Origin of the sequence: Dietzia sp. KRD202, from assembly GCF_017168155.1 — a bacterium.
Classification (GTDB): Bacteria; Actinomycetota; Actinomycetes; order Mycobacteriales; family Mycobacteriaceae; genus Dietzia; species Dietzia kunjamensis.
The window spans coordinates 42,845-89,113 of sequence record NZ_JABFAN010000020.1 but is presented as its reverse complement, the minus strand read 5'-3'; the positions used below and the strand labels follow the sequence as shown (position 1 = coordinate 89,113).

The following is a 46,269-nucleotide window of genomic DNA, read 5'->3' as shown; positions in this document are numbered from 1 at the left end:
AGACCAGGCTCGATGAGCACTACCGCCAGCACGCGGGCCGCTACCGCAAACGACCCCAGATCCCCACCCCGAACACCACCGTCACGATCAACCTGGCAAACGACGGCTCACGACTGACGATCCCACCAATCGCCGCAACCCTCATCGCCGCCTGAATGACTCACAACAGGTTGACAATCACCGCCGATCCGGATTTCGAGTAGCGGATTTGGCGTTGGGGCGCCGGTCAGCCGAAGACTGTGATGGTCTGCCGGCTGATCGCCACCAGCTCACCGTCCGGCCGCCACAGCATCGCGTGGGTGTGCGCGTAGCCGTCGCGGGCGGCATCGGTGGCGGCGGCGTAGCCGAGGATCGACTCGGCCGGGAACGCCTCCGGGCGCACCTCGGCGATCAGCTCCAGCGTCCACGTCAGGCTGCTGCCGGGCGCGAAGCCGTCGAGCATCTGGATGGGAGCTGGCGGCCACGCGTCGGCCAACACCACCAGATGCTCTTCGTCGAACCGCTCCGGGGCCTCGCGCAGTGACGCCCACCCGGACAGGTCGGCCGTCTCGGAACCGGAGAACGGCAACTGGCCGCCGACCTGCCGCAGCTCGACGAACCGGTAGAACTCCGGCGTCAGCTTCTCGATGTAGGGGAACGCCTCGATCGCCGTCGGATCGCCCAGCGCCGGCATCGGATGGGCGGGCGCGACCGAGATCGACGACTGCCGGTGCTTGCCGAAGGCGGCCAGCGCGGTCGCGACGATCGCGCCCTCCTGCCGAACGGTCGCCTGGCACTGGACGACGTTGGAGCCCACGCGCAGGATCTCGGCGTCGACCTCAACGGGGCCGGTCGTCGCGGGGCCGATGAACGACACGGTGATCGACCGCAGCGGGTGGACGACGGGGGCCGAGCCGTCTCCGGTATCCCGACTACGCAGGCACCCCTTCATCGCGGCCAGCAGCAGGGCGCCGGTCAGGCCCCCGAAGATCGCCCTGCCCTGCGTCCAACCCTGCTCGACCTCGACGGTCCCGCCGCGCGCGGCGGCCTCCAACATGCTCGTCAGCGACATGCGGTCATTCTGTCACCGGGGGTCAGCGGCTCTGGTGGGCGCGTCCCTTCCGGACCCCGGCCAGCGCGGTGGCCAGACCGGGCATGCGCGGCCCGAGGGCGAACATCTTCTCGCTGCGGGTCTCCGGGGCGTTGTCGGCGGTGCGGCGGAGAAAACGGTCCGGCAGTGACAACCGCGCGATGGTTCGCCACGACTGCAGGTACTGCTTCCACAGCGGCCCGCTGACGTACGGCAGGTCGTATCGCTCGCACAGTTCGCGTACCTTGAGCGAGATCTCCGAGTACCGGTTGGACGGCAGGTCCGGGAACATGTGGTGCTCGATCTGGAACGACAGGTTGCCGGACATGAGGTTCATCGCCGGGCCGCCGTCGAGATTGGCACTGCCGAGCATCTGCCGCAGGTACCACTCCGCCTGCGTCTCGTTCTCGATGTCGTCCATGGTGAACTTCTCGGCACCGTCGGGGAAGTGCCCGCAGAAGATCACGGCGTTGGTCCAGATGTTGCGGATGATGTTGGCCGTGATCGTGGCGGTGAGGGCCTGGCGGCCGCTCGGTCCGGCGAGCACCGGGAAGAGGATGTAGTCCTTGAGGATCTGCTGGCCGGCCTTGCGCAGGAAGGCGCGGGCGCGGCGGCGGTCGGCCGGGGACGCGTCGCGGTCGAACGCGTCGGCCGTGTCGACTGCCTGGAGGCCGATCCCCCACTCGAAGCCGAGCATGAGGACCGCGTTGACGAGGACGTTCCCGGCGAACCGGGGCTCCCAGGGGATGTCCCGGGTCACGCGCAGGACGCCGAATCCCACGTCGTCGTCCACACCGACGATGTTGGTGTACTTGTGATGCAGGTAGTTGTGGGTGTGCTTCCAGTCGGCGGAGCTGCCGACGAGGTCCCATTCCCAGTTGGTCGAGTGGATCTCCGGATCGTTCATCCAGTCCCACTGGCCGTGCATGATGTTATGGCCGAGTTCCATATTCTCGAGGATCTTGGCCACGGCGAGGGTGCCGGTCCCGAGCGCCCAGACAGTGCGGTTGCGGGCGCCGAAGTACAGCAGCGCGCGGGCACCGAACTCCAGGCCTCGCTGGAGTTTGATGATGCTGTGGATGTAGCGGTAGTCGCGCTCCCCCCGGGAAGCGATGACCTCGGCGCGGACAGCGTCGAGCTCCCGCCCGAGCTCCTCTATCTGATCGGAGCTGAGGTGGGCGTATTCGCCGACATCGGAGATCGCCATGAGTTCAGGATAGGCCGGTTCGGGTGCCCGCGGCTACGGCTGCGGGTCCGGCCGCCCTGCTTTCGTGATCAAGGGCACCCGATCCGACCGGCGTCAGTCACTCCAGGCGCGGCGCAACACTTCCAGGGAGCCGTGGATCCGCTCGACCGTCGATCCCACCGGCGCGATCATCAGTTCGTCGGCCCCCGCCGTGCGCGCGAAGTCGGTGAGGTACTCGCGCACCGCCGGCCCGTCGCCGACCGCCGTGTAGTGGATCATGTGCAGGATCTGGCGACCGCCGGCGGACTCCATGATCATGTCGAGTTCCTCGTCGGAGAACTCGCGTCCGCGGCCGGCCATGAGCTTGACCCGCTGGCGGCGGTACCACTGCAGTTCGCGTTCGGCCCGCTCGGTGTCGTCGTCGGCCACCACGTTGACGGCGGCGATCATGTACGGCTCGGCCAGCTGCTCGCTGGGCTGGAAGCGCTCGCGGTAGACCTGCGAGGCCTGTTCGAGGGCGTCGGGCGCGAAGTGCGAGGCGAACGCGTACGGCAGCCCGTAGGCGGCGGCGAGCTGCGCGCCGAACAGGGACGAACCGAGGATGTACAGCGGCACCTTGGTGCCCCGCCCGGGGATGGCCGCGATCCCGCGCGTGCGGGCGAAGTCGGAGGGCGAGTCGCCGAGGAACGCCTGCAGCTCGCGGACGTCGTCGGGGAAGTTCTCGGCCGCCGACGGTTCGCGGCGCAGCGCACGCAGGGTCTGCGGGTCGGTGCCGGGGGCGCGCCCCAGGCCGAGGTCGATGCGTCCGGGGTGTAGCTCGGCGAGGGTGCCGAACTGCTCGGCGATCACGATCGGCGAGTGGTTGGGCAGCATCACGCCGCCGGAGCCGAGCCGGATCCGCTCCGTTTGCGAGGCGATGTGCGCCATGAGTACCGCCGGCGCCGAGGAGGCGATGGACGGCATGTTGTGGTGCTCGGAGTACCAGACCCGCTCGTAGCCCAGTTCCTCCGCCTTCTGCGCCAGCGCCACCGAATCCTGCAGTCCCTCCCCGATGCTCTGGCCGGGGCGGACGGTCGCGAAGTCGATGACGGACAGAGGCAGGGCGGCACTGGACTGGGGGGAGCTGGTCTCGGGGGAGGTCATGCCCCGTGCAACCCGGGCCCCCGGCAGGCTATTCCTGTTGGCGCCCGGGCGGGGGCGGCAGACTGGGGGGCATGTCCCCCGCTGCTGACCGCCCCGACAGCCCCGACAGCCCCGCCGGCCGTCCCGTCGACCTCGCCCGCCTCGTGACCGTCATGCGCGAGACCGGCCCGCTCGTGCACTGCCTGACCAACTCGGTGGTCCGGCAGATCACCGCGGACGTGCTGCTCGCCGCCGGGGCGGCGCCCGCGATGGTCGACCACCCCGACGAGGCCTCCGACTTCGCCGCCATCGCCGCCGGCGTGCTCATCAACGTCGGCAACCCGACGGCCGAGCAGGTCGAGGGCATGCACGCCGCGATCGCCTCCGCCCGCGCCGCCGGCACCCCGTGGGTGCTGGACCCGGTGGCGGTCGGCGGTCTGGTCCTGCGGACGGGGCTGGCCACCGACTGGCTGGAGGCCGGGCCCGCCGCGATCCGGGCGAACGCGTCGGAGACCATCGCGCTCGCCGGCACGGGGGCGGGCGGCCGGGGCGTGGATTCCACGGAGGATGTCCTCGCCGCCGAGTCCGCTGCCCGGGACCTCTCGGCCCGATCGGGGGCCGTGGTCGCCGTGACGGGGCCGCGGGACCTCGTCGTCACCCAGCGCCCCGGCCACCTCGGCGAGGCCGCGCCTCCCACCCGCACCACGTGGGTCGAGTCGGGTCACCCGCTGCTGCAGAAGGTCATCGGCACCGGCTGCGCCCTCGGGGCGCTCACGGCGGCCTATCTCGGGGCGGCGCGGTCGGCCGGGATCGCGGACCACGACGCGGTGGTCGCCGCTCACGCCCACGCCGGCGCCGCGGGGACGGTCGCCGGACGCACCGCGGCGGGTCCGGGCAGCTTCGCCGTGGCGTGGCTCGACGCCCTGTACACGCTGACCCCGGAGGAGATCGCGGGCCTGGTCACGGTGTCGGAGGCGTGAGCGGCGCCGGCGTCGACTGGCGCCTCTACCTGGTGACCGATCCCCACCTGGGCGGCGGGCGCGACGCGGTGCCGGGGATCGCCCACGAGGCGGTGCTGGGCGGGGTGGGTGTGGTCCAGGTGCGGGACAAGGAGTGCGACGACGACGAGTTCGCCACGCACGCCGCCGCCGTCGCGGAGTCCGTCGCGCGGGCGTGCGCCGAGACGGGCCGTGACGTGCCGGTGTTCGTCAACGATCGTCTCGACGTCGCGCGGGAGCTGGGACTGCACCTGCACATCGGCCAGCGGGACGTGCCGTTCGCGGCGGCCCGCGCGGCGCTGCCGGACGGGCTGATGCTGGGGTTGTCGATCGAGTCGGACGCGCAGTTGGCGGCGGCGACGACGGGGCCGGGACCGGCGCCGGACGTGATCGGGGTGAGCCCGGTGTGGTCGACGGCTACCAAGACAGACACCGCCGACGCGCTCGGTCCCGCCGGTGCGGACCGGTTGGCCCGGGCCGCGCACTCCTACCGCCGACCCGGGGGCGTCCCCGGCGATGCCGACGCGGGCATCCGCGCGGTGGGGATCGGCGGGGTCACGCCCCTGACCGTCGCGCGGTTGGCCGCGACCGAGCTGGACGGGGTCTGCGTGGTCTCGTCGATCATGGCCGCCGCGGACCCGCGGGCCGCGGCCGCCGACCTGCTCGCCCGCTGGGACGCCGCACGCCGCTGATCCGGGGCACGCGTGCAGGGGCCGGGCGCCCGGCGCTGGTTATCTCTTGCGCTCGGAGAAGTCGGCGAACCGCTCCAGGTCGCGGACGTGGCCGGACACGATGATGACGTCGTCCGCGCCGATGATGGTCTCCGGCTGGGCGTACTGGAACGGGGTGCCCGGTGCCTTGATGCCGACGATGTTGACCTTGTGACGCTTGCGTGGGTGGCAGTAGTCGATCGACTTGCCGATGACGTCCCGCGGTGGCCGCATCTTGACGATGGCGAAGTCCTCGTCGAACTCGATGAAGTCCATCATCTGGTTGGCCACCAGGTGGGCCACGCGGACGCCGGCGTCGTGCTCGGGGAACACCACGTGGTCGCATCCGATGCGGGTGAGGATCTTGCCGTGGGCCTGGTTGATCGCCTTGGCCCAGACCTGCTCGATCCCCAGGTCGACGAGATTCACCGCGACCAGCACGGACGACTCGATCGAGGTGCCCACGCCGACGACGGCGGTGGAGAAGTCCTGGGCCCCGAGCTGTTGGAGTGCCTCGAGGTCGGTGGCGTCGGCTTCGACCACGTGGGTCAGGGAGTCGGCGTATCTCTGGACGAGTCCGTGGTCGCGTTCGACCGCGAGGACCTCCCGGCCCTGTCCGACGAGTTGGGTGGCGAGGGAGACGCCGAACCGGCCCAGGCCGATGATGAGGACTGGGGACTGGCGGCGGGTGCGATCAGCCAATGATCGGCCTCTCTGTGGGTAGGCGATACCTGGTCCGCTTTGCTCGCATGGTCAGCGCGGTGGCGAAGGTGATGATGCCGACTCGTCCGGCGAACATCAGCCCGGACAGAAGGTACACCCCCGCCGGCTCGAGCTCAGCGCTGAGACCTGAGCTCAACCCGCAGGTGGCGAAAGCGGAGATGGACTCGAACAGGGGGCGTCCGAGATCCTCTCCGGTGAGGATCATCAGGGCCAGGGCGGAGCCGGCGACCAGCGTGAGACCCATCCCGGCCACGGACACCGCGACCCGGATCGACGAGGTGGGCAGCGCGCGGCCGTGTGCCGTGGCGTCCTCCCGGCCCCGGGCCTCGGCGAGGAAGGCCAGGAAGATGACGGCCAGGGTGGTGACCTTGACGCCGCCGGCGGTCGAGACCGAACCGCCCCCCACGAACATCAGGGCGTCGGTGATGAGCATGGTCGACGCGGTCGTGTCGACGGGGTCCATGATGGCGAAGCCCCCGGAGCGCATCATCACCGAGGCGAATACCGAGTGCTGCAGTTTGTCGACCACGCCCTCGCCACCGAGGGTGGCCCCGTTGCTCCACTCGAGCGCGGCGAAGCCGAGTGCGCCGACGAGCATGAGCAGCACGCTGACCTCGACCGTGAGGCGGGTGTGGAGGTTCCAGCGTCCCAGGTGCCACTGGTGCTTCCACAGCACCAACAGGACGGGGAAGCCCAGACTGCCCAGGAACACGGCGCAGATCAGCGCCCAGAACACGACCGGGTCGTCGGCGACCGAGGCCAGGCCGTCGGGGTGGAGGACGAACCCGGCGTTGTTGAACGCCGACACCGCGTAGAACACCGCGCGCCACAGCCCGTCCCCGAACGTGCCCTGCTGGGCGATGAACCGGGGCGCGAGGATGAGCGCGATGACGAGTTCCACCAGGGCGGACGAGACGACGATGGTCTTGATCAGCGATCGGACCTCGCCCAGCCCACCCGCCGACACGCCCGTCTGGGCGAGCAGCCGGGTACGCACCCCGAACTGCCGGGTCACCGAGAGCGCCAACAGGGAGGAGATCGTGACGATCCCCAGGCCACCGAGCTGGATGCCCGCGAGGATCACCACCTGCCCGGCCGTGGACCAGTGGGTCGCGGTGTCAACGGTGGTCAGGCCGGTCACCGACACGGCGGAGGTGGCGGTGAACACCGCGTCGTGCAGGTGCGCGTGCTCTCCCGAGGAGGTGGCCCAGGGCATCATCAGCAGCACCGTGAAGACCACGATCGCCGCGGCGAACGCCAGGAGCGCCGAGCGGGCCGGGGAACTGTAGGTGAACGCCCGGGCTGCCTGCGCGCCCGAGGACACGACCCCCGGAATCGTCGAGACCATGCCGAGAGGGTAATCCCGGCCGCCGCGTCGGCCACAGTTGGTGCGCGAAGTCGTTACTGAACGGCGTCAACACTCGTAACGTCGGCGGTATGCCACGGATCCCTCTCGAAATCACGCTGGTCGAGTTCCCCAGCACCTCGATGTCCGCCACGAGCGAGTTTCTCGCGACGGTCTGCGGCTGGGAACCCACCGTGTACGGGGGGTCGTACACCTGCTTGGCCGGCGGGGGCATCGACGTGGGCGTGCAGGGGGACGACGACGAGCAGTCCCCCGCCCCGCTCATGGTGATCCGCGTCCCCGACCTCGACGAGGCCCGCGAGCGGGTCGAGGCCGCCGGCGGCGTGGTGACGTTCGGGCCGTTCGACTTCCCCGGTGGCCGTCGTTTCCATTTCCGGGAGCCCGCCGGGAGCGAGATGGCGATGTGGGTGCCGGCGCCGGTCTAGGACCGTCCGGCCGGCGCGAACCCCTCGGGCAGTGCGAGCCGGGTGAGCTTGTCCGGGTTGCTGTGGAAGTAGAGGCGTGAGATCTGGCCGTCGACCACGCCGACCTGCGCCACCCGCAGGACCCCGCGGGCGAGGACCGCCAGCGCGAACTCGCCGTTGACCTCGACGGGCGCGATCATCCCGCCCGAGAGTTCCGTGGCCTTGATGAGGAAGTAGGCGCACTTGCGGGCCCCCACGATGTCGCGCCGGGCGGCGTTGACCTTGCCACCGCCGTCCGAGATCACGCGGGCGTCCGCGGTGAGGGCGGCGATCGTCTGCGGGAGATCGCCGGCCAGGACGGCCTCCACCAGGGTCGAGATCACCGCGTCCGAGGCGGGTTCGGGTGGACGCAGGTCGGACGCCAGGCGGTGCCGGGCCCGGCTCACCCACTGGCGGACGGTGGCCACGGCCGCGCCCAGGGTGTCGGCGATCTCCGCGTAGGGCAGCTCGTACGCCTCACGCAGGACGAAGGCCGCGCGCTCATCCGGGCCCAGCTGTTCGTAGGCCAGCAGCACGGCGATCCGCAGATCGTCGCGGCGCTCGGCCCAGTCCGCCGGCAGCAGGGCGGTGTCGACGGGCTCGGGCAGCCACTCGCCCACGTAGTCCTCCCGCTTGCGCCGGCGCAGCCGGTCCAGACACAGCCGGGTCGCGACGGTGGTCAGCCACGCGTCGACGTTCCGGGGCGCGGACGCCGGATCGAGCGCCACCCACCGCGCGAGCGCCTCGTCGGCGGCGTCCTCGGCGTCGGCCCAGGTCCCGGTGATGCGGTAGCCCACCCCGAGCAGTCGGCCCCGCACCCGCTCCAGCGCGGCGCGGTCCGCCAGCGCGGTGCCGGCCGCGGGGGGCGCGGGCGGGGCCACGGTCATGGCCGGGTCGCCGGTTCCAGGTCGCTCGGGACGAGACCGCGCAGCGTCGCCGGGTCCTTGCGGGTGGCGATCGCTATCCGGTTCCATGCGTTGATCGTGACGATCTCCATGACCAGCTGTCCAGCCCCACCTCCGCCCCGGTGGCGGACCACCTCGTCCCACAGCTCGTCGGGCACGGAGTCCTCGCCGTCGATGTGGGTGACGGTGTCCGCGAACGCGAGGACCGCCCGCTCGGCCGGGGACAGGTCCTCAGCGTGGGCGCGCCAGTTCTCGGAGACCGCGATCCGGGCCTGGCTCCAGCCGTCCTTGCGTGCGTCTCGTCGATGCATGGCCAGGCAGTAGCGACAGCCGTTCACCGCGGAGACTCGGAGCCGGATGAGGTGGCTGTCCTCCCGCGAGACCCGCGCCCGCGAGTAGGCCTCGAGTGCCAGCATGGGCGCCATCGCGCCCGCACTGACCTGTTTGCGCTGTTCGGTGCTGTGTCGTGGTGTGCTCATGTCTCTTCGACGCACGAGCACCACCGGATGTGACACGGTCACCCCGCTTTCTCCCCGCCCCACGACGCGGATCAGGGCGGTCCCCTATGGCGTCGGGGGCCGGGCCGTCCTAGCGTTGAGCCCATGACCGACCCGGACGACCTGCTCCTCTCCGACGCCGAGCGGTTGCACGCCCTCATGGCGCTCGGCGACCACTACGCGTCCGGCCGACTCGACGACGCCGAGTTCCACGCCCGCTCCGGCGATGTGGCCGCGTCCCGCACCCTCGGCCAGCTGCGCGGCTCCTTCGCCGACCTGCCCGGGGGGACGCCGCTGACCTCGGTGGACGGCATGATCGTGCACTCGGCCGCTGCCTCCGGTGGGGAACTGGAGGTCTCCTCGTCGTCGTCGCCGTCGTCGTCGTTGTCGTCGTCCCCCGCCGTCGCGGTGACGCCCGCCGGTCGTGGCACCGACGCCGACCTGGAGGACCTGCGCAAGCGCGGCTCGCTCGTCGAGTCGCTGGACGGCGTCGTGCTGGGGCTGACGTTGGTCACGTTCCTCGTGCTGCAGATCATCGTGGACTGGCAGTACGCGTGGATCGTGTGGCCGTCGCTGGCGCTCACCCTGGGGATCCCGCGCCTGATCCTGCGATACACGGATTCCGAGGAGGAAACGTACGAGAAGCTCAAGAAGGCCGACAAGAAGGCCCGTGAGGACCGACTGCGCGCGGCGAACGAGCGGATCCGCGAGCTGGGTGACGGTCGGGAGAACCGCGCCTGAGCTACCCGACCCCGTCCGCACGGTCGGTGTCCCGCTCACGGGCGCCGCCGTTCTGCTCGTGGGTGACTCCGGGCTCCTCGCGCCTGGCCAGGGCCGCGGCCACCACGGGGAACAGTGCCATGCCCAGCCCCACGGCCACGATGATCGTCCCGATCCCCAGCGAGGCGAGGACGGGGACACGGCGCTGGGCGAGCTCGGCGTCGCACGCCTCCTGGGCCTCCGTGCTCGGCTGGGGACGCTCGCCGCGCAGGAGGTCCTTCCAGCTCAGCGAGGTGAGGGCGTTGTCCTTGTCGCGGGCCTCGGTGTAGTCGGGGCTGAAGTAGGTGCCGCAGTCCACTCGCTGCACGAAGCCGCCCGTGGACACGCCGAGGCTGCCCAGCAGGATCCCGCCGAGCACCACGAGCAGGCCGAGGACGGCGACGAGGGCACCGATCACGCGAGTGGTCACGGCGCTATCGTCACATCCCCGGTGCGACAGCGCATCCGGGCCGGACGGCCGCGGTCAGGTGTCCTCGAGCGCGACCCCCTTGCGCTCGGGGAGGGTGAAGGCGGCGAGGGCGGCGACGACGAAGGCCGCAGCGAAGACACCGAACACCATCGCGGTGTCGCCCAGATCGAGCAGGAGCGGCACGAGCAGTGGCGCGATGATGGAGGCGATCCGCCCGAACGCCGCCGCGGCGCCGGTGCCGGACCCGCGGGTCGAGGTGGGGTAGAGCTCCGGGCCGATCGCGTACAGGGCGCCCCACGCACCGAGGTTGAAGAACGACAGCGCCATGCCGGCGGCGATGATCGTGGCCGGGGAGTCCGCCAGGCCGAACAGCCCGGCCGCCACCGCCGAACCGGTGAGGAACACCGCGAGCGTGACCCGCCGACCCCAGATCTCGATGAGCCACGCCGCCACCGCGTACCCCGGCAGCTGGGCGAGGGTGATGATGAGCGTGTAGCCGAACGACTTCACCAGGTCGAAGCCCTGTGAGACGAGCAGGCTGGGCAGCCAGATGAAGGCGCCGTAGTAGGAGAAGTTGATCCCGAACCACACGATCCACAGGGCGGCGGTGCGCTTACGCAGGCGCGCGGACCAGATGGACTCGGCGGGCTCGGAGGGCTCGGCGGGCTCGGCGGGCGATGCGAGCGCGGCGCCGGTGGCGACGGACGCGGCCCCGTCGGCGCCGGCATGAGCGGGCGCGGCCGTGGACGGCGCGGCCGGCGGCTCGACCCCTGCGGACGCCTCGTAGTCGCGGACGATCCGCTCGGCCTCGTCGACGCGGCCCGTCGATTCCAGGTAGCGCACCGATTCGGGCAGTCCGAATCGCACGACCAGCGCGTACGCGGCCGGGATGATCCCGATGGCCAGGGCCCACCGCCACCCGTCGTCGCCGACCGGCACCACGAAGTAGCCGATGAGGGCGGCCATGATCCAGCCGACGGCCCAGAACCCCTCGAGGATCACCACCACCCTGCCGCGGATCCGGCGGGGCGCGAACTCGCTGACCAGGGTGGACGCCACCGGCAGCTCGGCGCCCAGGCCCAGGCCGACGATGAACCGCAGCACGATGAGCATGGCGATGCCGGTCGACAGGGCCGCCGCGCCGGTGGCGAGGCCGTAGACCAGCAGGGTGGCGGCGAAGACCTGGCGTCGACCTATCTTGTCGGCGAGCAGTCCGCCGAGGGCGGCGCCGATCGCCATCCCCACGAACCCGATGGACCCGACCCAGGACAGCTCGGTGGGCGAGAGCGACCAGTGGACCGCCAATGCCGCCATGACGAACGAGATGAGGCCGACGTCCATGGCATCGAGTGCCCAGCCCACGCCCGAGCCGAGCAGCAGCTTGCGGTGCTTGCGGGTGAACGGCAGGCCGTCCAGGCGCTCCGTGCGGGTCGTCATGGCGGCCACGCTACTCGGCATCCCTGACACAGCCCGGTGCCAACCCGGGCTGGACATGGACGAATGTCCGAGTAGCCTGGGGGCAGCTGTGTTCCACATCACATCAGGAGGAGTTCCTCGTGAGCATCACCGAGAACGCCGCTCGCGCCGATCGCGCTGAGCACGCCGAGAACGCCGAGAACGCCAGCCCGGGCGGGGCGGACTTCGACGTCGTCATCCGCGGGGGCACGGTCTTCGACGGCACCGGCGCCCCCGGCGTCCGCGCGGACGTCGGGATCCGGGCCGGTGTCGTGGCGGCGATCAGCCCCGCGCCGCTGCCCGTCTCGCCCGGCACGCAGGTCGTGGAAGCCGAGGGGCGGTGGGTGACACCCGGATTCGTGGACACCCACACCCACTACGACGTCGAACTGCTCGTCTCCCCGGCCCTGGGCGAATCCGTTCGGCACGGGGTGACCACGGTCCTGGTGGGCAACTGCTCCATCTCGGGCGTGTACTCGGGCGCCGTCGACGTCGCCGACCTGTTCAGCCGCGTCGAGGCCCTGCCCCGCGACTCGGTGCTGGCGGCGCTCGAGCAGAAGAAGACCTGGTCGGGCCCGTCGGACTGGCGGCGCACGGTCGAGGACCTGCCACTGGGACCCAACGTCGCGTCGTTCCTCGGCCACTCCGACGTCCGCGCCTCGGTGATGGGGTTGGGCCGGGCGACCGACCCCACGCAGTCCCCCAGCCGCGACGAGTTGCGCAAGATCGACCGCCGCATCAACGCCGCTCTCGACGAGGGCTTCCTCGGCGTGTCCACCATGACCAATCCGTGGGACAAGATGGACGGTGACCGCTACCGCTCGCGGACCCTGCCCTCCACGCACGCCTCGTGGGGCGAGTTCCGGCGGATCAGCCGGCTGCTGCGTCGCCGCGACCGCGTCCTGCAGGGCGTGCCCAACCTCAACACCAAGGTCGACGTGGCCTTCTACGCCGCCACCAGCACCGGGCTCTTCCGCAAGTCCCTGCGTGTCTCGCTGCTGGCCGCCGCCGACACGCTGGCCGAGCCGTGGGTCAACCGCATCTTTCGGCCCATCGCCTTTGCCGCCAACACCCTGGGCCGCGGCAAGTTCGTGTGGCAGCACCTGCCCACGACATTCAAGGTGTGGGCCGACGGGATCGACCTGGTGGTGTTCGAGGAGTTCGGCTCCGGCCGCGAGGCACTGCACCTGGTCGACGAGATGGCCCGCACCGACCTGCTCGAGCAGGAGAGCTACCGGCGCTGGTTCCGCCGCGACTTCGAGAAGCGCTTCAGCCCGCGCGTGTGGCACCGGGACTTCGACGACGCGCTCATCGTCGCCTGCCCCGACGAGTCGCTGGTCGGCCAGACCGTCGGCGACGTCGCCCGCGCCCGGAAGCTCCACCCGGCAGACGCCTACCTCGACCTGGTGGTCGAGTACGTCACCGACTTCCGCTGGACCACCACCATCGCCAACGCGCGGGAGAAGGTCGCCAACCGGCTCGTGCGGACCCCGGGTGTGACGATCGGTTTCTCCGACGCCGGCGCGCACCTGCGCAACATGGCTTTTTACAACTTCGGCATCCGCCTGCTCGAGCGCGTCCACCAGGCACAACTCAAGGGCGCGCCGTTCCTCACCACCGAGGAGGCCGTGTACAAGCTCACCGGCGAGCTGGCGGACTTCTACCGCCTCGACGCCGGGCGCCTGCAGGTGGGCGCGCGAGCGGACGTGGTGGTGGTGGACCCGTCCGGGCTCGACGGCGAGTCCCTCGACTACCACGAGGAGGCCATGGACGAGTTCGGCGGGATCCGCCGGATGGTCAACCGCAACGACCGGGCGGTCGCGGCGACGATCATCGGCGGCCGCGTGGTGTGGTCCGACGGGGAGTTCGCAGACGGCTACGGACGCGACTTCGCAGCGGGCCGGTTCCTCCCCGCGGGCGAGGCCGTGGCACCGCGCCCGGTGGCGGCGCCACGGCCGGCCGCTCACTCGGTGGGCATCCCGGCGTCCTCCCAGGCGGAGTAGCTGCCCTCGAGCTCGGTGACGTCGTAACCGACGCTGCGCAGTGAGCTGGCGACCACCGAGCTGCGGGTGCCGGACTGGCAGTAGGTGACGATCTTCCCCGAGTCGGGCAGTTCGTCGCGCTCCCACATCACCTGGCCGCCGTGCAGCTGGGTGGCATCGGGGACGTGGCCTTCCTCGTACTCGGAGGTGGCGCGGACGTCGAGCACCATGGCGTGCTCGTGGGACTCCAGGTCCTTCGGGTCCACCGTCTCCGGGCGGAACGTGGGCAGTCCGTCGGTGGAGGTGACGTACCCGCGCGTGGTGTCGACCCCCACCCGGATGACGTGGCGCCGCAGCTCGTCGGCCTCCTCGGCGTCCTCGGCGAGGAAGACCAGGCCGCGGGCGTCGGACTCCGGATCGATCGCCCAGCCGGCGTAGGTGCCCGCCTGGCCGGCGGGCAGGTTGATGGCGCGGTCGACGGTGCCGTCGTGGACGTCGTCGGCGGGGCGGGGGTCGACGACGACGAGGTCACCGGATTCGATGCCGGAGGCCACCTCCTCCGCTGGCAGCTCCCGCAGCTCTGGTAGGGGATTGCCGAGCACGGAGGGGCCGTCCCGGTTCTCGCGCTTCATCCGCCCGAAGTACGCCGGCGCGTCGGGCTGGCCATCGAGGAGTTCGGAGATGAAGCCCTCCTCGTCGTCGTTCTCCACGTACGTCGGCCACCACGCGAACTTCCGCTCGTATCCCACCGAGCTGGACGGCAAGGCCCCCAGGGACTTGCCGCAGGCCGAGCCCGCGCCGTGGGCCGGGAACACCTGGACGTGGTCGGGCAGGGTGAGGAAGCGCTCGCGCAGGCTGGCGAACAGCTGCTTGGCGCTCTCGAAGCGGGTGTCCTCGTCGTTCGACGCGTTGCCGCCGGTGGTCTCGTCGAGCAGGTCCGGTCGGCCGAGGTCACCACAGAACACGAAGTCGCCGGTGAGCGCGTAGCCGGGCTCGTCGGCGAACGCACCGTCAGTGACGAGGAACATCAGGTGCTCGGGCGTGTGGCCGGGGGTGTGCACGGCCTTGAGCTGGACATTGCCGAGCTCGATGGTGTCGCCGTCGCGGAGCCGCTCACCCTCGAACCCATAGCGCCAGTCGTCACCGCCCTCGTCGGAGAGGTAGACGGTGGCGCCGGTCGCGGCGGCCAGTTCGCGGGTGCCGGACAGGTAGTCGGCGTGGATGTGGGTCTCGGTGACCTTGACGATGCTCATGCCGTGCTGGTCGGCCATGTCGAAATAGGCCCGCAGGTCGCGGCTGGGGTCCACGACGATCGCCTCGCTGCTGCTCTGGCAGCCGATGAAGTAGCTGGCGTGGGCCAGGTCGTAGTCATAGATGCGTTCGAGAAGCATTGTGCTGCGTCCTTTTTCCTTGGGGGAACACGTACATCATCCACCGTAAAACCCTGCGGGGTATCTGGCTACCGGTCGGTTCGTGCGCCGTCGCGGTCGGGCAGCGCACACTGGGGGCGAACCGCAACGCCGATGGAAGGATCCCCGCCGTGACCGATTCTCACCTGGACGACGACACCCGCGCCGTCCTGCTCGCACCCAACCCGGCCGTCATGGCGACGCTGCGCAAGGACGGCTCCCCGGTCACCGTGCCGACCTGGTATCGACTCGTGGAGGGTGACCGGATCCACCTCAACCTCGACGCCGGCCGAGTGCGGCTGCAGCACCTCCGACGCGACCCGCGGGTGGCACTGTCCGTCATCGCGTCCGAGGACTGGTACACCCACGCGAGCATCCAGGGGCGGGTCGTGGAGATCGCCGACGACCCGGACCTGTCCGGCATCGACGCCCTGAGCACGCACTACACCGGCGAGCCGTACCCGGTGCGCGACCGCGCCCGCGTGGACGCGTGGGTGGAGATCGACCACGTCCACGTGTGGGGGCAACTCCGCGAGTCCTGAGCGCAGGTGGGGAGCGCGGGGGAGGGCCCGCTGAACGCGTCCGGCGATCCCGCGTGCGTCCTACGCTGTGGCGACCCCTCGCCCGTCTACGCCCCGGAGACCTCCATGTCGGACCGCTATCCCCTCGCCGATCTCAACGACCTGCCCGATGACCTGCGCGAGCGGATCCTCGCCGAGCAAGAGAAGGCCGGGTTCGTGCCCGAGGTGTTCCTGATGTTCGGGCGCCGCCCCGCCGAGTCGCGGGCGTTCTTCGCCTACCACGACGCGCTGATGGAACGCGAGGGCAACCTGTCCAAGGCGGACAAGGAGATGATCGTGGTGACCATCTCCGGGCAGAACAGCTGCCTGTTCTGCGTGGTGGCGCACGGGGCGATCCTGCGGATCGTCAAGAAGGCGCCGATGATCGCCGACCAGCTGGCGGTGAACTACCGCAAGGCCGACCTCACGCCGCGCGAGCGGGCGATCTGCGACTTCGCGACCAAGGTCAACCTGCACTCCGACGAGCTGGGCGACGCCGACTTCGCCGCCCTGCACGAGCACGGACTCGACGACGAGGACGCGTGGGACATCGCCGCGATCACCGGGCTGTTCGGGCTGAGCAACCGGCTGGCGAACGCCACCGACATGCGCCCGAACCCGGAGTTCTACCTCATGGGCCGGGTGCCGCGGCAGAAGTAGTCAGCCCTCCTCGGTCACTACCCCGCAGGCGATGCGGCTCCCGCCGTCGCCGGCGTTGCGCGTCTCCTCGTCGGCCCCCTCGGGCGCGTAGCGCTCGGGGATGTTGGCGAGGTTGTCGGAGTTCTCGTGGACCATCAAGGTCGAGCCGTCCTCGTCCAGGAGCAGGTCGCGGTCCAGGCGGTCGGTGAGCGTGGCGATCCGGGCCGTGCCGTCCTCGGTCACGTAGAGGGTCGGCAGGTCCCCGGCGTGCTCGGGGTGGCCGGCTTCGCCGCCGGGGCCCGCCAGGTGGCCGCCGGCGGAGAGGAACGCGCCCCGCTCGCCCGGCTGGGTGGGGTTCTCACTGTCGGGCTCGCACAGGCCCGTGCCGTGGATGTGCAGACCGTGGAACCCGGGCTCCAGGTCGGTCGCCTCGACGGTGACGAGCGTGCCACCGTCGGCCTCGGCGAACTCGGCCGTCCCCCGCGGCTCACCCTCGGGGTTCACCAGCTCGGCGGTCGCGAACGCCTGGCCGCCGGCGTTCTGGCCGGACGTCTGCGTGGTGGTCGCGGAGGCGCTGGTCTCGGACGTGTTGCCCGCGCCATCTTGGGGAGTGACGTCGCCCCCGGCGGCTGGGGAGTCCTCTCCGGTGCCGCATGCGGCCAGCAGAAGCGCGGTTGCAGACAGGGCCACGAAGGTCGAACTCCTCCGGGCGCGGCGGGCGGTGGACACGGTGCGTGCGGTCATCAATAACCTCCTCGGACGGCGTCGTGAGGGTGGCGGTACCGAGGCGGACCCGGTACGCAACCGCGTATGCGGCAGCGAGTTTCGGCGGCAGATTACGCCCGCTTCGGCCCTACCACAAAGTAAGAAGTCACTTGCACTTCTTACTCAGGTGCCGTTCACCTCGCAGCCGCACTAACGGACCGGCGTCCTGATGCCGAGCTCGAGCGGGCAGACCAGCGCCTCCGAGACCCGTTGCGCTGGTCGATATCTCGCGGGGCGCAGGCCCCGCGAGCACGGCAAATGCGTGCTTCCTATGAAGTTCATCACGCAAACATATCTGAACGCTTGCACAACCTGAGAAGCGGGTGCATACTCTTCTCAGTCCCCGCACAGATTCCTCTGGCCCTCGCGGGGCGTCCCTCCCCCTCGAGCCACCGGCTCAATCCCTCGCAAGAAAGGGTTCACACAATGAACCAGGTCTATGCCCTCATGGTCACCTTCCAGGCGTTCCTCGACGATCGCTTCGAGAACCGCAAGGACCGCGGCGCGACTGCCGTGGAGTACGGCCTGATGGTTGGGCTGATCGCAGTGGCGATCATTCTTGCCGTCGTCTTCTTGGGCGAGACGGTCCGCGACCTCTTTACCGGGACCGGTAACGCCCTGACGGAAGGCACCGCGGATGCCAACCTCAACACCGAAATCGGCGGCGGCGAGGGCTAAGAGTCGGTACGCGTTCGCCTCTGGCGTAGCCTTAATCGCTGCGCCAGAGGCGGAGTACCCTGGGAAAGTTTCAGCCCAGATCCTCTCCACGTCCCTGCCCCCTCCCCTCAGGCGCCGCAATGATCACGCCCTCACGTGACCGCGGAGCAGCCGCAGTTGAATTCGCGCTCGTACTGCCGATACTCCTGCTCCTAGTCCTCGGAATCCTCGAGTTCGGACGCGCTTACCACGTCCAAACCACCCTCTCCAATGCCGCACGCGACGGCGTCCGGGTCATGGCACTGCAGGACAGTGCCACCGCCGCGATCGCGGCGGTGGAGACTTCCGCCAGCCCCCTCGACCTTTCCGATGCCGACGTCACCATCACCCCGACCGCCGGCTGCTCGTCGGCCCTGACGGGTGCCGGGCTCGCGTCGGTCACGATCGAGTACCCGTTTTCCCTGGTCTCAGGATTTCTTCCCATCGACGACCTCACTCTCACCGGGAAGGGGACCATGAGATGCTTCGGATGAACGAGGATCGCGGCGCAATCGCAGTGTTCATCGCGATCCTCATCGTCCCCCTCCTCGGATTCGCCGCCATCTCCCTCGACATAGCTGCTACCCATGCGGAGAGACAACAGCTCCAGACGGGCGCGGACGCAGCTGCGCTCGCCATCGCCCAGGACTGCGCCCGCAAGAACTGCGGCGCGCCGGCCGAGACTGCGCAATCGCTGGCGACGCTCAACAGCAACTCAGCGGCCGCAGTGGCGGACGTCGACCCGATTCCCACCGAGGCATCCGGGCGAGTCACAGTTCGCACCTCCGCGGTCCGACAGCATTGGTTTGCGCCGGTTCTGGGTGTCGACTCGACCGAGCTCGCGACGTTCGCCACTGCTGGCTGGGGTTCCCCAACGGGCGGCACATCGGCCCTTCCGATGATCTTCTCTCTCTGCGATTTCAACAAGTACTCGGTGGACGGGCGCCCATCGGGTCGAGAGCAGGTGATCATCACCACGCCGGCGGGCACGTGCACAGACTCAGTGGACGGTTCCCCCACCTACCTTCCGGGCGGCTTCGGCTGGTTGGAGACCGACGTCAAGAAGAGCTGCAACGCCACCACGCGGATCGGCACCCGGGCCGAGAGCGAACCGGGCAATACGGCAAAGCACTGCGATCTCTCGACTATCCGCGACCGAACGATCCTCGTGCCGATCTTCGACGACGCCGACCCGGATGAGAAAGGCGGCCAGGGAAGAGGCGCCTGGTACATGGTGTATGGCTACGCGGCGTTCACCGTGACCGGATACCACTTCTCCGGCCAGAGCTGGAACCCACCTTGCCGCGGCAATGAACGGTGCATCAGCGGCTACTTCACCACCGTGCTCCAAGAAGACCCCGACTTCGACTACGGACCGGGTGGGCCCGATCTGGGCGCCGCCGCCGTCGTCCTACTACCCGACTAGTGAGAGCCCAATGAACCGACGTCTCGTCTCCGCCATCGCGGCCGGCGTACTCGCGATCCTCGGCGCAGTGCTGCTGGTCAGCTACGTCAACAACGCGGACAGCCGCGCGATGGCGAACATGGACCCGATCGAGGTGCTGGTCGTGTCCGCACCCATCGCCCAGGGGACACCTGCTGAAGAAGTCGCCGCGTCGGTGACGACCCAGCGCCTGCCCAAGGCTGCAGTCGGGCCCGATGCTGTCCGGTCTCTCGCAGAGGTGGCCGGCCGAGTTGCCGCGACCGACCTACAGCCCGGCGAGCAGGTCCTTGGCGCCCGATTCGTTACCCGGCAGTCGTTGGAGCGGTTCGGCGGCATCCCGGTCCCGGAGGGCTACCACCAGGTGACCATCCCGCTCGACGCACCGCGAGTCGTCGGCGGCACCGTGACTCCCGGGGACACAGTGGGCGTGTTCGTCACCCTCGGCGACGGATCGACCCATCTCGTCCTACGGAAGATCCTCGTCACCCGCGTCCAGGGCGGGCTCGGTGCGACCCAGCCGAACGAAGGGATCGAGAACCCCGACGCGGCACCAGTCCCAGAGGGCGGTGCCATGATCACGATGGCGCTCACCACTGACCAGGCCCAAACGGTCGCGTTCTCAGTCGAGCACGGGAGCATCTGGCTGTCCCTCGAGGATTCCACCGTTCCGCAGGACGGCACCGGCCGGGTCGATGCAAGGGATTTCTACTGATGAGCCGCATACTGATCGCCACCGATTCCGCCGACCTTCGCGGGAGGGTCGCCACCGCGACCGGCGAGCCGATCTCGGTGATCGCCGGGAGCCCCCTGCCGACCGGTCCGTCGCAGCTGTTCCAGCAGCTCGGGCCGGGCGTCGCCATCCCCCAGGTCGTGGTGATCGACGTCGCCGCCGGCCGCAACGAGGCTCTGCAGCTCTCGTCCCGCCTCGCCGCCGAGTGCCCCGGTATGGCCGTGGTGCTGGTGAGCGAACATCCCGACGCCTTCGCTCTGGCCGCCCTCCGGGCCGGCGCGTGCGACGTGGTGCACCCCGAAGCCGAGGTCGGCGAGCTCGCCGCGGTGCTCGGTCGGGCCGCCCAGGTCGCCGCCTCGACCGCACCTCAGGGTCCGGGCGACCCCGCCATGAACGGCAGCGCCAGCACGCGCGGCCGCGTCATCAGCGTCGTCTCGCCCAAGGGTGGGGTCGGCAAGACGACCGTCGCCACCAACCTCGCAGTGGGTCTCGCCCGGACAGCCCCGCTCTCAACAGTGATTGTTGACCTCGACGTGCAGTTCGGTGACGTGGCCAGCGCCCTCAACCTGGACCCCGAACACACACTCCTTGATGTGGTCCGCGGCCCGGCCGTCCAAGACTCCATGGTGCTCAAGACCTTCCTCACGCAGCACCAGACCGGCCTCTACGCCGTGTGCGGGCCGACCTCGCCCGCCGACGCCGACGACATCACCGCCGCCGACGTGGCCCAGCTCCTGCAGACCCTCGCTTCGGAGTTCCGGTACGTCGTGGTGGACACCGCGCCTGGACTCGACGACCACGCCCTCGCCGCAATCGACCAGGCCGACGAACTGGTCACGCTGACCAGCCTCGATGTGCCCGGGGTCCGCGGGCTGCGCAAGGAACTGAACATCCTGCGCGACCTGGGGCTGAACCTCGAGAAGCGGCACGTCGTGGTGAACTTCGCCCACCCCCGCAGCGGGCTCACCAAAGCGGACGTCGAGGCCACCATCGGCACCGGCGTCGACCTGGTCCTCCCCCGCAGCAAGGCAGTCCCCGTGTCGGTCAACCAGGGAGTGCCCCTGCTGCAGAGCGATGGCCGCGATGCGATGGCCAAGCAACTGCGCAAGCTGGTCGACCGGTTCACCCCGGCCCCCATGCGCCCCACCGCGACGGCCGTACTGACCGCCGAGGGTGGTCGGCACCGACTCCGCCGGAAGCGGGTGAAGGCATGAGCCTGTCCGAACGCCTCCGCGCGGCCCGCGTCGCCCCGGGCGCCACCGGTACCGACGCGCCCGCGTCCGACGCCGCATCATCGATTCCCACCGCGCCGCCCTCGACACCGGCTGTGGTCGCCCCGACCGGGACGACGAAGCCGGCCACTGCCACCAGCACTTCGTCCACGAAGACCGCAGGGAGCGCACCCGCCGACGATCCCACCGCCGATCCGCTGGTCGCCCTCAAGGAACGCGCGGCCAGCGCTCTGTTCGAGCGCATCGGTGCTCGCCTGAACAACCCGTCGCTCACCGAGGAGCAGCTCCACGCCATGGTGCGGAGCGAGCTCAACAAGGTCGTCGAGGACGAGACCGTCCCACTCACGAGCGACCAGCGGGTGCGTCTGATCACCGACGTGCAGGCCGACGTGCTGGGCCACGGCCCACTCGAGAAGATGCTCGACGACCCGGAGATCACCGAGATCATGGTCAACGGCCCCGACATGATCTTTGTCGAACGCGCAGGCCAGCTCACCCGCCATCCCTCCAGGTTCGCCTCGGAGGAACACCTCCGGCAGGTCATCGAGCGGATCGTCTCCCGCATCGGCCGCCGCGTCGACGAATCCTCCCCGCTGGTCGACGCCCGACTCGCCGACGGCTCGCGCGTCAACGCAGTCATCCCGCCGCTGGCCGTCAACGGCTCCTCGCTGACCATCCGGAAGTTCTCCAAGGACCCGTTCAAGGTCCACGACCTCATCCGGTTCGGCACCCTCACCCCGGAAATGTCCGAACTGCTGCAGGCGTGCGTGGAGGCACGGCTCAACATCATCGTCTCCGGAGGCACCGGCTCCGGCAAGACCACCCTGCTCAACGTCCTGTCCTCCTACATCCCCGAGGGCGAGCGGATCGTCACCATCGAGGACGCCGTGGAACTGCAGCTCCAGCAGGATCACGTGGTCCGTCTTGAGTCCCGCCCGGCCAACATCGAGGGCCGCGGTGAGATCACAATCCGCGAGTTGGTGCGCAACTCCCTGCGAATGCGGCCCGACCGCATCGTCGTCGGCGAGGTCCGCGGCGGAGAGACCCTCGACATGCTCCAGGCCATGAACACCGGCCACGACGGGTCACTCTCCACCGTCCACTCCAATTCGCCACGTGACGCCATCGCCCGACTGGAAACCCTGGTCCTCATGGCCGGCATGGACCTGCCCCTGCGGGCCATCCGCGAGCAGATCGCCTCCGCCGTCGACGTGATCATCCAGCTCACCCGGCTCCGCGACGGCACCCGCCGCGTCACGGCCGTCACGGAGGTCCAGGGCATGGAGGGGCAGACCGTCACCCTGCAGGACGCCTTCCTCTTCGACTACTCCGCCGGCCTCGGCCCCGACGGCAAGTTCCTCGGCAAGCCCCAGGCCACCGGCGTCCGGCCTCGCTTCACCGACCGGTTCAACGAACTCGGCATCACCCTGTCCCCACGCGTATTCGGCGCGACCACCGAGAACCCCGGATCCATCCGATGAGCCAGACGCTGTTGTCCCCCGTGGGATTCGCGATCGCCGCCCTCACGCTCGCGCTGCTCACGGGCGGCTACCTCATCCTCTCGCCCGCTCCGGGTCGGATTCCGCGGGAGCGCCGGCGGCCCGGCATGGCAGAGGGTCCCGGGCCGATCAGCCGCGCGGCCACCGCCGCCACCGAAGCGATCGACTCCCTCCTGCGCCGCCGCGGGACCACCGGAGCCGGCCAAATCGAACGCGCCGGAGTCCGCATGGGGCTCCAGGACTACGTCTTCCTCGTCGTCGTCGCCGCGATCGTCGCGTTCGCCCTCGGCCTCATCCTCGTCGGTCCGCTGATGGGCACGTTCCTGGCCCTTCTCGCGCCCGCAGGTGGCTACGCCCTTCTACAGATTCTCGCTTCTCGCCGTCGCGCCAAGTTCGCCGACCAACTCGACGATTCCCTGCAGCTCATGTCCAGCAGCCTGCGCGCCGGACACTCCATGCTGCAGGCGCTGGCCTCCGTCGCACGCGAAGCCGAACAACCTACGTCCGAGGAGTTCGCGCGGATCATCAACGAGACCCGCGTCGGCCGCGACCTCGGCCCCGCCCTCGAGGAGACCGCCAACCGGATGGGCAGCCAGGACTTCGTGTGGGTCACGCAGGCCATCGCCATCAATCGCGAGGTCGGCGGCAACCTGGCCGAGGTCCTCGACGCCGTGGGCCACACCATCCGCGAGCGCAACCAGATCCGCCGGCAGGTGGCGGCCCTGGCCGCCGAGGGCAAGCTCTCCGCGTACGTCCTCATGGCGCTGCCGTTCGGCATCGGCGGGTTCCTGTTCATCTCCAACCCGACCTATATCGGCGTGCTCACCCAGAGCCCGCTCGGCTGGGGGATGATCGCGGCCGGCGTGGTGATGCTGACCATCGGCGGCATATGGCTGAGCAAGGTCGTCCGCATCAAGTTCTGACATGGTCGGCCCCTCCCTCAGGGTCGTCCCTCCTCCCCTCCCTTCTCGCCCCTCGAAAGGAGCACCGCGTGAGTTCACTGCCCGCCGCGGTGGCCGTGTTCGTCCTGACCGCCTCGATGTTCATGCTGGCCTTCACAGTGTTCGCCGGCCGCGACACCGTCCGCGCGCGCACCGTCGCCAACCTCCGCCGGGGGATCGAGGAGGGATACGCCGCGCCCGTCGACCTGACCGGGGTCGACGACGACGACTCCCGCAGTCGCTTGTACGAGTTCGCCCGCCGAGTCACACCGACGGGCACCATCCGGAGGCTCGAGAAGCTGACCCTGCGCGCGGGTCGGCCCAAGGGGTGGTCGATCCAGCGGCTCGTGGTGGCCAAGATCGTCCTGCCGCTCGTGGTGATCCTGCTGGGCCTGCTGCTGCTGCGGGCCAAGCCGGAACCGCTGCTTCTTCTCCTCACGCTGGGCACGGCGGCAGTCTGCTACTTCCTGCCCGAACTGCTGCTCTCCAGCCGCAGCCAGGAGCGCAATGACGAGATCCAGCTCGAACTGGCAGACACCCTCGACCAGATGACCATCGCGGTGGAGGCAGGCCTCGGCTTCGACGCCGCCATGGCCCGCGCCGGCCGCAACGGCACCGGCCCGCTCGCCCAAGAACTCGTGCGGACACTGCAGGAGATCCAGGTGGGCCAGCTGCGGCGCAACGCCTACGAGAATCTCGCTCTGCGGACTGACGTGCCAGACCTGCGGCGGTTCGTCCGCGCGATCATCCAGGCCGACGCCTACGGCATCTCCGTAGCGGACGTCCTGCGGACCCAGGCCAGCGAGATGCGGCTCAAGCGCCGCCAGCGCGCGGAGGAGAAAGCCCAGCAGGTGCCCGTCAAGGTGATCTTCCCGCTTCTCACGTGCATCCTGCCCGTACTGTTCATCGTGCTGCTCGGCCCGACCGTGATCAACATGATGGAGGCGTTCTCCTGACATGCTCTTCGTGATCGCCGTGGCCTCGGCCGTCGTATCCGGTGGGGTTGCGGCGGTGCTCGGACGGTGGATGCGCTCCCTCGCCGAGTCCGATTCCCGGTGGTTGCGCAGTGGCCTGCACGTCGTGCTGGCGGCGGCCGGCGGGTTCGGAGCCGCGTACCTGGCCCTGGGCTGGGCCGACCTGGTGACGTTCGCCGCCCTGGCCGTGGGGTGCTCGCTGCTGATCGCGATCGACCTGGCAGTCTTCCGCTTGCCCGACAAGGTCGTCCTGCCGCTGTACCCGGTAGTGTTCGGCGGGCTTGCGGTGACGGCGGCAATGTTTGATGTCTGGGGTTCGCTCGGCCGGGCCGCCGCCGCCGCGGCCGCGCTGCTCGCGTTCTACTTCGTGCTCGCGCTCATCAACCCGTCCGGCCTGGGCCTGGGAGACGTCAAGCTCTCCGGCGTGCTCGGGGCGTTCCTCGGCTGGCTCGGCTGGCCCGCGGTGCTCGCCGGAACCCTGGCGGCGTTCGTCATCAACGCCGTTGTCGCGCTCATACTGCTGGCCGCGGGTCGGGTGGGGGCCAAGAGCGGCATCGCGTTCGGCCCGGCCATGGTGATCGGCGCAGTCGTGGGCGCCGCCTACTGGGCCGTGCGTTCGGGGGCCCTGCCCGCCGGCTGACGCTTCTTGACCGTGAGCCGCCGGGCGAGCGCTACGACGACCACCAGGACCGACGCGATCGCCGCCGTCCACACCAGGGCCGCCGATTCGTACTCGCCCGAGGTGCGGCCGTATGCCACCCACGCCAGACCCCAAGCCGTCGCCAGCGCCGGCGGGATGCGCCCGCCACTGATGAGCGCGGTCGCCACGCCGTCAGCCGCGGCCATGACGATGCCGACGAGCCCGAACGGCACCTCGGTCACCACGTCGACCCCCGCGCTCGCGAGCCACGCGTAGGCATTGGCGAAGAACGCCACCGACACCCAGCCGAGGTACAGGCCGAACGTGCCGTCCGTGACCACGGTCTCGACCACCCCTCCGATGCGCGGCGCGCCGAGAATGAACATGATGCGGATCAGCACCGCCAGCAGCAGCACGATCACGATCACCGAGCCGAGGATCAACTCCAACTGCACGGCCCAGACCCACGCGGCGTTGAGCAGCACCGAGGCCAGGGCCCACGGTCGCAGCGCCGCCTGCCGGGCGGAGCGCCGCGCCACCGGGGTCAGCTGCCAGATCGCGTACGCGGCGAGCCCGAGGTAGATCACGCTCCAGATGCTGAACGCCGACCCGGCGGGAGCCACCGGGGTCGCGTCGGCGGACAGGACGCCACCGGCGGCTTCGGCGATCGGGGTCCCGCCCAGCGCTCCGCTGCCGATGAACGCGGCCACGATCGCGGCGGCGGCCCCCAGCAGGGTGATGATGGGCAGCGCCCAGCCGGTGGGGGCGCCCAGCTCACCGGGTCCGCCGGCGTCGGCGGGCCCGCCCGGCACACCGGCGGGCCCGGGGCCTGTCGCTCGGCCACGGCTAGCGGGGTTACCGCTCGCCCGGCTGTCGCTCGCGGGAGTCATGTGAGAGCTCATAACTCCACCGAACCACGCGACACCCGACGGTGCAGCCGGTCGCCGACGCACCCCGGCCGCCCCGAGCCGCGAAATCGGCTACTCCGAATCGGGATCGGCGAGCCCAGTTGGACTAGCGGATGCCGATTCGGAGTAGCGGATCTGGAGGGGAGGGGCGGCCGGGCGGGTTCGGTCAGACGGTCGCGCGGAACCTCCGCAGCCGCAGGCTGTTGGCCACCACGAACACCGAGGAGAACGCCATCGCGGCGCCCGCGATCATCGGGTTGAGCAGCCCCGCCGCGGCCAGCGGGAGCGCCGCGACGTTGTAGGCGAACGCCCAGAACAGGTTGCCCCGGATGGTGCCGAGCGTGCTCCGCGAGAGCCGGATCGCGTCGGCCGCCGAGCGTAGATCGCCGCGGACCAGCGTGAGGTCGGAGGCCTCGATCGCAGCGTCGGTACCGGTACCGATCGCGAGGCCCAGGTCGGCGGTGGCCAGGGCAGCCGCGTCATTGACGCCGTCGCCGACCATCGCCACCACGCGCCCCTCGGCCTGCAGCCGGCGGACCACATCGACCTTGTCGGCCGGCATGACCTCGGAGATCACCGTCTGGGGGCCCGGGTCGATGCCGACCTCGCCGGCCACCGACGCGGCCACCGCCGCGTTGTCCCCGGTGAGCAGGATCGGGGTGAGACCCAGCTCGCGGAACTTCTCGATGGCCTCGGCGGAGGAGTCCTTGATCTGGTCGGCCACCACGAGGACCCCGCGGGCCTTCCCGCCCCAGCCCACCGCGACCGCGGTCTGGTCAGCCCGGGCGCCGTCGGCCATCGCACTGTCCAGCTCCTGCGACAGCGGCATGTTCCGCTCAGCCAGTAGGGCGGGACGGCCCACGACGACCACCTCGTCGTCGTCGGCCCCGGAGGAACCATCGACAGCGGGTTCCGCGGCCGCGCGCCCGGGACCAGCGCCAACGCGCCCCGACACCCCCAGACCCTCGTGGTTGGCGAAGTCCGCTACGGCCGGCAGGTTGCCGACCTCCTCGCGGGCGCCGGCGGCGATGGCGCGGGCGACGGGATGCTCGGAGGCGTCCTCCACGGCCCCGGCGCGGCGCAGAACTTCGGCCCGGTCCTCGCCGACCGCAACAGTCGTAGAGACCAGTGCGTGCTGACCGGTGGTGACGGTGCCGGTCTTGTCCAGGACGATCGTGTCGACCTTACGGGTGGACTCCAAGACCTCGGGGCCCTTGATGAGGATGCCCAGCTGCGCGCCACGGCCGGTGCCGACCATCAGGGCCATCGGCGTGGCCAGGCCGAGCGCACACGGGCAGGCGATGACGAGCACCGCCACGGCCGCGGTGAACGCCAGGGCGGCGCCGCCTCCGGTGAGCATCCAGAAGGCGAACGTCGCCACGGCCAGCACCAGCACGACGGGGACGAAGATCCCGGAGATGCGGTCGGCGAGGCGCTGCGCGGCGGCCTTGCCGGACTGGGCGTCCTCCACCATCTGCGCCATCTGGGCGAACTGGGTGTCGGAACCGACGCGGGTGGCGCGCACGGTCAGGCGGCCGCTGGCATTGACGGTGCCGCCCACCACGGCGTCGCCGGGACCGACCTCGGCGGGCACGGACTCGCCGGTGACCATCGACGTGTCGACCGCCGAGGCGCCGTCGACGATCTCGCCATCGGTGGCGATCTTCTCGCCGGGGCGGACGACGAACTCGTCGTCGACCTGCAGATCCTCCACCGGGATGCGGGTCTCCACACGCCCGCCATCAACACCCCCGCGAAGCACGGCGACGTCCTTGGCGCCCAGCTCGAGCAGTGATCGCAATGCGGCGCCCGCCGTGCGCTTGGACCGCGCCTCGAAGTAGCGGCCCAGCAGGATGAACGTGGTCACCCCGGCCGCGGCCTCGAGGTAGATGTCGCCGGCGCCGTCACTGGGCGAGAGGCTGAACTCGAACCCGTGGGTCATCCCGGGCATGCCCGCGTGGCCGAAGAACAGCGCGTACAGCGACCAGAGGAACGCCGCGGACGTACCGAGCGAGACGAGCGTGTCCATGGTGAACGCACCGTGGCGCAGGTTGATCGCGGCGGCGCGGTGGAACGGCCACGCGCCCCACACGATGACCGGGGCGGCCAGCGTCAGCGACAGCCACTGCCAGTTGGTGAATTGCAGCGCTGGGACCATGGCCATCGCGATCACGGGGATCGACAGGACGGCGGAGATGATGACACGCTGGCGCAGCTCGTCGACCCGGTCGGGCGCGGCGGTGTCCTCGGTGGCGTTGCCGGCGTGGCCGGTCGACTGCCCGGCGTCGGCCGCGGCACCGGACGCGTCGCCCCCGCCGGGCGCGGACGTGCGGGGCTGAGTGTTCCGGGGCCGCGGCAATTGTGCGTGGTAACCGGCCTGCTCGACGGTGTCGAGCAGCAGCTACGGCTGCAGGCCCTCGGGGATACGGACGCGGGCCTTCTCTGTGGCGTAGTTGACCTCGGCGGTGACGTCGTCGAGCTTATTGAGCTTGCGCTCGATCCGGTTGGCGCACGAGGCGCAGGTCATGCCCTCGATCTGCAGCTCGACCAAGGTGGTCCCGGCGGAGGGCGCCGTGTCCCGGCTGTCGGTGGTGGTCATGGTGTGCTCACTCCTGCGCTGTGACTGTGTACCCGGCCTCGTCCACGGCGGCGCGGACCGCCGCGGGATCGACCGGGTCGGAGGAGACGACGACGAGGCGACCCGACTCCAGATCGACCTCGACCTCGGTGACTCCCGAGATCTCCGAGACCTCCTCCGTCACGGAGGCGACGCAGTGGCCGCAGGTCATGCCGGAGACGGTGTAGGTGGCAGTGGCGGACATGGTGTTCTCCTCGTTCGGGTGGTGGGTGTGCGGTGACTGTCGGGGCCCGCGATCAGTCGGCGCGGTGATCAGGACCTGACCAGGCGGGCGATGGCGGCGTTGGCCTCGGCGAGCTTGGCCTCGGCTTCCTCTGGGCTGCCGTTCTCGATGGCGCCGGCGACGCAGTGCCCGAGGTGCTCGGAGAGCAGGCTCAGCGAGACGGACTGCAGGGCCCGGGTCATGGCGGAGACCTGCGTGAGGATGTCAATGCAGTACTTGTCCTCCTCGACCATCCGTTGCAGCCCGCGGGCCTGACCCTCGATGCGGCGCAGCCGCTTGAGGTGGTCCTCCTTGTGCGGGGTGTATCCATGCTCGGCCATGGCACATACGGTACCCCCCTAGGGTAAATGCCGCAACGGTGGATCGCGTTCTCCGACGAGCGCTCCGACCCCCGGCACCGGTTTTCAATCCGGCCCCTGCTGTTTAAGGTCGGGACAGCGTCACTTCCGATGTCGATCAGTCGAGAAAGGAATGGACTCATGACGGACACGACCCAGACCGCTCGCCCGGCCCGGCACCGCTCCCCCGTCCAGTACGTAGCCCTCGCCTTCGGCGTGGTGTTCCTGCTCGTGGGGATCGCCGGCTTCATCCCCGGGATCACCGCCGCGTACGACACCATGCAGTTCGCCGGCCACGAATCCGAGGCCATGCTGCTGGGCCTGTTCCAGGTGTCGATCCTCCACAACATCGTCCACCTGCTCTACGGCGTCGTCGGGATCCTGATGTCCCGGACCGCCCCACAGGCTCGTATCTACCTACTGGCCGGCGGCATCGTCTACCTGGCCCTGTGGGTCTATGGCCTGGTGATCGGCCACGATTCGGCGGCCAACTTCGTGCCGCTCAACACGGCCGACAACTGGCTGCACCTGATCCTGGGCCTCGCCATGGTCGCCCTGTCCTTCCTCCACCGCGGGCAGCCGCGCCGAGCCTAGGAGCACCATGACACCCGGCAGCGACTCGACGCCCGATCGGGTCACTCACCCGTGGGGCGAACGCACGCCGTACGGCCCCGGCGAGCAGTGGCCCGTCCGAGTGGACACCCACCTGGCCGACGGAATGGCCGAGGCGGATGTCGACCGGTGGGTGCAGACGGCCTCGATCCTGCACTCCAACGGCGACGGGCTGGACATCGCCGTCGTCGAAGGCCGCATCTGCGGGGTGCGTGGACGTGCAGAGGACCGGGTCAATCGGGGCCGGCTGGGGGTCAAGGACCTCTACGGCTGGCAGGCGAACTCCTCACCGGACCGGCTGACCCGCCCGCTGGTACGCGAGAACGGCGTATTGGTGGAGACCGACTGGGACACGGCGATGGACCGGGTCGTCGGCCGGACCACCGAGTTGCTGGACGAGCAGGGCCCCAGCGCGATCGGTTTCTACACCACCGGGCAACTCTTCGCCGAGGAGTACTACACCCTCGGTGTGATCGCCCACGGTGGCATCGGCACCAACCACGTCGACGGCAACACCCGGCTGTGCACCGCGACGGCCGCCGCGGCGCTCAAGGCGTCCTTCGGATGTGACGGTCAGCCCGGCTCGTACGCCGACATCGACCACGCCGACGTCATCTGCCTCTACGGACACAACATGGCCGAGACGCAGAGCGTGACCTGGATGCGGATCCTGGATCGCCTGGCCGGGGACGACCCGCCCGCGATCCTGTGCGTGGACCCACGCCCCACCCCGGTCGCCGAACACGCCACTATCCATCTGACACCGAGGCCGGGCACCAACCTGGCGCTGATGAACAGCCTGATCCACGAACTGCTCGACGCCGGCCACATCGACCGCGACTACATCGACCAGCACACGGTCGGGTACTCGTCACTGGCCGAGCAGGTCGCCGACTACCCGCCGAAGCGGGTGGCCGAGATCTGTGACGTTCCGGCCGAGCAGATCCGCCGGGCCGCCCGGCTCATCGGGGGCGCCGAGCGGCTGATGTCCACGGTGCTGCAGGGCTTCTACCAGTCCAACCAGGCCACCGCGGCCGCTGTGCAGGTCAACAACATCCACCTGCTGCGCGGGATGCTCGGCCGGCCCGGGTGCGGCGTGCTGCAGATGAACGGCCAGCCCACCGCCCAGAACACCCGTGAGTGTGGCGCCGACGGCGACCTGGCGGCCTTCCGGAACTGGTCCAACACCTCGCACGTGCAGGACCTGGCCCGGGTGTGGAACGTCGACCCGATGGACATCCCGCATTACTCGGCACCCACCCACGCCATGCAGATGATGCGGTATGTGGAGGACGGTTCGATCCGGCTGTTGTGGGTCAGCGGCACCAACCCGGCCGTCTCCCTGCCGGAACTCACACGCATCCGCTCGATCCTGTCCCAGGAGCGACTGACACTGGTGGTGCAGGACATCTTCCTCACCGAGACCGCCAGGCTCGCCGACGTCGTCCTGCCGGCCGCCACATGGGGCGAGAAGACCGGCACGTTCACCAACACCGACCGGACCGTGCACCTGTCGGAGAAGGCCGTCGATCCGCCCGGCCAGGCCAGGGCCGACCTGGACATCTTCATCGACTTCGCCCACCGCCTGGGGCTCAAGGACAAGGACGGCGAGCCGCTGATCAAGTGGCACGACCCCGAATCGGCGTTCGAGGCGTGGAAGGACTGCACCGCCGGCCGGCCGTGCGACTACACCGGGCTGACCTACGACAGACTGCGCGGCGGCTCCGGTATCCAATGGCCGTGCAACGACGACAACCCCGACGGCACCGAGCGGCTCTATTCGGACGGGAAGTTCTGGGCGGACCCGGATTACTGCGAGAACTACGGTCGCGACCTGGTCACCGGCGCCCCCAAGGACGCCACCGAGTACACGGCGATGAATCCGGAGGGCAAGGCGATGCTCAAGGGCGCGGAATACCTCCCCGCGCACGAACCGCCCGACGAGCACTATCCCCTGCAGCTGATCACGGGCCGGACCATCTACCACTTCCACACCCGCACCAAGACCGGCAGAGCCCCCGAGTTGCAGGCAGCCGCTCCGCAGGTGTGGGTGGAGATCTGCGCCGCCGACGCCGCGGCCGCCGGCATCACCGAGGGAGACCTCACGGAGATCGCCACCCCCCGCGGACGGGTGCGGGCGGCCGCCCGGATCACCGGGATCCGACCGGGAGTGATCTTCCTGCCGTTCCATTACGGCTACTGGGACACCGGCGACAGTGCCGGACCAGAGGGCGACGCCGTGGGGACCGCGGCCAACGAGCTCACCCCCACCGACTGGGACCCCGCCTCTAAACAGCCGATCTTCAAGACCGCCGCCGCACGCATCGCCCGGGTCGCCGACCGCGATGAGTCCACCCGACGAGCCGGAGCGGCGACGACGGCCACGGGAGGGCTGACATGAAACTCGGACCCGTTCTCCGCGAACTTCACCGCTCCGAGGTCGAGCTCGCCCACAAACTGCTGCAGGTCTCCGAGCGCCACAAGGTCGATCACGAGATCTACCACGTCGCACGGGACCTGGTGGGCTGGTCCCGCAGCCACCTCGCCGAGATCGCCCGGATTGGCGCCGACTACGGCCAGGACCTCGACCCCGCCCCCCGACTCGAACTCGGACTGGCCGAACGGGCGCGGGAGAAGGGCAGCGAACTACTCGGCAGACACCACACCCCGGAGCTGCTCCTGCTCGAGGACCTACGGACCGTCTACATGGAGGCCTCCGGGGTCGCCATGGACTGGCTCCTCATCGCCCAGGCCGCGCAGGGCCTACGGCACCGCGACCTTCTCGAAGTCGCGGAGAAATGCCAACCCCAGACCACGCGCCAGGCCACATGGGCCCAGGCCAAGCTCAAAGAGACCGCCACCCAGATCCTGGTGAGCTGACAAACGAGAGGAATCGCCATGCCGAAGACAGACAGCGACGGGAACGCGAAGGACAGCGAGCTGCCCTCGACGCTGCAGCGAAGCGACCAGAAGGCCAAGGACACCTTCGCCAAGGCCTATGACTCGGCGGAGGAGGAGTACAGCGACGAGTCCCGTGTCGCGCGGACCGCCTGGAGCGCCGTCAAGCACACGCACGAGAAGGTGGGCGACCACTGGGAGCCCAAGGACGGCAAGGGACCCTCGGATTCACGCTCGGAGAGCGGCGGCCCGAACCCCTCCGGAGAGTCGAAGGGCGGGGTGGACGCCAACGCCAGCAAGGACCACCTCTACGAGCAGGCGCAGCGGCTCGACATCGAGGGCCGCTCCGACATGACGAAGGACGAGCTCGTGGAGGCGCTGCGCAAGGCCAACGACCGGAAGACGAGGGAGAGCCGAGACGACTCGTGAGCCCGGCAGGACGAGTCCCGCCCCGCCCCTGCCCCACCGAGGATGTGACCACAGAATGAACCACACCAGTGACCGGAAATCACTCTCACTCACCGGTTCAGTGGCGCTGGGCACGGGGGTCATGATCGGCGCCGGCATCTTCGCGCTGGTCGGCCAGGTCGGCGAGCTGGCCGGCGGGTGGATGCCGTGGGCGTTTCTCGCCGGCGCGGTGGTCGTGCTGTTCAGCACGTACTCGTACATCCGGTACTCGGCGACCAACCCGTCGTCCGGCGGAATCGCCATGCTGCTCAAGGCCGCGTACGGCCCCGGCGTGGTCGCCGGCTCGTTCTCCCTGTTCATGTACGTGTCGATGATCCTCGCCGAGTCCCTCCTCGGCAGGACCTTCGGCACCTACCTCCTGCGCGCCTTCGACGTCAGCGACCCGGGCATATGGGTGCCGGTCCTCGCCGTTCTCGCCATCGCCTCCGCCGCGGCCGTGAACCTGGTGGGCAACCGACTGGTGGAACGCTCGGCCATGATCACCGCCGCGGTCAAGATCGGCGGGATCGCCGCGCTGGCCATCGCCGGGATCCTCGCCACCGGCGTGGGGTCACTGTCCCGGCTGGTCGACGCCGGTGACCGCACCCCGCCGGATCACGGGTGGGCCGGATTCCTGGCCGCCGTGGCGTTGACGATCCTCGCCTACAAGGGCTTCACCACGATCACCAATCACGGCGCCGACCTGCGCAGGCCCGAACGCAACCTCGGCAGGTCCATCCTCATCTCCATCGCGCTGTGCACGGTGCTCTACCTCCTGATCGTCGTCGCCGTCAGCGGGAGCCTCAGCGTGCCGCAGATCGTCGAGGCCCGTGACTACGCGCTCGCGGAAGCGGCCGCGCCGCTGTTCGGCCCGTGGGGAGTGCGCCTCACCGTGATCGTGGCGGTCGTGGCGACCCTGTCGGGACTCATCGCGAGCCTGTTCTCCGTCTCGAAGCTCTACGACATGCTCCGGGACATGGGGCAGGCCCCCGGGCTGCCGGGCCGTGAAGGCCACCAGTCGCTCTACATCACCGCGGGCCTGGCGATCCTCATGGCCGCCTTCTTCGACCTGTCCAGGATCGCAGCCCTCGGCGCGATCCTCTACCTGACGATGGACATCGCCATCCACCTGGGCGTCATCCGCCGACTCCGGGACGAGGTCGACGCCACCGTGTGGATCCCGTGCGTCGCCATCGTGCTCGACCTGGCCGTACTGGTCCCCTTCGCCGCCCTCAAGGCGGGGTCGGATCCGCTGACCATCGCCCTGACGGCGGGTGTCGCCCTCGCGATCTTCGCCGCGCAGTGGGTCACCGTCAGGCGCCGCGGCGACGACGATCGCGAGGGGGACGAGCACGAACACGCCGGGGCGTGAACGGCGCACCCGTCAGTCGCGGTCGCGGTGCCTCGCCTCCGCGCGGTCGGGCAGCAGATACTCGGCCGACACGGCGGCCGCCGCGGAACCCACGATCACCAGCACGAATCCGACGATGGCGACGTAGGGCCCATAGGCGACCGATGCCTCGGCGGACAGCCCCGACAGGATCGGGTCCGCCGTCCCCGTGGAGCCGTACAGCACCCACATGAACGCGAGGTGGGCGATGAGGACCAGCCCCGCCGTCACGGCGTTGAGGATCGCGAAGATGCCGAGCCGGGCCACGAGCGTGACCACGGTGAGGAACGACAGCGCCACGAGGCCGAGGAAGTTGACCGGGGTGATTTCTCTCAGCCCCAGCACCTCGGGCAGCACGAGGCCGGAGAGCGACTGCCCGCCGCCGGTCACCCACGGCAGGTAGAGGCTGAGCAGGGCGATCGCCAGACCGACGAAGGCGACCGGGGCGCCGATGCGGCTCTGGATGATCGGGATCGACTTCTTCCTCCTGGCCGGCGCGCCGTCCGTGGAGGCCACCGGCTCGGGAGCGTGGGTCGCGTGAGCAGCCATGATGATCACCCTTCCGTGTTGTCCCACATGCGGTATGTGAGGTACACCACAGACTATGTTGATATGACACCTTTCGCTACCCCTGCGGCTATGAGTTCTCTGAGTTTCCGGCCCGCCGCACCAGACGGATCGGCTGCCCGTCCTTGGGGAACGGCAGCGACTTCATGTCCATCGGGGCCGTGTAGTCCGGGTCGACGTGCCACTCGAAGGTGCGCAGCAGGTGATGCAGCACGAGTGAGACCTCGGCGCCGGCGAAGTGCATGCCGATGCACTTGTGCACGCCGCCGCCGAACGGCTGCCACGCCTGGCGGTGGGCCTTGTCCTCGCGGCGCTCGTCGGAGAACCGGCCTGGGTCGAAAACCTCCGGATCGGGCCAGTACTGCTCGAGGTGGTGGGTGAAGTAGGGAGCGATCGCCACCATCGTCCCCGCAGGGATGAAGTGCCCCAGCACCTCGGTGTCCTTGACGGCCGTGCGCGCGATCGTCGGCACCGGCGACACCAGGCGCAGCGACTCCTTCATCACCAGGTCCAGCGACCGCAACTGCGAGAGCTGCTCGTAGCTGATCGTGTCGCCCGGAATCGCCAGGGACTCCTCGCGGCACCGCCGCTGCCACTCCGGGTGCTGGCCCAGGTACTGCATCATCGTCGAGATGGTGATCGTGGACGTGTCGTGCGCGGCCATGAGCAGGAAGATCATGTGGTTGATGACGTCGTCGTCGCTGAACCGCTCGCCGTCGACCTCCACCCGGCACAGCACGGAGAACAGGTCGTCGCCGTCGCCCGCCCGCCTGGCCGGCAGGTACTCGCGGAGGAACTCCTCCACCCGGCGTCGACCGACCAGCCCGCGGTGCCAACGCCCGCCCGGGACCGGGTACCGCACGAGCGCGGTCGCCGCCTGGACACAGTCGATGAACGCGGAATTGACCTGATCGAGACGCGCCTGGCTGGCGCCGGGGGCGCCGCCCATGAAGACCTCCACCGCGAGGTTCAGCGTCAACTGCTTGAGCCGGGGATAGACCTCCACGCGGTCCCCCGGCTGCCACTGCTCGACGGCGGAGCGGACCGCCGGGTCGATCGCTGCCGCGTACCTGGCGAGGCGGTCGGAGGTGAACGCCTCCTGCATGAGGCGGCGGTGGGCCATGTGCTCGTCGAAGTCCAAGAGCATCAGCCCACGGTCGAAGAACGGCCCGATGAGGAACTGCCACGCCTCGCCGTTGGCGAACGCCTTGTCCCGGTTCTGCAGGACCACTCCCGAGGCCTCCGGCCCGAGCAGCGCCACGATCCTCGTCCCGAATGCGCGGAACCACGAGACCGGCCCGTACCGGTGGTAGCGCTTCTCCCACAGCCGCATGGGATCCCGCAGATAGTCCAGACCGTGACCGAGAAGCGGTAGACCACCGTCTCCCGGGACCGGAGCCAGCCCACTGTCCGTCGGTGCCTTCGCCAGCGTTCGTGTCACGAGCATCCCCTGACCTCCGGGTGGAGACGCCCGTCCGGGACGGCCCACCACCTGTCTGACAGACGGCCCTGTCAGTTTGGATAGAGTTTGAATCAGACATGGGGCCCTGTCAAGATTGAGGGATGAACGCGACCCCGCGCCGTTACCGAGGCGTCAGCGCGGAGGAGCGGCGCGCAGCCCGTCGGCGCCAACTCCTCGACGCGGCCCTGGAGCTCGTCGGCACCCGCGGTGTCGAGCGAACGACCATGACGGCGATCTGTGCGGAGGCCGGCCTGACGGAGCGCTACTTCTACGAGAGCTTCACCGCCCGTGACCAGCTGCTCCTCGCCCTCGTCGACGAGATCGCCGACCAGGTCCGCACCTCCGTTCTGGCCGCACTCTCCGACACCGAGGGCGACGCCGCGGCCAGAGCCCACGCCGCCCTGGCCGCCTTCGCGGCACTACTCACCGACGACCCCCGCAAGGGACGGGTCGCGATCATCGAGTCGGCCACCGTCCCGACCCTCCGCCAGCGCCGCCACGAGCTGTACCGCGACTTCGCGGCCCTCGTCGTGACCCAGGCCCGGACACTGTTCGGGGACCGCGCCCTGCCCACTCCCCGGGACGAGATCAGCGCCCGCCTCCTCGTGGGCGGCCTGGGCGAGCTCATCACCGCCTGGCTCCAATCCGAGACCAGCGCGAGCATCGACGACATCGTCGACGAGGCGACCCGGTGGTTCACCGTGGGCATGCACGCCTGACCCGCCGGCCGACCACAGTCGACGACTTCCCCGCCGCTACGCCGCCCACCGGGCACGGAACACGTCCCGGGGCAGCGGATCCGTCCACCTCCCCGTGGCGGCGAGATCCGCGGTGAGTCGGCCGATCTCGTCCGCGGCCATGACACCCCGCTCTCCCTCGACCGCCAGAACGGTGCGGTCGTCCACACGGTCGATGTAGGGGTGGTTGGTACTGGTGGCGCACACCAGACACGGGCGCGTGTGCGCCCGCCCCAGGCGGACGCCGGGCAGGAGATCGGTCAACACCGCCAGCGCGTCGTCGACGTCCGCGGAGGCGCCGCCGGTCCGCACCCAGGACGCGATCTCCTCGGCGGAGCCCAGGGGCGTCTCGCGCACACTGCTGCCGGCGACCTTGAGGTACCAGCGACCGTCCGGGTACCGAACCGGCGACATCACCACTCCGCCGAACTGCTGCGCGCCGTCGCGATGCTTGAGATACATCGTCGCGGGCAGGTCGATCCCGCCCGGATCGTCGACCTCCACCAGCACGACGGTCGCCCCGAGGGTGAACAGCTGCAGTGGCCGCGGCAGCAGGCCGGAGGCGTTGACGGCGGCGCCGAGCGCGAGCACGATCGACCGACCTCGCAGTCGCACTCCCCCGGCCGTGACGACCACCTTGTCGTCGTCGTTGTGGTTGTTGTCGTCGTTGTTGTCGTCGTCATCGCCGCTGTCATCGCCACCCCCCGCGCCGCCCTCGAGCGCGACCACCTCGTCCCGGACGAGTACCGCCCCCGCCGCCGACGCGGCGGCCAGTTCGGCACGGACCAGCGCCCGCGGGTTGACGATCATCCCGCCGGGTTGCACCACGCCCACGTGGCCCGGTTCGAACCGCACCGCGGGGTACCGCCGACGTAGGCCCTCCTCGTCGAGGAGGTGCACGTCGACGCCCAGGTCGCGGGCGTTGGCGGCCAGGACGTCGCGGTCGAACCACTCCCCGGCCGCGTCACCGGCGGCGTCGGCGGGGTTGACCGAGAGGCACTCGACGCCGGTCGTGAACTCGACCCCCGTGCGGCGCGTGAGCTCGGGGAACCGGCGGATCGACCGCGTGGTGAGCATCCCGGTGACCACGGGGATCTCGAGGACGTGGCACATCCGACCCTGGTCATAGTGCCCGGCCCACGTACCCTGATGGTCGGCGAAGCCCGCGGGCTCCTCGGGGCCGATCACCAGGACGGAATCCCCCCGCTCGGCCAGGTGCCGGGCGGTCGCGGCGCCGATCGGCCCGACGCCGATGACGATGTGGTCGTAGGTGGGATCGGCGGTCATGGGTCCCCTGGAAGGTCGTTGAGCGGGTGGACAGATGCTGCGAGTGCATCACACTTAAGTCATCACAGTGTGCACTTAGGGCGAGGTAGTCTCAACGAAATCCACCAGACCGGATCCGGGGGCGCGAACGTGGAGCAGGAACCGCCGACCCGGCCGCCCGCGCCGAGACCGGAACGGCGCCGGGTTCGCGAGGGCGGCCGGAGCGACCGCGTCCGTCGCACCGTCGGGGAGGCGGTCCTGTCGCTCCTCGCCGAGGGGCGGTGGCAGTTCTCGATGGTGGAGGTCGCCGAACGGGCGGACGTGAACCGACGGACCCTGTACCGGTGGTGGCCGACCACCACCGACCTCGTGGCCGAGGCCCTCGACCAGCATGTCCTCCGGTTTCCCGTGCCGACGTCCGGGGACTGGGAGGGCGACGTGCGGGACTTCGCCCACGCCCTGGCCGCGTTCGCGGCCGACCCGGTGGAGCTCGCCACAGGCGCGCTCCTCGCCACTCGGTCACATCCCGAGCTCGCCGACGTGGTCACCGCGCGCTACCAACCCGCCCTGGACGCCTGGCGGCAGATGGCGTCGCTGGCGAGCGCGCGCGGTGACCTCAACCCCGACCTCGATCCGGACACCGTCGTGACCACGCTCGTGGCACCGCTACTCCTGACGCCGCTCATGAGCGGCCGCCCGCTGCCCCCGGACGCCGTGGACCGGGTGGTCGACGTGATTCTCGCCGCCACCCGGCCGCGGTGACCAACCGCGCTGACGGGCGACGCACGACCGGAGTGCCCGCCGCACACAGCATTCACTTAGACTCTGCTCAACTTCGTGAGCCAGAACACAATCAGTCCGGGGGGACCGTGCCACTTCGTCGAACCGCGATGCGCGCAGCCGCATTCGCCACCGCCATCGCCACCGCTGTCGCCGGAGGGGCCCTGGTCGCCCCCGCCGCCGGAGCGCAGGGATCGTCCAACGACCCGGCGCCCGCCTTCTACCAGCCGCCGGCAGACCTGCCCGCGACCTCCGGCGAGCTCATCAAGACCGAGCCGTTCCCGCTGGCCGGAGCGATCCCGCCGATCCCCGGCGCCGAACCGATCTCCGACGGCGCCGGTCCGCTGTCCACCGACGCGCAGCGCATCATGTACACCTCCGTCGGGTCGCGCGGCCAGGCGATCGCGGTCACCGGCGCCTACCTGCAGCCGCGCGCACCGTGGACCGGGCCCGGTTCGCGTCCGCTGGCGGTCGTCGCGCCGGGCACCCAGGGCCAGGCCGACCACTGCGCGCCGTCCAAGACGTTCCAGAACCTCGCCACCGTCCGCACCGACCCGCCGGGCGTCGGGTTCGGGTACGAGCTCATCCAGGCCTACGCCCTGCTCGCCCGCGGGTACGCCGTCGCGATGACCGACTACGAGGGCCTCGGCACGCCGGGCCTGCACTCGTACATCAATCGCGAATCCCAGGCCCGTGCCGTCCTCGACCTCGCGCGCGTCGCGGCGTCGGTGCCGGGCGCCGACATCGCCCCGGACGCCCGCACGGTCTTCACCGGCTACTCCCAGGGCGGTGGCGCCGTCGCCGCGGCCGCCGAACTGCACCCGCAGTACGCGCCGGAGGTCAACCTCGTCGGCACCGCCGCGGGCTCTCCGCCGGCCGATCTGCTGGCCACCCTCGAGCAGGTCGACGGGACCGCGATCGCCGGCGTGATCGGCTACTCGCTCAACAGCCTGCTCGACGCCTACCCGGAGATGGGCCCGCTGATCGACCCGTACTTCAACGACCGGGGCCGGGCCATGCTCGCCACCACCGCCGACCAGTGCATCGGCGAGACCGCCGTCCAGTTCTTCCAGCAGCGCACCACCGCCTACACGGTCTCGGGCCGGTCGGCCGGCGACATCGTGCGCTCCGAGCCAGTACTCACGGGATTCCTCGAGCGTCAGCGGATCGGCCGGCTCGCGCCCACCACACCCGTGCGCGTCCTCTCACCCGTGAACGACGACGTCGTCCCCGGCCACCAGTCCCAGCAGCTCGGTCGCGACTGGTGCGCGCAGGGCGTCACCGTGGAGATGGTCATCGACCCGATGCCCCCCGTCGCACCCGGCCTGGTGATCGGTCACGCCGCACCCATGCTCACCGGCTTGGAGGGCACCCTGCGGTATCTCGATGACCGCGTGCGCGGCGTCCCGGCGCCCAGCAACTGCGGGACCTACTGAGGCCGACTGCTCCGGGAGCCCGGCCCGCCGGGCCCGGCGTCGACAAGACGGTTCCGCACACATTCGCCGAGAGGCAGGTGTGCGGAACGCTCTTGTCGATGCGCTCCACCGCCCACCCCCACCCTTGCGCAAGCAGATTGCGCAATCTGGTTGTAGACTCGTCGGAGTGACACCCGCCGACCCGCCCGCTGGACCACCCGCCGACCCGACCGCTACCCCGTCGCCCGACGTCGCCGCCCTGGCCGACGATCTCCGCCACGCGCTGCGCCCCCTGTGGCGACGGTTCAACTCCCACCGGACGTTGTCGATGGGCAAGGTCGGGATCCTGTCCCACCTGGAGCAGCGCGGACCCCTGGCCGCGACCGACCTGGCGGGCCTCGAGCGGATCAGCCACCAGGCCGTCGCCAACGCCGTCCGCGAACTACAGAATCTCGGACTCGTCTCCCGCAGCCCGGACCCCGCCGACGGCCGACGCACCCTCGTCTCCATCACCGCAGGCGGGTGCGAGCAGCTCCGCACCGAGCGCGCCGCGGGCCAGGACTGGCTGGCCCACGCGATCGCCGACCACCTCGATGACGCCGAGCGCGACCGTCTCGCGGCCGCGGTCCCCCTGCTCCGCCGCCTCGACTCCGAGGACGCCCGGTGACCCCTCACCGGCGCCCGGCGCCCCGCTGGTTCGTCCAAGCCCTCGTCTACGCCGCCCTGACCAGCTCGATCGTCAGTTCCCTCGGCATGCTGCTGGTGCCGTCGGTCTCCGCGGAGTTCGGCATCCCCGTGAGCACGGCGCAGTGGATGCTCACGGCCAACCTGCTCGTCGGCGCGGTCGCGACCCCGATCATGGGCCGCCTCGCCGACGGCCCCCATACCCGGAAACTGCTGCTGACCAGCCTCGGTGTGATCTTCCTCGGCTCGATCATCGCCACCGTCGCGCCGAACTTCACCGTCTTCCTCGTCGGCCGCGCGTTGCAGGGACTGCTCTACGGCACGGTGCCCATCACCATCGCCCTGGCGCGCCGACACCTCACCTACACCGCATCGCAGCCCACCATCTCGACCCTCTCGGTCACGGTGTCGGTGGGGATGGGACTGGGGTATCCGCTCACCGGCATCCTCGCGGCGACGTTCGACCTGCGGGCGGCGTTCGCCTTCGCGGCGCTGTTCGTGGCCACCGCGGCGTTCGGCGTCTGGCGCTTCATCCCCGCGGGCCCCGATCCGCTCGCGCCCCGCACGCCGTTCGACATCGGCGGGGCCCTGCTGTTGGGCGGCGGGCTGGCCGCGCTGCTGCTGTGGATCTCCGAGGGGCAGACCTGGGGTTGGGGGTCCGCGACGGCGCTCGTCGTCCTCGTGGTCGCGCTGAACACGCTGCTCTTCTGGATCGTGCACAGCATTCGCACCCTGCATCCCCTGGTCAACCTCCGCGTGGTCCGCCGGCCGGAGGTCCTGCTGGCCAACGCCACCGCGATCGGCCTGGGCACCGCGATGTACATCGGGTTGTCCATCGCGAGCCTCGTGGCGCAGGCACCCGCCGACACCGGCTTCGGCCTGGCGGTGCCGTTGATGTGGGCGGGCTTCATGATGGCGCCGCTGTCGGTGGGCAGCCTCGTGGCCAACCGCACGGTCCGTGCCCTGTCCCGCCGCTACGACATGGCGGTGTTCCTCCCCGTCGGCGCGGCGGTGATGACGGTGGCATCGGTGTTGTTGTGGCTGCGACATGGCGACTTCTGGACGCTGGCGATCGGCATGTTCCTCTTCGGCGCCGGGATCGGCTCGGGCTACGCCGCGATGCCCGCGCTCATCGCCCGCAGCGTGGCGGTGGACCAGCTCGGCAGCGCGGTGAGCTTCAACCAGGTGCTACGCACGGTCGGTGGTGCGGTCGGCGCGGCCCTGTCGGCCGCCGTCCTCGCCGCGCACCCCTCCGACTCCGCGTACTCGACCGACGAGGGCATCACCATGGCGTTCGGGGTGGGTGTGATCTGCTGCGCGACGGTGATGCTCGCGTTGGTGCTCCACGCCATCGCAGGTCGACGACGACGAGCCCAGCAGTAGCCCCGGCGTCCCGCATTCTGCGCGCGATCGCACTCGGGCATGCGCGTCGGATTCGACGTGCCTACGGGGGCGGAGTCAGGCCCAGGGGGTCGTGGCCTGGAGCACCGCTTCCTGCAACGCGCTGGTACGCAGTGCCGTGACGGTCTGGTACTCGGGGTCGGCGACCATCTCGCTGAACGCGGCGCGGCTGGGGTACCGGACCAGCAGAACGGCATCCCAGTCCTGGCCGGTCTCGGCGACCAGGGCTGTGGAACCGTCACCGGCGTAGAGCACCTCGGCGCCATAGCGGGGAAGGAAGGTCTCGTTCAGCGCCGCGGCGTACTTCGCGTAGTCCTCACGCCCGCCATCGGCGAACCGGAGCAGGTTCAGCATCACCACCGGGCCGCCGGGGTCGTCGGCGAGGTAGCGCTTGAGGTCTCTTCCGCGGGGATCGATAGCCATCAGGCGAGTATCTCCGCCAGTTCCGCCGCTGTGGCGCGAACGGCCATCCTCACTTCTTCTGCCGACGGCTTCCGCCGTGCCAGTCCTCCTGCGTGCCGACCGTGTCCGCGTCGACTCCGAACGCGGCGAGCTGCGGCTTCTCGCGCAGGCTGCGCTTGAGCTCGGCGAAACCCGGGAAGCGGGCGAGCCCCACCACGTGGTCCCAGAGCTCGGCCGCCGAGTCCTCGTGTGGCAGCCGGCTGATCACGGGTCCGAAGAAGGCGACGCCGGTCGGCGGTTCGAAATGGATGATGGGCGTGCCCACGTCCTTGCCCGTCAGCGAGAGCGCCTCGTCGGTCTCCCGGCGGATCTCGGCGTCCCACGACTCGTCGTCGACGGCGTCCGCCAGTTCGAGCGGCAGATCAGCGTCGGCGAGGACCAGCCTGGCGAACTCGCTCGTGCCGCGCCGCTCACGCTCGTCGCCTTCGCTGCGGTCGTCGCCGGCGTCCGGAGCGGTGTCGAAGATGCGCGCCCCGAAGGCGGCGTACAGCGGCGCCATCGCCTCCTGGCCGTGCTCGGCTCGCGCTCGAGCCGCCACTCTCAGGAGCCGCAGCCCGGCGGTGTGGCCGGCTTCGTACTCAGGGGGGAAGTGCGCGTCGTAGTCGACACCGGCGTTGACCAGGCGCAACGAGATGAACCGCCAGTCGACCGTGTAGTCGCGCTGCGCCTGCACCTGGCGCACCCACTTGCTGGTCATCCAGGCGAAGGGGCAGACCGGGTCGAAGTAGAAGTTGATGTCGGCGTCCATGCGCCCACCCTAGCCAGGTGTTCCGGCCGCGCAGCCCGCTGGCGCATAGCATGGTGCAATCCCGGTGACCAGGAGGTCTCTACATGACCGTCACACCCGACCATCGCGAACAGAACCGGGGCGACGGGCGTGGGCTCCGCCGCCCGCAGGTGATCGTGTTCGACGTCAACGAGACCCTGTCCGACACCACGGCGATGGCGGCCCGGTTCTCCGACGTCGGGGCACCCGGCTCGATGTATCCCCTGTGGTTCGCCGACCTCCTGCGCGACGGCTTCGCCCTCACCGCCGCAGGTGCCGCTCGCCCGTTCGCTGACATCGGCACCGGGCTCCTGCAGGTCATGCTGTCGGAGGTGGAGCTCGACCGACCTCTCGACGAGGCGATCGAGCACGTCATGAGCGGGTTCGTCGGGCTCGACCCTCATCCCGATGTCGCCGACGGCGTCACGGCGTTGACGGAGCTGGGGATCAGGTTGGTCACGCTCAGCAACGGCTCGACACAGGTCGCCGAGAAGCTGCTCACGTCAGCCGGTGTACGGCACAACTTCGACAAACTGCTGTCAGTCGACTCCGCCGGCGCGTGGAAACCAGCCGCCCCTGCCTACGACTTCGCACTCGAACAGTGTGCCGTTGCCCCCTCGGACGCCATGCTCGTAGCCGTCCATCCCTGGGACATCGACGGCGCCCACCGGATCGGTATGCGAACGGCATGGATCAACCGCACCCACGGCATGTACCCGAAGCATTTCACCAGCCCGGACCTCGAGGTCACGGACATCACGCAGTTGGCCCGCCGCCTCAGGTGAGTACAGCCCCTCGGCGCGGAACCTAGACGACACTTCGGACGAGAGTTCTCATCTCCATGCGTTGCGATAGAGGAGTTAAACAGTCCCCACGCACCTGCTGAAATCCGAAGCCGAAGCGCGACTCGTGTCGGCGCCGACAATCAGACGTTATGTAAATTAATAGTTTGCGTACTGCGTCAGATGAATCACCTTGCGTCCCCAAACTCTCCTCTGATGCAGGGCGTACTTGATGTCCTCGTTCTTCATGTGATGGACGAGGTCGACGAAGATCCGGGCGCCGGAGCGACCGAGCGGGTGCCAAGGTGATCGAGATCGTTGTCATTGATCGCTTCTGCGTCCTGGTCCGGTGACGCAAGGCTGAACTCCGTGTCTTTTTTGGACAGTGACGACTGGTCTCTGGGAACGGACAGGAGCGGCGCAAACTCTTGCCCCGCCCTGGTCTGTTGAATCCAGTGCGGGACGGCAATCGGGGAGTCAGTGGTGGCTCTGTCCGCAGGTGACGTCGAGGCACTGCCCGGTGATGCCGCTGGCGAAGTCGGAGGCGAGGAAGACTGCGGCGTCGGCGATCTCGTCCGGGGTCGGCAGTCGGAGTAGGTCTGTCTGCTGTGCCTTCTCCGCGTACTTCTCCGCGGCGGTCGCTCCCCCGTTCGCCTCGCGCCAGGCGTAGAAGTCGCGCAGCTTGTCGCCCCAGATGTACCCCGGCGCGACAGAGTTGACCCGCACCCCGCGGGGGCCCAACTCGATGGACAGGCTTCGTGCCGCTGCCAGGAGTGCTGCTTTGTCCATGCGGTAGCTGCCGACACCTGGCAGGCGGTTACGAAGGACGAGGGAGTTGATGAGTACGACTGATCCGCGGCGTGCTGTGAGGGTATCGGCCAGTTCCTGAACCAGGCCTACTGATGCCAGGACGTTGAGGGCGGTCTGCTGGCGCATTTCGTCCAGATCGGCTTCGAGGAGCTTGACGTACGGCGGGTGGGCGAAGGCCGCGTTCATCAGAACGTCGACGTGACCGAAGGAGTCCATGGCGGCCCGGGCGAGTTCATGGCGGGCGGAGGCGTTGGTGATGTCCGTCGGCACCGCGAGCGCCTGGCGGCCGAGGTCGCGGATCTCCTGCTCGATGAGGTTGAGCCTGTCGGCGCTGCGGGCTGCGAGGACGATGTCGGCGCCGGCCTGCGCGGACCGGACGGCCAGGGAGCGGCCCAGGTCCGGGCCCACCCCGCACACCAACACGACCTTTCCCTGCAGTAGCGGGGGCGCCGGGGCCCGGTTCTGGGTGGCGGGCGCGACGGGGGTGTTCATTGCGTTCTCCTGTGATG

Annotated in this window: 47 protein-coding genes and 2 pseudogenes; 27 read left to right on the top strand and 22 right to left on the bottom strand. The window is 70.0% G+C overall.

From position 1 onward, the window contains the following. Positions 1–226 precede the first annotated feature (226 nt). The 3 genes from J1M64_RS18240 to J1M64_RS18230 form a co-directional block, all read right to left on the bottom strand. Positions 227–1,051: a thioesterase family protein gene (locus tag J1M64_RS18240; protein WP_206475111.1), complete on the bottom strand. Its 825-nt coding sequence runs from the start codon at positions 1,049–1,051 to the stop codon at positions 227–229. 22 nt (positions 1,052–1,073) lie between these two features. Further along, entirely contained in the window at positions 1,074–2,276 is a 1,203-nt protein-coding gene (locus J1M64_RS18235) for an acyl-CoA desaturase (RefSeq protein WP_154830144.1), read from the bottom strand. Positions 2,277–2,369: 93 nt separating this feature from the next. Then, complete coding sequence (locus tag J1M64_RS18230) at positions 2,370–3,398, bottom strand: LLM class flavin-dependent oxidoreductase (protein ID WP_154830143.1); 1,029 nt, start codon at positions 3,396–3,398, stop codon at positions 2,370–2,372. Between the two features lie 152 nt (positions 3,399–3,550). Here J1M64_RS18230 and thiM point away from each other — a divergent pair, with 152 nt between their 5' ends. Continuing rightward, positions 3,551–4,357, top strand: a complete 807-nt coding sequence (thiM, locus tag J1M64_RS18225) for a hydroxyethylthiazole kinase (protein ID WP_241261762.1) — start codon at positions 3,551–3,553, stop codon at positions 4,355–4,357. After that, positions 4,354–5,067 carry a thiamine phosphate synthase gene (locus J1M64_RS18220; protein ID WP_206475109.1) on the top strand — a complete coding sequence of 238 codons (714 nt, stop codon included), beginning with the start codon at positions 4,354–4,356 and terminating at the stop codon, positions 5,065–5,067. Before thiM ends, J1M64_RS18220 begins: the two co-directional genes overlap by 4 nt. Before the next feature lie 39 nt (positions 5,068–5,106). Here J1M64_RS18220 and J1M64_RS18215 read toward each other — a convergent pair whose 3' ends face one another. Together J1M64_RS18215 and J1M64_RS18210 are read right to left on the bottom strand one after the other, a co-directional pair. Continuing rightward, positions 5,107–5,787: a TrkA family potassium uptake protein gene (locus tag J1M64_RS18215; RefSeq protein ID WP_206475108.1), complete on the bottom strand. Its 681-nt coding sequence runs from the start codon at positions 5,785–5,787 to the stop codon at positions 5,107–5,109. Continuing rightward, positions 5,780–7,156: a TrkH family potassium uptake protein gene (locus J1M64_RS18210; RefSeq protein ID WP_206475107.1), complete on the bottom strand. Its 1,377-nt coding sequence runs from the start codon at positions 7,154–7,156 to the stop codon at positions 5,780–5,782. The genes J1M64_RS18215 and J1M64_RS18210 overlap by 8 nt, the downstream gene beginning before the upstream one ends. An 89-nt stretch (positions 7,157–7,245) precedes the next feature. Between J1M64_RS18210 and J1M64_RS18205 the strand changes: the two genes are divergently transcribed. After that, positions 7,246–7,599 (top strand): VOC family protein, encoded by a 354-nt coding sequence (locus J1M64_RS18205; RefSeq protein WP_206475106.1) that lies wholly within the window; start codon positions 7,246–7,248, stop codon positions 7,597–7,599. On the opposite strand, the gene J1M64_RS18200 is transcribed toward J1M64_RS18205, so the two are convergent. Further along, positions 7,596–8,504 (bottom strand): sigma-70 family RNA polymerase sigma factor, encoded by a 909-nt coding sequence (locus J1M64_RS18200; RefSeq protein WP_206475105.1) that lies wholly within the window; start codon positions 8,502–8,504, stop codon positions 7,596–7,598. The genes J1M64_RS18205 and J1M64_RS18200 overlap by 4 nt on opposite strands. Further along, the gene (locus tag J1M64_RS18195; RefSeq protein WP_241261751.1) at positions 8,501–9,001 is read right to left on the bottom strand and encodes a carboxymuconolactone decarboxylase family protein; all 501 of its coding nucleotides are present in this window, start codon (positions 8,999–9,001) and stop codon (positions 8,501–8,503) included. The genes J1M64_RS18200 and J1M64_RS18195 overlap by 4 nt, the downstream gene beginning before the upstream one ends. A gap of 123 nt (positions 9,002–9,124) precedes the next feature. Between J1M64_RS18195 and J1M64_RS18190 the strand changes: the two genes are divergently transcribed. Further along, positions 9,125–9,760, top strand: coding sequence for a DUF1707 domain-containing protein (locus tag J1M64_RS18190; RefSeq protein ID WP_206475104.1), 636 nt, complete (start codon positions 9,125–9,127; stop codon positions 9,758–9,760). Position 9,761: 1 nt separating this feature from the next. On the opposite strand, the gene J1M64_RS18185 is transcribed toward J1M64_RS18190, so the two are convergent. Together J1M64_RS18185 and J1M64_RS18180 are read right to left on the bottom strand one after the other, a co-directional pair. Beyond that, positions 9,762–10,208 carry a hypothetical protein gene (locus J1M64_RS18185; RefSeq protein ID WP_206475103.1) on the bottom strand — a complete coding sequence of 149 codons (447 nt, stop codon included), beginning with the start codon at positions 10,206–10,208 and terminating at the stop codon, positions 9,762–9,764. A 54-nt stretch (positions 10,209–10,262) separates the two neighbouring features. After that, entirely contained in the window at positions 10,263–11,645 is a 1,383-nt protein-coding gene (locus J1M64_RS18180) for an MFS transporter (protein WP_206475102.1), read from the bottom strand. Positions 11,646–11,764: 119 nt separating this feature from the next. On the opposite strand from J1M64_RS18180, the gene J1M64_RS18175 reads away from it, so the two are divergent. Beyond that, positions 11,765–13,666 (top strand): amidohydrolase family protein, encoded by a 1,902-nt coding sequence (locus J1M64_RS18175; protein WP_374220872.1) that lies wholly within the window; start codon positions 11,765–11,767, stop codon positions 13,664–13,666. Here the strand turns inward: J1M64_RS18175 and J1M64_RS18170 are convergent. Continuing rightward, positions 13,627–15,036 carry a rhodanese-like domain-containing protein gene (locus J1M64_RS18170; RefSeq protein WP_206475101.1) on the bottom strand — a complete coding sequence of 470 codons (1,410 nt, stop codon included), beginning with the start codon at positions 15,034–15,036 and terminating at the stop codon, positions 13,627–13,629. The two genes, J1M64_RS18175 and J1M64_RS18170, sit on opposite strands and share 40 nt — an antisense overlap. Before the next feature lie 149 nt (positions 15,037–15,185). Here J1M64_RS18170 and J1M64_RS18165 point away from each other — a divergent pair, with 149 nt between their 5' ends. Beyond that, complete coding sequence (locus J1M64_RS18165; protein ID WP_067718824.1) at positions 15,186–15,596, top strand: PPOX class F420-dependent oxidoreductase; 411 nt, start codon at positions 15,186–15,188, stop codon at positions 15,594–15,596. Positions 15,597–15,701: 105 nt separating this feature from the next. Beyond that, positions 15,702–16,274 carry a peroxidase-related enzyme gene (locus J1M64_RS18160; protein WP_206475100.1) on the top strand — a complete coding sequence of 191 codons (573 nt, stop codon included), beginning with the start codon at positions 15,702–15,704 and terminating at the stop codon, positions 16,272–16,274. Here J1M64_RS18160 and J1M64_RS18155 read toward each other — a convergent pair whose 3' ends face one another. Then, positions 16,275–16,997, bottom strand: coding sequence for a superoxide dismutase family protein (locus J1M64_RS18155; protein ID WP_206475099.1), 723 nt, complete (start codon positions 16,995–16,997; stop codon positions 16,275–16,277). It lies immediately after the preceding gene. A 447-nt stretch (positions 16,998–17,444) separates the two neighbouring features. Here J1M64_RS18155 and J1M64_RS18150 point away from each other — a divergent pair, with 447 nt between their 5' ends. The 9 genes from J1M64_RS18150 to J1M64_RS18110 all read left to right on the top strand — a co-directional run bounded on the left by J1M64_RS18150 (position 17,445) and on the right by J1M64_RS18110 (position 25,174). Continuing rightward, positions 17,445–17,696, top strand: coding sequence for a Flp family type IVb pilin (locus J1M64_RS18150; RefSeq protein ID WP_206475098.1), 252 nt, complete (start codon positions 17,445–17,447; stop codon positions 17,694–17,696). A 119-nt stretch (positions 17,697–17,815) separates the two neighbouring features. Next, a complete protein-coding gene (locus J1M64_RS18145) occupies positions 17,816–18,208 on the top strand; it encodes a TadE/TadG family type IV pilus assembly protein (RefSeq protein WP_206475097.1) in 393 nt (130 codons plus the stop codon). After that, positions 18,205–19,140, top strand: a complete 936-nt coding sequence (locus tag J1M64_RS18140; protein WP_241261750.1) for a pilus assembly protein TadG-related protein — start codon at positions 18,205–18,207, stop codon at positions 19,138–19,140. The genes J1M64_RS18145 and J1M64_RS18140 overlap by 4 nt, the downstream gene beginning before the upstream one ends. Before the next feature lie 10 nt (positions 19,141–19,150). Further along, entirely contained in the window at positions 19,151–19,870 is a 720-nt protein-coding gene (gene cpaB, locus J1M64_RS18135) for a Flp pilus assembly protein CpaB (RefSeq protein ID WP_206475095.1), read from the top strand. Further along, positions 19,870–21,102 (top strand): AAA family ATPase, encoded by a 1,233-nt coding sequence (locus J1M64_RS18130; RefSeq protein ID WP_206475094.1) that lies wholly within the window; start codon positions 19,870–19,872, stop codon positions 21,100–21,102. Before cpaB ends, J1M64_RS18130 begins: the two co-directional genes overlap by 1 nt. After that, complete coding sequence (locus tag J1M64_RS18125) at positions 21,099–22,601, top strand: CpaF family protein (protein WP_206475093.1); 1,503 nt, start codon at positions 21,099–21,101, stop codon at positions 22,599–22,601. The genes J1M64_RS18130 and J1M64_RS18125 overlap by 4 nt, the downstream gene beginning before the upstream one ends. Continuing rightward, positions 22,598–23,542 (top strand): type II secretion system F family protein, encoded by a 945-nt coding sequence (locus J1M64_RS18120; RefSeq protein WP_206475092.1) that lies wholly within the window; start codon positions 22,598–22,600, stop codon positions 23,540–23,542. Before J1M64_RS18125 ends, J1M64_RS18120 begins: the two co-directional genes overlap by 4 nt. Positions 23,543–23,610: 68 nt before the next feature. Continuing rightward, complete coding sequence (locus J1M64_RS18115) at positions 23,611–24,516, top strand: type II secretion system F family protein (RefSeq protein WP_307872480.1); 906 nt, start codon at positions 23,611–23,613, stop codon at positions 24,514–24,516. A gap of 1 nt (position 24,517) precedes the next feature. Beyond that, complete coding sequence (locus J1M64_RS18110; protein WP_206475091.1) at positions 24,518–25,174, top strand: A24 family peptidase; 657 nt, start codon at positions 24,518–24,520, stop codon at positions 25,172–25,174. Here J1M64_RS18110 and J1M64_RS18105 read toward each other — a convergent pair. From J1M64_RS18105 to J1M64_RS18090, 4 genes and pseudogenes are all read right to left on the bottom strand, one after another. After that, positions 25,135–26,064 (bottom strand): TspO/MBR family protein, encoded by a 930-nt coding sequence (locus J1M64_RS18105; protein WP_307872479.1) that lies wholly within the window; start codon positions 26,062–26,064, stop codon positions 25,135–25,137. The two genes, J1M64_RS18110 and J1M64_RS18105, sit on opposite strands and share 40 nt — an antisense overlap. Positions 26,065–26,248: 184 nt before the next feature. Then, positions 26,249–28,681, bottom strand: a pseudogene (locus J1M64_RS18100) (heavy metal translocating P-type ATPase). 7 nt (positions 28,682–28,688) lie between these two features. Next, complete coding sequence (locus J1M64_RS18095) at positions 28,689–28,904, bottom strand: heavy-metal-associated domain-containing protein (protein ID WP_007633030.1); 216 nt, start codon at positions 28,902–28,904, stop codon at positions 28,689–28,691. Positions 28,905–28,972: 68 nt separating this feature from the next. Further along, a complete protein-coding gene (locus tag J1M64_RS18090) occupies positions 28,973–29,263 on the bottom strand; it encodes a metal-sensitive transcriptional regulator (RefSeq protein WP_067718792.1) in 291 nt (96 codons plus the stop codon). Between the two features lie 159 nt (positions 29,264–29,422). Here J1M64_RS18090 and J1M64_RS18085 point away from each other — a divergent pair, with 159 nt between their 5' ends. The 5 genes from J1M64_RS18085 to J1M64_RS18065 are packed head-to-tail and all read left to right on the top strand — an operon-like array spanning position 29,423 to position 34,610. Further along, positions 29,423–29,875 (top strand): DUF4383 domain-containing protein, encoded by a 453-nt coding sequence (locus tag J1M64_RS18085; RefSeq protein ID WP_163376127.1) that lies wholly within the window; start codon positions 29,423–29,425, stop codon positions 29,873–29,875. A 7-nt stretch (positions 29,876–29,882) separates the two neighbouring features. Further along, positions 29,883–32,294: a molybdopterin oxidoreductase family protein gene (locus J1M64_RS18080; RefSeq protein ID WP_241261749.1), complete on the top strand. Its 2,412-nt coding sequence runs from the start codon at positions 29,883–29,885 to the stop codon at positions 32,292–32,294. Then, the gene (locus tag J1M64_RS18075) at positions 32,291–32,773 is read left to right on the top strand and encodes a hypothetical protein (RefSeq protein ID WP_206475090.1); all 483 of its coding nucleotides are present in this window, start codon (positions 32,291–32,293) and stop codon (positions 32,771–32,773) included. Before J1M64_RS18080 ends, J1M64_RS18075 begins: the two co-directional genes overlap by 4 nt. 18 nt (positions 32,774–32,791) lie before the next feature. Next, entirely contained in the window at positions 32,792–33,220 is a 429-nt protein-coding gene (locus tag J1M64_RS18070; RefSeq protein ID WP_096906548.1) for a ChaB family protein, read from the top strand. 55 nt (positions 33,221–33,275) lie between these two features. Beyond that, a complete protein-coding gene (locus J1M64_RS18065) occupies positions 33,276–34,610 on the top strand; it encodes an APC family permease (protein WP_206475089.1) in 1,335 nt (444 codons plus the stop codon). A 12-nt stretch (positions 34,611–34,622) separates the two neighbouring features. On the opposite strand, the gene J1M64_RS18060 is transcribed toward J1M64_RS18065, so the two are convergent. Together J1M64_RS18060 and J1M64_RS18055 are read right to left on the bottom strand one after the other, a co-directional pair. After that, positions 34,623–35,177, bottom strand: a complete 555-nt coding sequence (locus J1M64_RS18060; protein WP_241261748.1) for a hypothetical protein — start codon at positions 35,175–35,177, stop codon at positions 34,623–34,625. A gap of 88 nt (positions 35,178–35,265) precedes the next feature. Beyond that, the gene (locus J1M64_RS18055; RefSeq protein WP_374220875.1) at positions 35,266–36,636 is read right to left on the bottom strand and encodes a cytochrome P450; all 1,371 of its coding nucleotides are present in this window, start codon (positions 36,634–36,636) and stop codon (positions 35,266–35,268) included. Positions 36,637–36,758: 122 nt separating this feature from the next. Here J1M64_RS18055 and J1M64_RS18050 point away from each other — a divergent pair, with 122 nt between their 5' ends. Beyond that, positions 36,759–37,376 carry a TetR/AcrR family transcriptional regulator gene (locus tag J1M64_RS18050; protein WP_206475087.1) on the top strand — a complete coding sequence of 206 codons (618 nt, stop codon included), beginning with the start codon at positions 36,759–36,761 and terminating at the stop codon, positions 37,374–37,376. 36 nt (positions 37,377–37,412) lie between these two features. Here the strand turns inward: J1M64_RS18050 and J1M64_RS18045 are convergent, their stop codons facing one another. Continuing rightward, positions 37,413–38,681, bottom strand: a complete 1,269-nt coding sequence (locus tag J1M64_RS18045) for an FAD-binding oxidoreductase (RefSeq protein WP_206475086.1) — start codon at positions 38,679–38,681, stop codon at positions 37,413–37,415. A 129-nt stretch (positions 38,682–38,810) separates the two neighbouring features. On the opposite strand from J1M64_RS18045, the gene J1M64_RS18040 reads away from it, so the two are divergent. From J1M64_RS18040 to J1M64_RS18025, 4 genes are all read left to right on the top strand, one after another. Then, complete coding sequence (locus J1M64_RS18040) at positions 38,811–39,422, top strand: TetR/AcrR family transcriptional regulator C-terminal ligand-binding domain-containing protein (protein ID WP_307872478.1); 612 nt, start codon at positions 38,811–38,813, stop codon at positions 39,420–39,422. A 128-nt stretch (positions 39,423–39,550) separates the two neighbouring features. Continuing rightward, positions 39,551–40,876, top strand: a complete 1,326-nt coding sequence (locus J1M64_RS18035) for a lipase family protein (protein WP_206475085.1) — start codon at positions 39,551–39,553, stop codon at positions 40,874–40,876. Positions 40,877–41,042: 166 nt separating this feature from the next. After that, positions 41,043–41,522: a MarR family winged helix-turn-helix transcriptional regulator gene (locus tag J1M64_RS20045; RefSeq protein ID WP_240341348.1), complete on the top strand. Its 480-nt coding sequence runs from the start codon at positions 41,043–41,045 to the stop codon at positions 41,520–41,522. Further along, a complete protein-coding gene (locus J1M64_RS18025; protein ID WP_206475083.1) occupies positions 41,519–42,922 on the top strand; it encodes an MFS transporter in 1,404 nt (467 codons plus the stop codon). The genes J1M64_RS20045 and J1M64_RS18025 overlap by 4 nt, the downstream gene beginning before the upstream one ends. A 75-nt stretch (positions 42,923–42,997) precedes the next feature. Here the strand turns inward: J1M64_RS18025 and J1M64_RS18020 are convergent, their stop codons facing one another. After that, positions 42,998–43,363: a DUF1330 domain-containing protein gene (locus tag J1M64_RS18020; protein WP_007633060.1), complete on the bottom strand. Its 366-nt coding sequence runs from the start codon at positions 43,361–43,363 to the stop codon at positions 42,998–43,000. 49 nt (positions 43,364–43,412) lie between these two features. Continuing rightward, on the bottom strand, positions 43,413–44,150 hold the full coding sequence (locus J1M64_RS18015; RefSeq protein WP_206475082.1) for a hypothetical protein: 738 nt from the start codon (positions 44,148–44,150) through the stop codon (positions 43,413–43,415). An 83-nt stretch (positions 44,151–44,233) separates the two neighbouring features. On the opposite strand from J1M64_RS18015, the gene J1M64_RS18010 reads away from it, so the two are divergent. Further along, a complete protein-coding gene (locus J1M64_RS18010) occupies positions 44,234–44,953 on the top strand; it encodes a haloacid dehalogenase type II (protein ID WP_206475081.1) in 720 nt (239 codons plus the stop codon). A 156-nt stretch (positions 44,954–45,109) separates the two neighbouring features. Here J1M64_RS18010 and J1M64_RS18005 read toward each other — a convergent pair. Both J1M64_RS18005 and J1M64_RS18000 read right to left on the bottom strand, forming a co-directional pair. Continuing rightward, positions 45,110–45,238: pseudogene (locus tag J1M64_RS18005) on the bottom strand (hypothetical protein); the annotation flags it as partial. Between the two features lie 189 nt (positions 45,239–45,427). Next, the gene (locus J1M64_RS18000) at positions 45,428–46,252 is read right to left on the bottom strand and encodes an SDR family oxidoreductase (RefSeq protein ID WP_206475080.1); all 825 of its coding nucleotides are present in this window, start codon (positions 46,250–46,252) and stop codon (positions 45,428–45,430) included. Positions 46,253–46,269: the final 17 nt, after the last annotated feature.

Coding starts and splice junctions, on each gene's coding strand:
- J1M64_RS18240 (WP_206475111.1), bottom strand. CDS start 1,051: ATGTCGCTGACGAGCATGTTGGAGGCCGCCGCGCGCGGCGGGACCGTC.
- J1M64_RS18235 (WP_154830144.1), bottom strand. CDS start 2,276: ATGGCGATCTCCGATGTCGGCGAATACGCCCACCTCAGCTCCGATCAG.
- J1M64_RS18230 (WP_154830143.1), bottom strand. CDS start 3,398: ATGACCTCCCCCGAGACCAGCTCCCCCCAGTCCAGTGCCGCCCTGCCT.
- thiM (WP_241261762.1), top strand. CDS start 3,551: ATGCGCGAGACCGGCCCGCTCGTGCACTGCCTGACCAACTCGGTGGTC.
- J1M64_RS18210 (WP_206475107.1), bottom strand. CDS start 7,156: ATGGTCTCGACGATTCCGGGGGTCGTGTCCTCGGGCGCGCAGGCAGCC.
- J1M64_RS18205 (WP_206475106.1), top strand. CDS start 7,246: ATGCCACGGATCCCTCTCGAAATCACGCTGGTCGAGTTCCCCAGCACC.
- J1M64_RS18200 (WP_206475105.1), bottom strand. CDS start 8,504: ATGACCGTGGCCCCGCCCGCGCCCCCCGCGGCCGGCACCGCGCTGGCG.
- J1M64_RS18195 (WP_241261751.1), bottom strand. CDS start 9,001: ATGAGCACACCACGACACAGCACCGAACAGCGCAAACAGGTCAGTGCG.
- J1M64_RS18190 (WP_206475104.1), top strand. CDS start 9,125: ATGACCGACCCGGACGACCTGCTCCTCTCCGACGCCGAGCGGTTGCAC.
- J1M64_RS18180 (WP_206475102.1), bottom strand. CDS start 11,645: ATGACGACCCGCACGGAGCGCCTGGACGGCCTGCCGTTCACCCGCAAG.
- J1M64_RS18170 (WP_206475101.1), bottom strand. CDS start 15,036: ATGCTTCTCGAACGCATCTATGACTACGACCTGGCCCACGCCAGCTAC.
- J1M64_RS18160 (WP_206475100.1), top strand. CDS start 15,702: ATGTCGGACCGCTATCCCCTCGCCGATCTCAACGACCTGCCCGATGAC.
- J1M64_RS18155 (WP_206475099.1), bottom strand. CDS start 16,997: ATGACCGCACGCACCGTGTCCACCGCCCGCCGCGCCCGGAGGAGTTCG.
- J1M64_RS18150 (WP_206475098.1), top strand. CDS start 17,445: ATGAACCAGGTCTATGCCCTCATGGTCACCTTCCAGGCGTTCCTCGAC.
- J1M64_RS18145 (WP_206475097.1), top strand. CDS start 17,816: ATGATCACGCCCTCACGTGACCGCGGAGCAGCCGCAGTTGAATTCGCG.
- J1M64_RS18140 (WP_241261750.1), top strand. CDS start 18,205: ATGAACGAGGATCGCGGCGCAATCGCAGTGTTCATCGCGATCCTCATC.
- cpaB (WP_206475095.1), top strand. CDS start 19,151: ATGAACCGACGTCTCGTCTCCGCCATCGCGGCCGGCGTACTCGCGATC.
- J1M64_RS18130 (WP_206475094.1), top strand. CDS start 19,870: ATGAGCCGCATACTGATCGCCACCGATTCCGCCGACCTTCGCGGGAGG.
- J1M64_RS18125 (WP_206475093.1), top strand. CDS start 21,099: ATGAGCCTGTCCGAACGCCTCCGCGCGGCCCGCGTCGCCCCGGGCGCC.
- J1M64_RS18120 (WP_206475092.1), top strand. CDS start 22,598: ATGAGCCAGACGCTGTTGTCCCCCGTGGGATTCGCGATCGCCGCCCTC.
- J1M64_RS18110 (WP_206475091.1), top strand. CDS start 24,518: ATGCTCTTCGTGATCGCCGTGGCCTCGGCCGTCGTATCCGGTGGGGTT.
- J1M64_RS18105 (WP_307872479.1), bottom strand. CDS start 26,064: ATGACTCCCGCGAGCGACAGCCGGGCGAGCGGTAACCCCGCTAGCCGT.
- J1M64_RS18095 (WP_007633030.1), bottom strand. CDS start 28,904: ATGTCCGCCACTGCCACCTACACCGTCTCCGGCATGACCTGCGGCCAC.
- J1M64_RS18090 (WP_067718792.1), bottom strand. CDS start 29,263: ATGGCCGAGCATGGATACACCCCGCACAAGGAGGACCACCTCAAGCGG.
- J1M64_RS18085 (WP_163376127.1), top strand. CDS start 29,423: ATGACGGACACGACCCAGACCGCTCGCCCGGCCCGGCACCGCTCCCCC.
- J1M64_RS18080 (WP_241261749.1), top strand. CDS start 29,883: ATGACACCCGGCAGCGACTCGACGCCCGATCGGGTCACTCACCCGTGG.
- J1M64_RS18075 (WP_206475090.1), top strand. CDS start 32,291: ATGAAACTCGGACCCGTTCTCCGCGAACTTCACCGCTCCGAGGTCGAG.
- J1M64_RS18070 (WP_096906548.1), top strand. CDS start 32,792: ATGCCGAAGACAGACAGCGACGGGAACGCGAAGGACAGCGAGCTGCCC.
- J1M64_RS18065 (WP_206475089.1), top strand. CDS start 33,276: ATGAACCACACCAGTGACCGGAAATCACTCTCACTCACCGGTTCAGTG.
- J1M64_RS18060 (WP_241261748.1), bottom strand. CDS start 35,177: ATGGCTGCTCACGCGACCCACGCTCCCGAGCCGGTGGCCTCCACGGAC.
- J1M64_RS18050 (WP_206475087.1), top strand. CDS start 36,759: ATGAACGCGACCCCGCGCCGTTACCGAGGCGTCAGCGCGGAGGAGCGG.
- J1M64_RS18045 (WP_206475086.1), bottom strand. CDS start 38,681: ATGACCGCCGATCCCACCTACGACCACATCGTCATCGGCGTCGGGCCG.
- J1M64_RS18035 (WP_206475085.1), top strand. CDS start 39,551: ATGCGCGCAGCCGCATTCGCCACCGCCATCGCCACCGCTGTCGCCGGA.
- J1M64_RS18020 (WP_007633060.1), bottom strand. CDS start 43,363: ATGGCTATCGATCCCCGCGGAAGAGACCTCAAGCGCTACCTCGCCGAC.
- J1M64_RS18015 (WP_206475082.1), bottom strand. CDS start 44,150: ATGGACGCCGACATCAACTTCTACTTCGACCCGGTCTGCCCCTTCGCC.
- J1M64_RS18010 (WP_206475081.1), top strand. CDS start 44,234: ATGACCGTCACACCCGACCATCGCGAACAGAACCGGGGCGACGGGCGT.
- J1M64_RS18000 (WP_206475080.1), bottom strand. CDS start 46,252: ATGAACACCCCCGTCGCGCCCGCCACCCAGAACCGGGCCCCGGCGCCC.